The organism is Telluria sp. ZB2R32, assembly GCF_059685715.1.
This window is the reverse complement of record NZ_JCASIG010000006.1, coordinates 230,687-288,357: the sequence shown is the minus strand read 5'-3', so window position 1 is coordinate 288,357 and position 57,671 is coordinate 230,687. Positions and strand designations below refer to the sequence as shown.

Here is a 57,671-nt window from a genome sequence, read left to right as displayed (position 1 = left end):
ACCGGCGACGCCAGTTTCGCCTATGTCGAGTCGAGCGGCACGAGCATGGCGGCGCCGCACGTCAGCGGCGCCGTGGCCGCCTTCCTGTCGATACGCAACGAATTCATCGGCGAGGCTGAAGAGGTCAAGCGCATTTTCACGTCGACCGCGACCGACCTCGGGCGCGATCGATATTTCCAGGGCGCGGGCGTGGTCGACCTGTTGCGCGCCATCCAGTCGGTATAACGCATTCTCATGGGGATCGATCATGAAAGACATTGCTGGCATTCCGTACACAACGGCTGAATTCGACAAGAACGGCAAATGCATCGGCAAGCCCGTGCTGCCCGACGACGCGCGCGAAGTGATGATCGTCTCGCATGGCTGGAACAACGACCGCGGCGAAGCGGAACAATTGTATAAAACCCTGTTCGAGAATATCGGCAAGGTCAATCCCGGGGTCAGGCAGGGCATGGCCATCGTCGGCGTCATCTGGCCGTCGAAGAAATTCGATTTTTCACCCGACGAGGCAGCGGCGGCGGGAACAGGCGCCGTCGGTGCCGCCGCCACCGGTGGCGGGGCGGACGACGGGTACGCGCTGGTCGCGCGTTCGCTGGATGCGTTCGACAAGGCGTTCGAGGACAGCGGCAAGAACGCGGAACTGGCGCAGCTGCGCGCACTCGCGCCCCGGCTCGACAAGCCCGAGGCGCAGACGGCATTCATCGAGACCCTGCGCAAGATGGTGGACGACCCCGATGCCAATGCGGACCTCGACGGTTCCCGTTTCTTCTTCAACCAGAGCGATGCGCGCGCGGTGTTCAAGCTGGCACTGCAGCCTGACAGCGGGGCCGGAGGCGGCAACGGCGGCACGGGCGGGCAGGGTGCGCAAGCGGTCAGCGGTGTCGGACTTGGCAAACTGTTCGGCGGAATCGGCAATGCCGTCAGTTCCTTATTGAACATCACCACTTACTACGAGATGAAAAAGCGGGCCGGGACGGTGGGCAGCACCGGCCTGGCACCCTTGATCGACGAGTTTGGCGCACGCGCGGCGGTCCGCCACGTCCACCTGGTCGGCCACAGCTTCGGTGCGCGCCTGGTGACTGCGGCCGCGATGACGTCGACCACGGACAAGTTGTACAGCCTGTCCTTGCTGCAGGGCGCGTTCTCGCACAACGGTTTCTCGAAGATCGGCTATTTCCGCAACGTGGTCGACAAACAGCGATTGGCGGGACCGATCATCGTCACCCACACCCGCAACGACAGTGCGGTCGGCAAGGCCTATGCGATCGCGTCCCGTATCAGCGGGGACATGGCAGAAGAATTTGGCGGGCCAAACGACAAGTACGGCGGGTTGGGAAGCAACGGCGCCGTCAGGATGGATGCGTCGGAAGTCTCGGCGGCGGTGAGGCAGCTGCTTGCCGTGGGCAAGGAATACAAGCTTGAAAAGCAGCTGATCCACAACCTCGAAAGCTCCGCCTTTATCAGTAACCACGGCGACGTGGCGGGGCCCGAAGTCGCGTGGGCGATCAGCCGGGCCGTGGCCAGCGCCGGATAGCAGCGTCTAGCGCGGGAACTTCTCCGAAGCCACCTCCGCCAGCAAGTCCGACAGCGCCATCGTGTTGACCGGCTTGACCATGTAATCGTCGAAGCCGGCCGCCATCGAAGCGTCGCGGTCCTGCTGGCGCCCGTAGCCGGTCATCGCGACCAGGGTCGCGTTGGTCGCCTGCGGCAGGCGGCGCAGGCGGCGCGCCAGTTCGTTGCCGTCGAAATCGGGCAGGCCGATGTCGAGCAGGCAGACGTCGGGCGCGAAGACGCGCGCCAGGTCGACCGCGTCGGCCGCGCTGTAGGCAATCTCGACCCGGTGCCCGCCGGCGGCCAGGAACAGCTGCAGCGTGTGCGCGGCGTCCAGGTTGTCGTCCACCAGCAGCACCTTGAGCGGCCTGGCCGCCTGCGCCGGATCGATGCTCGGCGCCGCCGGCAGCAGCACTTCCTGGTTGTGGCGCGGCAGGCGCACCGTGAAGATGCTGCCCTGGCCGAGGCCCGCGCTGGCGGCCTGCACGGTGCCGCCATGCAGCTCGACCAGGCTCTTCGCCAGCGCCAGGCCCAGGCCGAGGCCACCCTGGGAGCGGTCCGGGGTGCGCTCGGCCTGGGTGAACAGGTCGAACACGCGCGCGACCAGTTGCGGCTCCATGCCGATGCCGTCGTCGCGCACCGTCAGCACGTAGTGCGGGCCGTCTTCGAGCAGGCCCAGTTCGATGCGGCCGCCCTCGGGGGTGTATTTATTCGCGTTGTTGAGCAGGTTGGCCACCACCTGCACCAGGCGCTTGTGGTCGCCCTTGACCGTGGCCGGGTTCGGCGGCAGGTCGAGCACGACGCTGTGGCGCCGCGCGGTGATCAGCGGCCGGATCTGCTCGGCGGCGTCGTCGATCACGCGGCGCAGGTCGAGCACCTGGGTCGAGATCGACACCAGGCCGCGCGTCACCCGCGAGACGTCGAGCAGGTCGTCCACCAGGCCGGTCATGTGCTCGACCTGGCGCGCGATGATGGCGCAGGTCTGCGTAATTTGTGCATTGTCCGAGTGGAGCAGTTTCAGCAAATGTGCCCCGGTGCTGATCGGCGCCAGCGGGTTGCGCAGTTCGTGCGCCAGCATCGCCAGGAATTCGTCCTTGCGCTGGTCGGCCGCGCGCAGTTCGCGTTCGGCCAGGCCGCGCGCCGCTTCCTTCTTCTGCAGCGTGGCGGCCATTTCGTCGAGCGCTTCGGCCAGCTGGCCGATCTCTTCGCGTTCGTAGGCGATGCCCGAGCGCGCGTCGAGGTCGCCGGCGGCGATGCGGCGCGCCGTGTCCTTCAGCTTGCGCACGCGCTGCACGATCAAGACGTCGCCCGCGAGCCAGGCCGCGAGCAGGGCCAGCATGGTGGTGGCGGCCAGGCCGATCAGCGACATCAGCTGGGCGCGCCGCGCGCCCGCCGTGACCGTCTCGACCGGGATGCCGATCGTCACCGTGTAGTCGGACAGCGCCGGCGCGCCGACGCGGGCAAAGGTGTGCAGGCGTTCGACGTTGTCGTCGTCGCGCAGCACCACGGCGTGGCGGCCGTTGTTTCGTACCGCATCGCCCATGGCCGCGCGCATGGTGCTCGAGACCTTGTGGCCGAACCAGCGCTCGGGATCGGGACGGCGCGAGATGATGGTGCCGTTGGCGTCGGTCGTCACCAGCACCGAGCCGGGCGGCAGGTTGATGTCGGCGACAAAGGTGTCGAGGCCGGCGAGGTCCATCGCCGCGAAGACGACGGCGATCACCTTGCCGCCGCGGTCGATCACGGGATAGGTGAGGTTGATCGTGTGGCGCCGGATCACGCGCCCGAAGACGTAGTCGCCGGCGATGAAGCGGCGTTCGGAGACGGCGCGCTTGAAGTGGCTGCGGTCGCCCAGGTTGACCGGATGGAGCATCGGCACGGCGCTGCAGGTGACCTCGCCGTTCAGCTGGATCAGGCCGAAGTTCACATAGCCTTCGTTGCGGTCGAGGACGTCCGCCAGCAAGGCGTTGCAGCGCGGCGTTTCGCCCAGCAGGTCGGGCACGCTGGCGAGATCCACCAGGATCTGGCGCGCGCGCTCGACCGATTGCGCTTCGTTGGCCGCGGCCAGGTTGGTCAGGCGGCGCAGGTTTTCCTCGGACGCCTCGATCGCCTGCTCGCGCTCGCGCATGCCGCCCAGGATCGTCATCAGCGCCAGCGGCAGGATCGCCAGTGCCACCAGCAGCATCAGGCGGCTGCGCAGGCTGTTCAGCCTGAAGTGCGCCGTGATCGGTTTCATCGATTCGCCGCCTGCCGGTCGCCAAAGGCCACCAGGCGCCGCACGCCTTCCATCAGCGTGGCGCTGTCGTCGCAGATGTAGCCGATGCGGATGAAGCCCGGCACGCCGAGCGCGTCGCCCGGCATGATGGCCACGCCTTCCTCTTCCAGCAGCGCTTCGGCGAAGGCTTCGGTGTCATGGGTCAGGGCGCGCACGTCGCCCCACAGGTAGGGGCCGGAATCCGGACAAGCCATCCCGATCCACGGCACTTCGCGCACGTGGCGCAGCACCGTGTCGCGCCGCGTACGGTAGTCGTCGATCATGTGCTGCTGCGGGCCGGACGCGAAGGCGGCGACGGTGGCCACCTGCGCCAGGTGCGAGGCGGCCGCCGTGATCGGTCCCTGCAGCGTCTGCATCGCTTCGGCGATCTCCGCCGGCGCCAGCGCGAAGCCGAGGCGCCATCCCATCATCGCGTAGCTTTGCGAGGCCGAGAAGATGGTGACGGCACCGAGCGCGCGCCAGTCGCACAGCGTGGCGAAGCTGGTGTGCGCGGGGCCGAAGCTGAGGTGTTCGTAGCTCTCGTCGACGATCACCTGGGCTTCGATCCCATGCATCCAGGCGCACAGGTGGCCGAGTTCTTCCCGCGTGTACACCTTGCCGGTCGGGTTGTGCGGGTTGTTGATGATGACCAGGTCGGCCTGCGGGCAGGTCTCCAGGAAGGCGGGCGTGACGGTGTCGGGCAGGTCGACCAGGATCGGGTTTAAACCCAGCAGCTTGCAGGTGGTGACGTAGGCCGGCCAGTGCGGCTTGAAAATCAGGACCGTGTCGCCCGGATCGAGCATCGTGTACAGCGCTTCGTAGAGCGCCTGCTTGGCGCCGTTGGTGACGATGATCTCGCCCGGTTCGGCGTCGACACCGTTTTCGCGCGCCAGTTTGTTGCACAGGCTGCGGCGTACGTCGAGCGCGCCGGCGACCCCGGTGTAGGGCATGGTGCGCTCGTCCTGGACCGCGCGCGAGACGGCGTCGAGCACCGCGGCCGGCGGGGTGAAGTGCGAGATGGCGATCGAGAAATCGATGATGCCCATGCCCTCGTTGCGGAAGGCTTCGACCCGGCCATGCATGGCGGTCGTGGCAAGGGGACGCGAAGCGGCGCTGCGGCGTGAAATCTTCATCTTATTATTCAGTCTGAGTAAAAAAGTAACACTGTGTCTCCGCTGGGATCCCGCACGCCACAACGTTTCCTGATTGTACTAAAAATTTGCGCAGGGGAGAGCGCGAATGGGTGCAATTCGCATGTTCCGTTTCACGGGGTGCCGGAAGGGCAAGAGGTGGCAAGGCGGGCGCACCGGTATGTGCGAGCGCCGCGGGGCGGGGGATTCTGGTACGGTAGTTATTACTGCAACAATGGAGTGACCATGAACCACCAGATCGTACGCATGCTGCCCAATTTCGAAGCCGCCGACGCGGCGCGCAAGGGCTTACTGGCCGAAGGATTCAACGCCGACGGCATCGACGTCAACGTGACGTCCGACGAAGCCGGCCCCGCCGAGAGCCATTTTTATGTCGGCGATTCCCCTGCAGTCAAAGGCGGGACCGATTACGAGGACGTCTACAAGCCCGCCGACCGCGGCGACCTGTGCGTGGTGACGGTGACGGTCGCGGATGCGGCGCAACTGGAACGCGCCGCGGCCATCCTCGAACATCACGGCGGGATGGATACCGACCCCGCCCATAACGCACGCAACCGCGCGCCTAGCTCCAGCTGAGGTCCGTCTTGCTGAGCGGCAGCTCGCGCACCCGCTTGCCGGTCGCGGCAAAGATGGCATTGCAGACTGCGGGCGCGAGCGGCGGCAGCACCGGTTCGCCCAGGCCCGTGACCGGGTAGTCGGTCTTCAGGAAGTGCATCTCGATCTTCGGCGGCGTTTCCGGCATGCGCAGCAGCTTGTAGTCGTGGAAGTTGCTTTGCACGACGCGACCGCCTTCGATGTTCAGTTCCGGATGCATCAAAGTCGACAGGCCGTCGATCACCGAGCCCTGCACCTGGTTTTCGGCGCCGGACAGGTTGACGATCTGGGCGCCGATGTCGGTCACCACGACCACGCGGTCGACCTTCAGCTCGCCCGACTTCGACACCGTGACCTCGGCCACTTCCGCCACATAGCCGCGGTGGCTGAAGTGGAAGGCCACGCCCGCGCCCTGGCCGCGCGCGAATTTCTTCGTGCCCCAGCCGGACTTCTCCGCCACTTCGCGCAGGACATTGCGCATGCGCGCAACGCTGTAGGGCTGGCCGCGTTCGCCGGTGCCGGCGACGATGTCTTCCTTGCCCAGCAGTTCCATGCGGAACTCGACCGGATCGCGCCCGCCGGCGTGGGCCAGCTCGTCGATGAAGCTGTGGAAGACCCAGGAAAACACGGCGCTGCCGGGCGCGCGCCACGGTCCCATCGGGATCCGGCATTCGAGCGCAGTCTGTTCCAGCAGGCAGTTGGCCAGCCAGCGGCCCGGGAATTCGTCGCCCGAGAGGCTGCCGCCGCTGCCTGGCTGCAGGATGCTTTTACCGTCGCGCTCGACGCGGTTGGCGAAGGTGACGAAATGGTTATGCCAGCCGACCAGCTTGCCGTTGGCGTCGACGCCGCCGCGCAGGTGATGGAAGCCGCCTGGACGGAAATGGTCGTGCTGCAAGTCGTCTTCGCGGGTCCAGGTCAGCTTCACCGGCGCGCCGACCTTTTGCGCAATCGCGGTGGCCTCGACGATGAAGTCGGACGACAGGCGCCGCCCGAAGCCGCCGCCGCTGCGGATGATGTGCAGGACGATCTTTTCCTTGGGGATGTTGAAGGTCGAGGTGACCAGGGCCTGACCGGCGCCCGGGTTCTGGGTCGGCGCCCACAGTTCCAGCGTGCCTTCGTTCGGCTTGAACCAGGCGGTGCAGTTCTGCGGCTCCATGCTGGCGTGCGAGATGAACGGGTAGGTATAGCTCGCTTGCACCGTCTTCGCGGCGCCGGCCAGGGCGGCGCGCACGTCGCCGTCCTGGCGCAATACCGTCGTGCCCGCTTTGCCGGCAGCCGCTTTCGCTTGCGCAGCAAAATCGGCCCAGCTGTGGCCGGCGCCGACGCCTTCGTCCCATTTGACTTCCAGCGCGCGGCGCGCCTTGAACGCGGCCCAGGTCGAGGTGGCGACGATCGCCACGCCCGGACGCAGTCCGTTCAGGTTGGCGGTGCCTTCGACGATAAACGCATCTTTCACGCCCGGCATGGCCTTGATGGCGGCCAGGTTGGCACTGACCGGCTTGCCGCCGAAGACCGGGCATTTCGCATACACCGCGTACAGCACGCCGGGCAACTGGATATCGATGCCGAACAGCGGCTTGCCGCTGACGATGGCGCCGTTGTCGACGCCGCCGATGCGCGTGCCCAGCAGGGTATAGGTGGCCGGGTCTTTCAGCTGGACCTGCGCCGCCTCGGGCAGCGGCAGTTTCATAGCGGCCGGCACCAGCGCACCATAGCCGAGCTTGCGGCCGCTGGGCGCATGCACCACGGCGCCATGGGCGGCGCGGCATTCCGTGACCGGTACGCCCCAGGTCTGGGCCGCTGCCTGTACCAGTATGGTGCGTGCAGTGGCGCCGAGGCGGTGGAAATCGTTGTAATTGGTCGGGGTCGAGGTCGAACCGCCCGCACCCTGGCTGCCGTAGGCCGGGTTCAGGTCGCCCTGGACGATGAGCACGTCCTTCCAATCGATGTCGAGTTCTTCGGCGATCACCATCGGCAGCGAAGTCTTGATGCCCTGGCCGATTTCCGGCTGTTTCGACACCAGCGTGACGATGCCGTCGCGGCTGATGCGGATGAACACACTTGGCGAGAAGGCAGTGTCAGCCGGGGCTGTGGCGCCGGCGTTTTGCGCAACCAGCACGCCGCCCGGACCCATGCCGATCACGAGGGCGCCGGCCGCGCCGGCTTTCAGGAAACCGCGGCGGGCGGAAGAGAGCGGCGCGTTCATGCCTTGCCTTTCGTGGTCGCGGCGATCTCGGCGGCGCGGTGGATGCCGGCGCGGATGCGGGTATAGGTGGCGCAGCGGCACAGGTTGCCGGCCATCGCTTCATCGATCTGGGCGTCGGTCGGCTTCGGATGGGCGTTGAGCAGGGCGCAGGCGCTCATGATCTGGCCCGACTGGCAGTAACCGCACTGCGGCACGTCGAGTTCTTGCCAGGCAAGTTGCAAGGGATGCTGGTGCTGCTTGTGGAGGCCTTCGATGGTGGTGATTTTGGCCTTGCCGATGCTGGACACCGGCAGCAGGCAGGAACGCGTCGGCGCGCCGTCGAGGTGCACCGTGCAGGCGCCGCACTGGCCCGCGCCGCAGCCGTATTTGGCCCCGACCAGCCCGAGCGAATCGCGCAGCGCCCACAGCAGCGGGGTGTCGGCATCGACATCGACCTGCTGCTGCTTGCCGTTGATGTTCAGCGTGTACTTGCTCATCGACTTTTCCTTGCCTGATTTTGAACTTCGGCATCGTAGCAAAAGGTGGGCAGGAAAAGTATGACTGAAGAAAGGTTTATTGTTGGGGAATTGTTGCGAGGGCCGTCGTGATGGTGTTTATTTGATAACGCTAATATAATCGGTGCATTGCAATGACAGACACAGGCACCCATGTCAGCCGAAATGCAGTTCGCAAACAATTATCGTGACCTGAGCAACCAGTCGGGCGTCGATGCCGGCTTCCAGTTCGAGTTTTATTGCCAGCGCTGCAGCGACCGCTGGCGCACGCACTACAAGCCTTACCGTAGCGGCCAGGCTTCCGGCTGGCTGCAAAAGGGCGCGAATATGTTCGGCGGCCTGCTCGGCAATGCCAGCAGCGTGCTGACGGGTATGGCCCAGGCCGGCTGGCACACGGCGCGCGACGAGGCATTCACCGAAGCGGTGGCCGCCGGCAAAGCCCACTTCAACCGCTGCGGCAATTGCCATCATTATGTCTGCGCGCCGTGCTTCGACCGCGCCAACGGCCTGTGCTTCAATTGCGCGCCGAACGTCAAGGTGGCGATCACGCAGGCACGCGCACGCGGCGAGGTGCAGGAAGCATCGGAACGGGCCAATGTGGAAGGGCAGGCGCGCGGCGCCGGCCACAACGTGCGCGCGGAGATGCAACTGGTCTGCCCGCAATGCCGGGCCGAGACGCATGGCGCGAAATTCTGCCCGCAATGCGGCTACCGGATGGCGCAGCAGGCGCAGTGCGGCGGTTGCGCGACGGCGCTGCAGCCGGGGACGAAGTTTTGTACCGAGTGCGGGCAGCGCCAGCCGGGGACGTGACGTTATAGTGGGGCGTGATTGGTGGCGTACCGTAGAGGTTGTGAAAAAATCGTCAGGGCAAGGGATACGGCCGCCCGGCGCGCCGCCGAAGACAGTACGTGGGTACGGCAAGGCGGCGCAACGCCGCCATGGCGATTTTTTCACAACCTCGTAGGGTGGGCACTTCACTTGTGCCCACGCGGTCGAACAGGTGAATAAGCAAACGTTTCCCGAGTTCGCGTACGGTCGACTGCTGTAGCACGGCGTGCGAATCGTGCTGCTTCGGGTCACGTTGCAGTACGCAAAGGCACAACGGCGTGGGCACGAGTGCCCACGCTACGTTACCTCGGCGTTTCGGGGCGTTGAACGCCGTGTCTGCTCGTTAAATCCCTTCTGGATAGGTTTCCGGCGGTTCGCCCGAATGCCAGCCGCTCGTTGCATCGAGCGGCGTCAGCGCTTCGGTGCGGTCGATGTGGATGATGGCGTCGAACTGTTCGGCCATCTGGGCATTGAAGTAATGGCTTTGCCGCTCGGTGCGCGGCAGGTAGAGCACGCCGATGGCGCGCTCGAGGCGGCGTTCGAGCAGGGTGCGGCGTACCGGGCCTTCGTCGCGCAGGTTCAGGTAAAAGCGCGGCAGGCCGACGTGGTGCAGCAATTCCTCGTAGCTGCCGGGCATGCCGGGACGCACGCGCTTGCGCTCGGCCGGACCATCCCATTCCGAGGCCGCCGTCACGTGGCCGTCGTAGGTGGAAAAGCCGATCAGGCAGGTTTGCCCTGGATAGGCCTTGCGCGCCAGCTCGCCCACATTCCATTCGCCGAGACCGCCCATGTAAGTGGCGCGGGCGTCGCCCAGGTGCGAGTTGTGCGCCCAGACGACGATCTTCGCCGGTTCGCCATCGTTCGACAGGTGGCGGGTGAGGGCGTCCAGGGTTTCGGCCATGTGGCTGTCGCGCAGGTTCCAGGACGAAACCCGGCCGCGGAACATGGTGCGGTAGTATTCCTCGGCATTCTTGACCAGGCGCGCATTCTGCTGGGCATAGAAAAAGGCGTCCTCGCTCGAGGCGCCATCGGCCTGCATGTAATCGAAGGCGCGCTGCTGGAGTTCCTGCAACTGGGTCAGCACGCCTTGCTGGCAGGATTCGGAGAGGCCGACGCCGGTGGCGTAGCCATAGTGCTGGCTGTCTTCGTCGTAGTGGTCGAAGCAGGCGTAGCGGCGCCGTGCTTCCTCGGCGCCGACCGGATCGACCGCGTCGAGGTAGTTCAGCACTTCGCGCACCGAAGTGAACAGGCTGTACAGGTCGAGCCCGTAGAAGCCGACCTTGGGACCAGCGCGCAAGCCGGCGTTATGCGTGCGCAGCCAGTCGACGAAGTTGACGACGTCGGTGTTGCGCCACATCCATGCCGGGAAACGCTCGAAGCCGGACAGGGCCGCGTTGGCGTCGGCATCGCCGCCTTCGCCGCGCACGTAGCGGTTGACCCGGTAGGCGTCGGGCCAGTCGGCCTCGACCGCCACCGCGGCGAATCCCTTTTCGCGGATCAGGCGCTGGGTGATGCGCGCCCGTTCCTCGTAGAACTCGTGGGTGCCGTGGGTCGCTTCGCCGAGCAGCACGAAGCGGGCGTCGCCCACGAGGTTCATCAGGGCGTCATAGTCGCCCGGTCCGCCGTCGAGCGGCCGGGCGGCGGCCGCAAGCGCGGCCGCGCTGATGTCGATCGCGGCCGTCATCGCATCAGTGCAGGAAACGGCTGCCCGACTTGTCGCGCCGCGCTGCATCGTGCGGAATCGCGCCGCGCTCGATGTAGTGCTTCATGCGCGCCAGGTCGTCGTCCATCTGTGCTTTCGGATCGGAACCGAACAGCGAGGCGGCGGCATGGCCGAGGGCGCCGGCCGGCGGCGCATAGGACAGGCGCACGGTGACGCGGGTGCCGCCGCGATGGGGTTCGAACTCGACCGAGCCGGAGTTCGGGATCTGCGCGCCCGGCTCGCTGCGCCAGGCCAGGCGCCGGTTCTTGTTCTGCTCGGTAAGCACCGAATCGAACTCGAACTGGGTGCCGGCCGGACCCTGCACGGTCCAGTGCGAGCGGCGGCGGCCGGTGTCGCGCACCTCGACCACATGCGACATGAAGCGCGGGAAGTTTTCGTAGTTGTTCCACATGTCGTAGACCTCGGACGGCGAGGCATCGATGTGGATGGTTTTTTCGAGGTCGATGCGGCGGGCGCGGCCGCGGCCACTGCCGAGCAGGTTCGACAGCGCGGAACCACTGCGGGCGCTGTTGCTGCTGTCGCTGCCGCCGCTGCGCGCGGCCAGTGCAAAGGCGGCCAGGCCGACCGCGGCGCCCAACGGCGAGCGGCGGAACAGCCCGATCAGGCCGAGCAGGCCGCCGCCGACGACGGCGGGGTTGCGCAGCAGGGCCGACAGGTCGCTGCGCTCGTCGAGGTGCAGGGCTTTCAGGCCGCTGTCGGCGGCATCGCTGGCCAGGCGGCCGAGGCGCGAGGCGGCGGCGCCGGCACTCGAGGATGCGGAGTCGAGCAGGCGCGAGGCGCCGTCGACCGTGTCTTCATAGGTGCGGCGAACGGCGCCGTTCGGACGGGCCGCCTCGAAGGCGCGGTTGGCGCTGGCGCCGGCTTCGTCGGCATACTTGCGGGCACGGGTGCCGGCTTCGTCCGCGTATTTGCCGGCGGTGGTGCCGGCGTCGTCGATATACTTGCCGGCCGTGGTCGTCGCCTCGTCGAGGTATTTACTGCCGGTCTTGCCGGCTTCCTCGAGCACTTCGCTGGCAACCTCGCCGGCCTGGCGCGCGGCCATGCCGATGCGCTCGCCAATACCGTGCCAGGCATTGCCGAGCGCACTGCCGGTGCGCGAGCCTGCGTTGCGCAGTGCCGCGGTCGAGGTCGAGCGGCGGGCACTGCCGCGGTCCGGGTCGAGCATGTACATCAGCAGCGCGCCGGCGGCGGCGCCGCCGAGCAGCTTGGCCAGGTCGCTCGCTTCGATGCTGTGGTCGGTGGTGGTGGTGGTGTGTCTCATGTTGCGTCCTCTCTGTCGGGTGATGTAAGGAGCCGGCGGTCCGCTTCGGCCCGCCAGGCCATTGTCAACAATTCCTGTACTTCCTCGTCGCTCGTCTGATCGAACGTTTCGTACCACTGGCTGACCGCCCGGAAAAACGGCGGCGCAGCCAGGCATGCAACTTCGTCGGCCAGCGGCGCCAGGGCCGCCAGCGTGTCGGGCGGCGCCACCGGCGCAGCCACGATCACGCGTCGGGCGTCATGCCCGCGCGCGACCTCGATCGCGGCCTGCATCGTCGAGCCGGTGGCAATGCCATCGTCGACGATGATGACGTCGCGTCCTGCCAGCGCCGGCGGCGGCTGCTCGTGCCGGTAAAGGCGGGTGCGCCGCTCGACTTCGAGCAATTCGCGCGCGACGATCGCGTCGACCTGTTCCTGCGTGACGCCCATCAGCCCCGGTACGCCCGGCTGCAGTACGCGCACGCCGCCGCTGCCGACGGCGCCGATGGCGTATTCGGGCTGGCCGGGCAGGCCCAGCTTGCGCACGAGCAGGATGTCGAGCGCGAGCGCGAGCGTCATTGCCACCGCGAACGCGACCGGCACGCCGCCGCGCGGCAGGGCCAGCACGATCGCGCCGGGCTGGTGCGCGTAGGCGCCAAGCGCTTTTGCAAGCAGCTTGCCGGCCTGCGCGCGGTTCCTGAAACGGCAAAATTCGGCCATCGCGGTCCATCCCGGAGGCAGGCCCGGCTTGCGGCCCGACCTGCCCCCCTTGTCTGGCGCGCCCGTTCGCGCCGCGGCCGTGGCCGCTTACTGGATATCGATCCGCCGCACCGCGCCGCCTTGCCGCTTGGGCAGCATCAGGTGCAGCACACCGTTTTCCAGTCTGGCTTGCGCAGTTGCATCGTCCACCTCGGCAGGCAGGGTGAAGCTGCGCATGAACTTGCGTGCTGAGCGTTCAGAATACACCACGTTTTCGCCGTCGCGCCGCTCGTTTGCCTTGCGGCATTCTCCTTCGATCGTGATGCGCTGGTGGTCGATGGCGACCTTCAGGTCTTCCTTCTCGACGCCCGGCATGTCGGCCTGGATTTCATAGGCCTGTTCGGTTTCGCGCAGGTCGAGCCGCGGAATGCTGGCGCCGTCGTCGAGGCGGCGCCCATTGAGGGCCAGGGGTGCGAAAAAGTCCTCGAACATGGTGTCGACGAGACGGCCGAAGCCCTCTTCGGCCATGCCGGGACGGTAGGTGCCCCTTCTGACGAGATTCATGGTGAGCCTCCTTTCTTCGCGATGAATGCGCGGCATGGCGCCGCACCTGTTTTATAGGGCAGGGCCGGGGCATTTTCAAGGGTCGGGAAGAGGCTGCGCGGGCGCGCGGGAAAAGCGGTTTGCGCGAGGGCAGAAAGGGTGCGACCGGCCGGAACCGTGACGGATTCCGGCGGTCGGAACCTGCTTCAGCCGAGCTGACTGCCGTGCAGGCGCAGGTGTTCCTCGACGAAGGTCGAGATGAAGTAGTAACCGTGGTCGTAACCCGCATGGCGGCGCAGGGTCAGCGGCTGGCCAGCCTCGGCGCAGGCCGCTTCGAAGGCGTCCGGGTTGAGCTGCTCGGCCAGGAATTTGTCGGCCAGGCCCTGGTCGATCAGGATGCCCTGCGGGAAGCGCACCGGACCGGACGCCACCAGTTCGGTGGCGTCGTACGCATTCCAGCTGGCCTTGTCCGCTCCCAGGTAGCCGGAAAAGGCCTTGTCGCCCCAGGGGCAGCGCGTCGGGGCGGCGATCGGCGCAAAGGCCGAGACCGAGCGGAACAGCGTCGGGTTGCGCAGGGCTAGCACCAGCGCGCCGTGCCCGCCCATCGAATGGCCGAAGATACCGCAGCGTTCGGCGTCGAGGCCGAATTCGCGCAGCACCAGTTCGCGCAGTTCGAGGATGTAGCTGTACATGCGGTAATGCCGCGACCACGGCTCCTGCGTCGCGTCGACGTAGAAGCCGGCGCCCACGCCGAAGTCCCAGCTGTCGGTTTCGCCAGGAACGTTGGCGCCGCGCGGGCTGGTGTCGGGCATGACCAGCGCCAGGCCTTCCTCGGCCGCCACGCGCTGGGCGCCGCCCTTGATGGCGAACGTTTCTTCGGTGCAGGTCAGGCCGGCGAGGTAGAGCATGACCGGCAGCCCCTTGGCCTCGAAGCCGGGCGGCAGGTAGATCGAAAAGCGCATCGGCAGGCCGATGGCGCTGGAATCGTGCTGGTAGAAGCGCTGGACGCCACCGAAACAGGCGTGTTCGCTGAGGAGAGTAAGCATGGAGGGCTCCGGGTGGTCAGGGTGGTCGATGCTGCAAGTATGCCAGTTCGACAAGCCGCATGCCGGGCTCGGGTGCATAAATGGGAGGGACGGGCCTGATGGCCCGCCCGGCATGTAGTCACGCCACTGTCATGATCGGCGCGTACGCTGCGGGAGTGCTTGCAGAACGGACTTAGCCGCCGCCGATCCCGCGCATGACGCGTCCGCTGCCGCCGCACTGCGGACAGGATTTGCCGTCGGCCAGCTTGCCGCTGCCGGCGCAGGCTTCGCAAACGTCTTCGCCGGCACCAGGCGTGCCAGGAGATGCTTCGTCGCCGGGGTTCAGGTCGGGTTCGGGAGTCGTGCTCATGGAAGCCTCGCAGGTGGTTGGAGTGCAGGCGATTCTATGCCGTTCGCCGGGAAGGCGGCGCCCGCTTGAGTTGGCGACCGACACCTGATCGATGTACACGTCCGGGCAACAATTTGTTGTTTTCGATAGGAAGTTGACATTGACATCCAACCGGTTTGAGGAATACTTCTCAGGGCAAAAACATCAACCCGACGGAACGAGGTCACGATGGAAAACGTTGAATGCGAGGGGGCGGTGCTGCTACCGGCCATCGAGGCCCGAACCGACGCACGCCGCCGCGTGATCGTCGATGCCGGCATCGCGGTGCAGGGCAGCAGCAACACCATGTCCGCGGTCGAGTACCTGCGTACGCGCGATATTCGTGGGCACGTCATCGAGCGGGTCTTACTTGAACCGCACCGGCGCCGCTCCGGCGCTTGAAGTTTCCAGAGGTCAGCTTTTTTCGATATCAAAGCGTCATTTTTGTTGCGCTCGGCTACTAGCGCTTATACACAAAAATTTCTTTTTTTTTATCTTTTGTGCATCTTGGGTTAGTCATGCACATGATCTCGCAAGTCATTGATTTCTTTTGAATTGACGCTTGCCCGTCGAATGGGCAAGTTATTGAAAGCCGCATCCTGACGGCATTTCAGGCTGTCAAGCCCTGTCTTTTCCACAAAGTTATTCACAGACTTTGTGGATATCCGGAAAAGTTCTTTAGTTACGGCCACTTAGCGCGTGTGGATCGTGTACTACGCGAACTCGACCCAACGCGGGCGCGACCTTTTTACGACAGAGCAGGCGCTAACGGGCGCAAAATGCACTTGCGAAGCCTTACTGGACAAATGTACAGTGGCGGTGTTTTTTCATTGCCATCCACCTTATGTCTGCTGCCAGCCTTGCGCCTCCTGTCGACGATCCCTTCGCCAGCCTGAATCCCGAACAGCGCGCAGCGGTCGAACACGACATCGGCGCGCCTGCCAGCCGGCCGTTGCTGGTGGTGGCCGGCGCCGGTTCCGGCAAGACGAATACGCTGGCGCACCGGGTGGCGCGCCTGATCATGGATGGCGCCGATCCGCAGCGCATCCTGCTGCTGACCTTCTCGCGGCGCGCCGCCAATGAGATGGCCCAGTGCGCCGGCAATGTGCTGCAGCGGATCATGGGCGGACGCACCGACGGCGCCGCCACGCTGCCGTGGGCCGGCACCTTCCACAGCATCGGTGCGCGCCTGCTGCGCGAATTCTCGGGACGCATCGGCCTCGACGAATCGTTCACGATCCACGACCGCGGCGATTCCGAAGACCTGATGGGACTGGTGCGCCACGAGATCGGGCTGACCGGGACTGCCAAGCGCTTCCCGCTGAAAGGCACCTGTCTGTCGATCTATTCGCGCGTCGTCAATTCGCGCGAGCCGCTCGACCTGGTCTTGCAGAGCACCTTTCCCTGGTGCTGCGAGTGGGAAGCCGAGCTGAAACGCCTGTTCGGCGCCTACGTCGACGCCAAGCAGGAGCAGAACGTGCTCGACTACGACGACCTGCTGCTGTTCTGGGCCGAGATGGCGGCCGACCCCGAACTGGGGCCGGAAATCGGCAGCCTGTTCGACCACGTGCTGGTCGACGAATACCAGGATACCAACCGCCTGCAGGCGGCGATCATCACCGGCATGAAGCCGGGCGGAGAAGGGGTGATGGTGGTCGGCGACGATGCCCAGTCGATCTATTCCTTCCGCGGCGCGACGGTGCGCAACATCCTCGATTTTCCGGCGCAGTTCTCGCAGCCGGCGCGGGTCATTACGCTCGACCGCAATTACCGCTCGACCCAGCCGATCCTGGACGCCTCGAACGCCGTGATCGCCGCCGCGCTCGAACGCCACGCCAAGACGCTGTGGACCGACAAGGTCGCCAGCAGCCTGCCGCAACTGGTCCTGATCCCGGACGAGGCCGAGCAGGCGCGCTGGGTCTGCAACCGCATCCTCGAGCAGCGCGAAGCGGGCATCAAGCTCACTACCCAGGCGGTGCTGTTTCGCGCCACCAGCCACAGCGCGGCACTCGAACTCGAACTCATGCGCCGCAATATCCCGTTCGTGAAATTCGGCGGGCTGAAATTCCTGGAAGCCGCGCACATCAAGGACGTGCTGGCAGTGCTGCGCTTTGCCCAGAACCCGAACGGGCGCATGGCCGGGTTCCGGGTACTGCAACTGATTCCGGGGATCGGCCCGGCCACGGCCACGCGCCTGCTCGACGCGGTGGCCACGGCGCCGGAAGCGCTGCACGCGGTTGAAACCTTCACGGCGCCGGCGAAAAGCGCGGGCGACTGGCAGGAATTCGTTACCCTCTACCGCAGGCTGCGCACGCCCGGACTGCGCTGGCCGGCCGACATCGAACTGGTGCGCGACTGGTACCTGCCGCATCTCGAGCGCCTGCACGACGACGCCACCGTGCGCGCCGCCGACATCGCCCAGCTGGCCGCACTGGCGGGCGGCCACGGCACCCGCGAAAGCTTCCTGGCCGAGATCACGCTCGACCCGCCCGAGGCGACGAGCGATCGCGCCGGCCCGCCCTTGCTCGACGAGGATTACCTGATCCTGTCGACGATCCACTCGTCCAAGGGCCAGGAATGGAAGTCGGTGCACGTGCTGAACGTGGTCGACGGCTGCATTCCCTCTGACATGAGCACCGGCAGCGCGGAAGAGATCGAGGAAGAGCGGCGCCTGCTGTACGTGGCGATGACGCGCGCCAGGGAACACTTGCACCTGGTGGTGCCGAACCGCTTCTTCATCAAGCAGCAAGCGCAGATGGGTGATCGCCACGTGTACGCTGCGCGCACCCGCTTCGTCACGCCGGCCATGCTCAAGCATTTCGAGGAATGCGTCTGGATCACGGCCGACACCGCGAAGTCCAAAAAGCCGATGCCGGACAGCGTGCGCATGCTGGTGCGGGACCGCGCGCGCAATGCGTGGAAATGATGAGGTACGGGGCAGGTAATGACGACTTATCCCCCGTTGTAGGAGTTTGTAGGAATCTTCTGATGCTGAGTCCGTTCACCAAACCACATGGCGTGCAAGCCATTGATTTTAAAGGACTCGATTTCTGCCTGTAGATTGGGCATTTTGTTGAAACCCGCATCAATACTGCGCTTGCGGCTTGTCAAGAGGTGCTTTTCCACATAGTTATCCACATTTCTTGTGGATATCGATGTAAACATAATAAAATCAATGGCTTAGTTATCGTTCTTTGCGATTGCTCAAGTCCTCCGCGAGGAAGGCGGCAGAAGTAGAGTGAGCGAAATAGCAACAACCAAATGCTTGGCATTTTGACAGTATCCACCATCGACGCGACTGCAGCATGACAAGCTGGCGTGTCACTTTCCTGCCACCCCGGCGGCCGCCTTCAGGCGGTCGAGTTCGGCCAGGAAGCGCTCGCAGGCCAGCGCCGGCGGCCAGGGTTCCCAGGGCGCGCAGCCGTACATGCCTGCCAGCGGATCGTCCTGCAGCACCGCGGCCTGGATCTTGAGGGTGCGCCGCACTTCCTCGCGCGACCAGCCGGCCACGTGCACCGCTTCGCTGGCGGCGGCCAGGCGGTCGGCGCGCTTGTGGCGTGCATGGTCGGCCGGCGTCCACGAGGGCAGGCCATAGCGCAGGAAGACCGCGTGTTCGAGGCGCTGCGACAGTTCGCGGAAGCCTTCGCCGAGGAAGGGCTTGATGACCGATAGCGCGTCGAAGCCGAGCAAGCCTTCCTCGGCGTCGTGCAGCAGTTCGCGCAACTCGTGCAGTGGCTCGACGCGTCCCTTCATCTCCGCGCGCTGCAGCAGCATCACTGTGATCGAGTGCTGGGCGACCGAGAGCGGCAGCGGCCAGGCCGAATGCCCGCCCCAGCGGTAGGTGCGCGCCAGGCCGAGGGCGAGGTCGGCGTCGTCCCAGTCGAAGGGGGTCGGATTGAGCAAGTCCAGGCGCTTGCCCGAGGGCATGCGCACCCAGGCGCGTTGCTGCGCCATCAGCGGGGATCGATCATCGTGGTCATGGCGCCAATTCTACAGGGGCGGGGCGGACGGCCGCGTCCGGTGAATCTGGCGTGCCCCATGGCATAACGGATTTCGCAGCCCGGCGCCTTGATCCATGCGAACATGCACCATGCGGAGCGGCATACACTGGACCGGTTTGCTTTTTTCCGGAGGAAGCGCCGTGGATGACCTGGTCAAGCGGTTCGAATGCGACGTACTGATCGTCGGCGGCGGCATCAACGGCGCGGCGATCGCGCGCGACGCGGCCGGGCGCGGGTTGCGGGTGGTGCTGTGCGAAAAGGATGACCTGGCCCAGCACACCTCGTCGGCGTCGAGCAAACTGATCCACGGCGGCCTGCGCTACCTCGAGCATTACGAATTCGGCCTGGTACGCAAGGCGCTGATCGAGCGCGAAACGCTGCTGCGCTCGGCGCCGCACATCATGCGTCCGCTACGCTTCGTGATGCCCCATGACAGAGGAACGCGTCCCGCCTGGCTGATCCGCGCCGGCCTGTTCCTGTACGACCGCCTGGCGCGGCGCGAATTCCTGCCGGGTTCGCACGGGCTCGACCTGCGCAGCCACCCGGCCGGTGCGCCGCTGCTGCCGCAATTCACGCAGGGCTTCATGTATTCCGACGGCTGGGTCGACGACGCCCGCCTGGTGGTGCTCAACGCGCTCGACGCCCATGAACACGGCGCCGTGATCCTGACCCACGCCCGTTGCGGCGCGTTGCAGCGCCAGCCGGACGGCTGGAGCACGACACTGGAGGCACAGGGACGCCATGTGCACGTCCAGGCGCGCTGCCTGGTGAATGCCGCCGGCCCCTGGGCGGCGCGTTTCCTGCATGGTGCCACCAACACCCCGGGCGGGCGCGCGCTGCGCCTCATCAAGGGCAGCCATATCGTCGTGCCGCGCCTGTTCGACCATCCGCACGGTTACATCTTCCAGCATCCCGACGGGCGCATCGTGTTCGCGCTGCCTTACGAGGGTGCGTTCACCCTGGTCGGCACCACCGACGTCGATTACCGGGGCGAACTCGACAAGGTGGCGATCAGCGCCGAGGAAACGCTGTACCTGTGCCAGCTGGCCAACCGCTATTTCAGGCGCGCCATCACGCCGGGCGACGTGTTGTGGAGCTATGCCGGCGTGCGTCCGCTGGTGGAAGACGAGGCGGCCAGCGCGGCGGCGGCCACGCGCGATTTCCGGCTTGAGCCAGATGTGGCCGGGGCGCCGCTGCTGTCCGTTTTCGGCGGCAAGATCACCACCAGCCGCAAGCTGGCCGAGCAGGCGGTCGACTGGATCGCGCAGGCCCTTGAACATGCGGCACCCGCTTGGACCGCCGGCGCCTGCCTGCCGGGCGGCGACCTGTACGGCCCGCGCCCGGACAAGCGCGGCGCGCTCGAATTCGACGGCTGGAGCGCGCGCCTGGGCACGCGCTACCCGTGGCTGCCCCCGAGCCTGGTCGCCCGCTACGCGCGCGCCTACGGCACCCGCATCGGCATCCTGCTGGCGCGCAGGAGCAGCCTGGCCGACATGGGCCAGGAAGTGCTGCCGGGGCTGTACGAAGCCGAGATCGACTACCTGATGACCCACGAGTGGGCGCGCGGCAGCGCCGACATCCTGTGGCGCCGCAGCAAGCTCGGCCTGCACGTGGCGCCCGGCAGCGCGGCGCTGCTGGACGACTGGATCGTGGCGCGCCAGGGGGCGCTGGCGCTGTAGTCATCAGTTTGGGGATATGATCCTCGGTGCGGCAACAATAACGACAACCGAAGGAGACCCCATGAAACTGTATATCAGCAGCCACGCGCCCAACCCGCGCCGGGTGAGCATGTTCATCCTCGAAAAGGGCATCGCCGGCATCGAGACCGAGATGATCGACATCCTCGCCGGCGAACAGCGCAGCGAGCGCTTCATCGCGAAAAATCCGCTCGGGCGGGTGCCGGCGCTGGAATTCGACGACGGCCGCGTGCTCAGCGAAACGCGCGCCATCTGCACCTGGCTGGAAGGCCGTTATCCGGAACCGAACCTGATGGGCGTCGACTTCGAGGAGCGCGCCTTTATCGAGATGGCCGACCGCCGCATGGAACTGCACCTGCTGCTGGAAACGGCCAGCAGCGCGCGTCACACGCACCCGGCGCTGGCGCCGCTGGAGACGCCGCAATTCAAGGACTTCGGCGCCGCCCAGGCCGACAAGATGCGCATCACCGCGCGCTGGCTCGACCAGCACCTGGCGCGCCAGCCCTACGTGGCGGGCGAGCGCTTCACCATCGCCGACATCACCGCCTTCTGCGCCCTCGAATTCGGCCGCGGCCTGCTGCGCTTCCGACCGGGCGATGAAGGCATGACGCACCTGCAAGCCTGGCGCGACCGCATCGCCGAGCGGCCGAGCGCGATCGGGTCAAAATAGGAACGTTGCTTGCGGTAGGGTGGTCGGCTCCACCCGCAACGATGAGCATCGGCGGCGTGTGAGCGCCCACGCGGTGATAGTTATCGGCGAGATCATCCGACACGATAGCGGAGCCGATAGCGATCACCGCGTGGACGGCAGAGCCGTCCACCCTACAATGATCGGCGATACCACGGCAAGGCCCCGGGCAGCGCCTGATACGCCCCCGCATGTGCATCTCCCGTCCCCAGTTCGCGGTCGAGCCCCAGCACGCCGAAACGCGCCAGGCTGTCGTGGAACAGGCGCAGCACGCGCTGGCGCAGCAGCGGGCCGAAATCGGCCAGGGCGCGGCGGCAGATGATGGCCTGGAACTCGTTGAACGAGGCGTCCGTCACCAGGTTGTGGCCGGCCCAGGTGATGCGCGCACGCAGGCGCGGCAGCAGAAAGGCGCGGCCGTCGCGCACTTCGAAATGGTCCGCCAGCCGGCCGCCGCCGCCGCTCTGCCTATAACTCTCCTGCAGCGCGGGCAGTGCTGTCGCATCGATCCCGGCTTCGCGAGCATCCAGCAGCAGCTCGTCGTTGCCCATGGTCGCAAATATTTCGGTGCGTGCGAGCAGGCCTTCCTCGTGCAGCAGGATCGCCAGCGTCCAGGCCTCGCCGACGCCGGCGCATTCGGCCAGCCAGACTTTCGGCACGGCCGCCGGCCGCAGCGACTTTCCCAGCACTGCGCGCGCCTCCCGTGCCCAGGCCGGATCGGCGAACAGGCCGCTCGGCGCCCATGCCAGCGCGCGCAGGACGGCGCAGGCGGCGCCGGGCTCGTGCAGCACGCGCTCCTGCAGCGCCGAGACTGTCTTCAGTCCGCGTTCGGCCATCACCGCGAGCAGCTTGCGCCGCACGGTCGCACGCTCGTAGTCGCGGAAATCGTAGCCGTGGCGCTGGCTTAACGCTTCCAGCAACAGCTCGATCTCCAGCTCCTCGACCGCCAACGAGGCCGCGAACGATGCAAAGGCAGTCAATGCAGCCACACACGCATCAGCGACAGCAGTTGCGCCACGTCGACAGGCTTGGTGATGTAGTCGGACGCGCCGGCGGCGATGCACTTGTCGCGGTCGCCCTTCATCGCTTTCGCGGTCAGGGTGATGATCGGCAGCGACTTGAACTTCGGAATCCGGCGGATCGCGCGCATCGTGTCGTAGCCGTCCATCTCCGGCATCATGATGTCCATCAGGACGATCTCGATGGTCGGGTCCTTTTCCAGCACCTCGATGCCGTCGCGGCCATTCTCGGCGAACAGCACCTGCATCTGCTGGCGCTCCAGCAGCGAGGACAGGGCGAAGATGTTGCGCAGGTCGTCGTCGACGATCAACACCTTGCGTCCGGCCAGGCCGCCATCGAGCGCGTGGATCTCTTCCAGCATCTTGCGCTGCAGTTCCGGCAGCGAGGCGTGCGAACGGTGCAGGAACAGCGCCGTCTCGTCGAGCAGGCGCTCGGGCGAACGGGCATCCTTGATGACGATGGTCTTGGCGTATTTCTTGAGCTTGGTGACTTCCTTGCGATTGAGTTCCTGCGCCGTGTAGATCACGATCGGCAGGTCGCGCAGCGCCGGCTTCTTGCCGATCTGGTCGAGCAAATCGAAACCCGAGATGTCCGGCAGCGTCAGGTCGAGCACCATGCAGTCGAAGTGCTGGGCTTCGAGCGCCTCCAGCGCGGCCTGGCCGGTCTCCACGGTCACCATGTTCAGGTCGCTGTCGCCGATCAGGTTCACGATCAGCTCGCGCTGGGCCATGTCGTCTTCCACCACCAGCAGGCTACGCTTGCCGCCGACCAGGAACTTCTGGATGCGCGCGAATTCCTCTTCCAGCAGTTCGCGTTCGACCGGCTTGTTCAGGAAGGAGATCGCACCCTGGCGCAGCGCGCGCTCGCGCTCGCGCAGCGCCGAGACCACGTGCACCGGGATGTGGCGCGTGCTCGGGTCGCGTTTCAGGCGATCGAGCACCGTGAAGCCGTCGATGTCCGGCAGGTCGATGTCGAGCAAAATCGCCGAGGGCAGGTAATCGCGGGCAAGGGACAGGGCCGAGTCGCCGCGGTGGGTGACGATGCCCTTGAAGTTCTTCTCGCGCGCCAGTTCGAGCACGGTCTTGGCGAAGCGGTCATCGTCCTCGACGATCAGCACCGACGGGTCGCCCGGGGCGATCAGGCCGCGGTCGTCCAGCATCGACGCGTATTCGACCAGGTTGCTGTTGGTCGGCGCCTGCACTTCGATGGTGGCCACGGCGCCGCTGTCGCCGGCCCCGGCCCCGGCTGGTATGTAGGTGATCGGCGCGGCCAGCGGCGCCGCGCTCGGCGCCACCAGGCGGGCAGGCTGTGGCTGGCGGCTCGCTTCGTAGTTGATGAAGCCGGCGCGGTTGTACGGCAGGTAGAGCGTGAAGGTGGAGCCGACGTTGACGGTCGACTCCACCCGGATTTCGCCGCCCAGCAGACGCGCCAGTTCGCGCGAAATCGACAGGCCCAGGCCCGTGCCGCCATACTTGCGGGCGGTCGAGCCGTCGGCCTGCTGGAAGGCTTCGAAGATCAGCTGCAGCTTGTCTTGCGGGATGCCGACGCCGCTGTCGCTGACCGAGAACGCGAGCACCGCGTCCGCATGCAGCAGGTGCGGGTGATCGGCCGTCCAGCCGCTGGTCACCAGGCTGATGTTCAGCGCGACCTGGCCGTGGCTCGTAAATTTGAATGCGTTCGACAGCAGGTTCTTCAACACCTGCTGCAGGCGCGTGGTATCCGTCATCACGGCGGTCGGCAGGTTTTCCGCCAGGTCGACCTGGAAACCGAGGTGCTTGGCTTCGGCCATGTGGCGGAAGGTGCGGTCGACGTAGTTGCGCAGGTTGGCGAAGCGGTATTCCGACACGTCCAGGGTGACGGTACCCGACTCGATCTTCGAGAGGTCGAGAATGTCGTTAATCAGGGTCAGCAGGTCGGAACCGGAGCCGTGGATGGTCTTGGCGAATTCGACCTGTTTGCCGGACAAGTTGCCCTCCGGGTTATCGGACAGCTGCTGCGCCAGGATCAGCAGCGAGTTCAATGGCGTACGCAGTTCGTGCGACATATTCGCCAGGAACTCGGACTTGTATTTCGAGGACAGCGCCAGCTGGGTCGCCTTTTCTTCCAGGGCCAGTTTCGCCTGCTCCACCTCGCGGTTCTTGCGTTCCACCTCGATGTTCTGCTCGGACAGCAGGCGCGCCTTTTCGGCCAGCTCCTGGTTGGTCTGCTGCAGTTCCTGCGCCAGCGACTGCGACTGGGTCAGCAGCGACTCGGTACGGCTGTTCGCCTCGATCGTGTTCAAGACGACGCCGATCGACTCCATCAGCTGGTCGAGGAAGGAGAGGTGGGTTTCGGTGAAGCGGTCGAGCGAGGCGATCTCGATGACGGCTTTCACCTGCTGTTCGAACAGGATCGGCAGCACCACGATGTTGTTCGGCGGCGCCGAGCCCAGGCCCGAGGACACCACGATGTAATCGCGCGGCACGTCGGTCAGCCAGATACGGCTCTTCTCCAGCGCGCACTGGCCCACCAGGCCTTCGCCCGGCAGGAAGGAGGTCGGCAGCTTGCGGTTGGAACGGTAGCCGTAGGAGGCGATCATGCGCAGGCGCGCATCGAGCTCCTGCGAGTCCATCATGTAGAACACGCCGTGGTGCGCCGACACCAGCGGCGCCAGCTCGGACAGGATCAGTTTGGTCACCGCACCCAGGTCGCGCTGGCCCTGCAGCAGGCGCGTGAAGCGCGCCAGGTTGGTTTTCAGCCAATCCTGCTGCGCGTTCTTTTGCGTGGTTTCCTTCAGGTTGCGGATCATCTCGTTGATGTTGTCCTTCAGGTAGGACACCTCGCCGCGCGCCTCCACCTGGATCGAACGCGAGAGGTCACCACGGGTCACGGCTGTTGCTACTTCGCCGATGGCGCGCATCTGGTTGGTGAGATTCGCCGCCAGCTGGTTGACGTTTTCCGTCAAGTCTTTCCAGGTACCGGCCACACCGGACACGTTGGCCTGGCCGCCCAGCTTGCCCTCGGTCCCCACCTCGCGCGCCACGCGCGTCACCTCGGAGGCGAACGACGACAACTGGTCGACCATGACGTTGATGGTGTCCTTCAGTTCCAGGATCTCGCCCTTCACGTCGACGGTAATCTTCTTCGACAAGTCACCGCGCGCCACCGCGGTCGTCACCGCCGCGATGTTACGCACCTGGCCGGTCAGGTTCGATGCCATGAAGTTGACGTTGTCGGTCAGGTCCTTCCAGGTACCGCCGACGCCCGGCACGTAAGCCTGGCCGCCGAGCTTGCCTTCGGTACCGACCTCGCGCGCCACGCGGGTCACTTCGGATGCGAACGAGGACAGCTGGTCGACCATGACGTTGATCGTGTTCTTCAGTTCAAGGATCTCGCCCTTGACGTCCACGGTAATTTTCTTCGACAGGTCGCCGTTCGCCACGGCGGTGGTCACGTCCGCGATGTTACGCACCTGGCCGGTCAGGTTACCCGCCATCGAGTTCACGCCGTCGGTCAAGTCTTTCCAGGTACCCGCCACGCCCGGCACGTTGGCCTGGCCGCCCAGGCGCCCCTCGGTACCGACTTCCCGCGCGACGCGGGTGACTTCGGAAGCAAAGGAGTTCAGCTGGTCGACCATGACGTTGATGGTGTTCTTCAGCTCGAGAATCTCGCCCTTCACGTCCACCGTGATCTTCTTCGACAAGTCGCCGTTCGCGACGGCGGTGGTCACGTCGGCGATGTTACGCACCTGGCCCGTGAGGTTACCCGCCATCGAGTTGACCGAGTCGGTCAAGTCCTTCCAGGTGCCGGCCACGCCCTTCACCTGCGCCTGGCCGCCCAGTTTGCCTTCGGTACCGACTTCGCGCGCCACGCGCGTCACTTCGGAGGAGAACGAGGACAACTGGTCGACCATGACGTTGATCGTGTTCTTCAGTTCGAGAATCTCGCCCTTGACGTCCACGGTAATCTTTTTCGACAGGTCGCCGTTCGCCACCGCGGTCGTCACGGTCGCGATGTTACGCACCTGGCCCGTCAGGTTCGAGGCCATGAAGTTGACGTTGTCGGTCAAGTCCTTCCAGGTGCCGCCCACGCCCGGCACGTAAGCCTGGCCGCCCAGTTTGCCTTCGGTGCCGACTTCGCGCGCCACGCGCGTGACTTCCGACGCGAACGAGCGCAGCTGGTCCACCATGACGTTGATGGTGTCCTTCAGCTGCAGGATCTCGCCGCGCACGTCGACCGTGATCTTCTTCGACAAGTCGCCGTTCGCCACGGCGGTGGTCACTTCCGCGATGTTACGCACCTGCGAGGTCAGGTTACCCGCCATCGAGTTGACCGAGTCGGTCAAGTCTTTCCAGGTGCCGGCCACGCCTTTTACTTGTGCCTGGCCGCCGAGCTTGCCTTCGGTGCCGACTTCGCGCGCCACGCGCGTGACTTCCGAGGAGAAGGAGGAGAGCTGTTCCACCATCGTGTTGGCGGTGGTGGCGGCGCGCAGGTACTGGCCCTTCAAGGGGTGGCCGTCCACTTCGAGCGCCATGGTCTGCGACAGGTCGCCTTTCGCCACGGCGCCGATGACGCGCGCCATTTCGGTGGTCGGACGCACCAGGTCGTCGATCAGGGTGTTGACCGAACTGATGATGGTGCTCCAGCCGCCGACCACGCCCGGCACGTCGGCGCGCTGGGTCAGGTGGCCTTCGCGGCCGACCACGCGCGACACTTCGGTCACGGCTTCGACCATCTTCGACTTGGTCTCGATGATGTCGTTCAGGGTGTCGGCGATCTTGCCCGACACGCCAGTCCAGTCGGAAGGCATGCGTACCGAAAAGTCGCCCTTTTTCAGGGCCATCAGCGTCGCCAGCAGGAGTTTGACATCCAGCTGTTCGGCCATGTCGGTCATTGTGTTCATCGACGTGTAATCCTTGTTTTGGAAAGTGATACGGCGTTCTTGTTGTCGCGATGGCCGGGAAGCTGCGCGCAAGCGAAACTAAGGGGAAACTGTTAAAAGGAAATATCCAGAAGTCGAAACAATACGCGTGTGCGAAATCAAGTCAAGCTCTGTAACCAGGATAAATATTGCATTCTGGAATGTTAAATGGCGTGCGCGGGAGGGTAGCGGAAATTTATTTTCCTTGGCGCACGCCAGAATTGTGAGTTTTGGTTGTCATTGCGAAATTACTACAAAAAATAGCTGACTGAAGGGCTAGTACCCTTGCTAGAATTGCTAGTACGCATGGTTATATACTAAATGCAATCCGCATAACAGTTCCATCCGACTTGGCGAGCGAGCGCTATGATTGAAACTGCACGGTTAGTGCAGCTGCTGGAGGCAAAGGACGCCGCGGAATGGCGCCGGGGCCTGTTCGAGCTTGCCGCCTCGTTCGGCTACCAGCAAGCCTTGTTTGGCGTGGTTCATTCACGCCACGCCCAGTTCGAGCATGCTTTCTTGCAGAGTAATTATTCACAGAAGTGGCGCGAACGCTACGATGCCGAACGGCTGGCCTACGTCGACCCCACTGTCGGCCACTGCCTGACCAGCATGTTGCCGTTCATCTGGCAGCCGGAGACTTTTGACACGAAAGAGGAGCGCGCCCTGTACGAAGAGGCCAGCAGCCACGGCATCCGTTCCGGCGTGACGCTGCCGATCCATGGTCCTGGGGGCGAGGTCGGCATGCTCAGCCTGGCCAGCGACGCCGCGCCGGGCAAGGCGTTCGCGCGCGAAGCGGCGCGCAGCCTGGCCGAACTGACACTGATCCGCGACTACGCGTTCGCATCCTCGGTCCAGTTCGCCAACCAGGGCAGCGGCGAAGCGGTGCCGCGCCTGACCCGGCGCGAGCTGGAAGTGCTCAACTGGGTCATGGCGGGCAAATCGTCATGGGAAATCTCGATGATCACCCGCTGTTCGGAAGCGACAGTCAATTTTCACCTGGCCAACGTGCGCCAGAAATTCAATGTCAACACCCGCCAGCAGGCGGTCGTGAAAGCAATCTCGCTGGGCCTGCTCAACCCTGAAGATCGCCATCGTTGAGCTTGCCGTTGACGTAGAGCTTCAACAGGATCGCCACCGGCGCCGGAATGGCCAGCCCGGTTTCGAAGCGGCTGCCGCTCGACTGGGTGACGCCAAAACGGCCCCAGAATTTCTCCTGGCTCTCACGCTTACTGATGCGGAACTGGCGCAGATCGGCATGCGGCGCGCGCATGACCGGCATTTGCATCGGCATGGCATGGGGCGCGCCCTGGCGGGCAAGCATGGATTCGCTGATGAAGTCGTTTGGCATGGCCGATCTCCTTGGTTGTTCGGGGTGAAAAACCTAGTATTCCACCGTGTCACTTGCTAGCCACCTAGCAAACTTGCTAGTACCAAATGTGCCCAAATTGCATGACGCTCCATGCCTGTCGCATAGGTTTTTTCGTCAATTAAAAACAGGGAGAACGACATGGCACTGCAAATTAATATCGCAGCACGGCGCGAATTCCCCTCTCATGACTTGTGGGAGATGCACACGCTTCGCGCAAAAGTGTTCCAGGGCCGGCTCGGCTGGGAAGTGCCGGTGATGTCGGGGATGGAAATCGACGGTTACGATGCGCTCGATCCTCATTACATGATGATGCGCGAGCCGGGCGCTGGGATCTTGCGCGGTTGCTGGCGCCTGCTGCCGACCGAAGGCCCGTACATGTTGAAGGACTCGTTTCCGCAACTGCTGCACGGCCAACCCGCGCCCTGCGACGAACATATCTGGGAGTTGTCGCGTTTTGCCATCGAAACCGGCGGCAGCGACCATTTCGGCTTTTCCGAGATCACGATGGAATCGTTCGCGGCGATCCTGCGCTATGGCCACGAGCGCGCCATCGAACGCTATGTGACGGTCACCACCACCGCAATGGAGCGCCTGCTGCGCCGCGGCGGCATCGTCACCGAGCGCCTCGGGCCGCCGGTGGTGATCGGGGTCGAGACGGCGGTTGCCTTGTATGTGGATATCGAGGCGACGTGCGAGGTATTGTTCAACAAGCGGTTGGCGAGTTGAGGGGACCGTCGACAGATGCGTAATGTAGGGTGGGCTCCCGAGCCCTCGCGTTCGTGCTCCGGTATACCCGAACGTTGATTTTCACCGTAAAGGATGGAAACCTCGATCGGGTATGCATGAGCCGCATCCGCGTGGGCACGAGTGCCCACCCTACGGTGCGCTACCGTCAATGGTCCTTTCGACGTAGCCACTCAGCTCCAGCCGCATCATTTGCTCCATCCGATCCGAACCCGGACGCTGCGGCTCGGGTTCGCCGACGGCGCAAAAGCCGGCGCGCTCGTACAGCCTGCGCGCGGCGTCGTTGCCGCACACGACGCCGAGCTGCATAGTGCGCGCACCGCGGCCGCGCGCCCAGGCCAGCGCCGCGTCGAGCAGGGCGCCGGCCGCACCAAGTCCGCGCGCTTCCGGCGCCACCCACACCTGAAACAGGTTCACGCGCAGTGGGTCGCCCGCATCGACCTTGGCCCAGGCGAGGCCCGCCGCCGTGGCGGCGACGTGCGCCACCAGCGGCAGGTCGCGCCCCGACGTGGCGCCCAGGTTCAGGCGCCAGGCCCAGTCGGCGTCGCTGCGCGTCGCTTCCTCGGCCAGCGTGCTGCCGAAGGCGGCCGGGGCGTCGGCCAGCGCGCGCAGGCGCAAGGCGCGGTAGAGCGGCCACTCGTGCGCCGCCAGCACGCGCACCTGCATAGCGCCTTCCAATCGGCCAGGGGCCGTCATGCCAGCTGCCTGCGCAAGAACGAATAGGTCAGCGCCCACATGCGCGCCTGCTGCGTGTTGTTGGCTGCGCCGGCGTGACCACCCTCGGTGTTTTCCCAGTACAGTACCTCGTGGCCCTGCGCTTCCATCCGCGCCGCCATCTTGCGCGCGTGGCCCGGGTGCACGCGGTCGTCGCGGGTCGAGGTCGTGAACAGCACGGCCGGATAGTGCTTGTCCTTGAACACGTTGTGGTAGGGCGAGTACTTGCCGATGAATTCCCACTGCGCCGGGTCGTCCGGGTCGCCGTATTCTCCCATCCACGAGGCGCCGGCCAGCAGCTTGTGGTAGCGCCGCATGTCCAGGAGCGGCACCTGGCACACCACCGCGTTGAACAGGTCGGGCCGCTGGGTCAGGGCGGCGCCGACCAGCAGGCCGCCATTGCTGCCGCCCATGATGCCGAGGTGGCGCGGGCTGGTGACGTCGCGCCGGATCAGGTCCTTGGCCACGGCCAGGAAATCGTCGAAGGCCTTCTGGCGTCGCTCCTTGAGGGCCGCCTGGTGCCAGCGCGGGCCGAATTCGCCGCCGCCGCGGATGTTCGCCAGCACATACACGCCGCCGCCCTCCAGCCAGCCGGCGCCGATCATGCCGCTGTAGGCGGGCTTCAGCGACACCTCGAAGCCGCCGTAACCATAGAGCAGGGTCGGATTGGCGCCGTCGAACTTCGTATCGCGGCGCATGACGACGAAATACGGTACGAGCGTGCCATCCTTCGACTTCGCCTCGAACTGGGACACGGTGTACGGTTTCGGGTCGAACCAGGCCGGCATGGCCTTCAGGCGCTCGCGCTGGTCGCTACCGATGCTGCCCAGGTACAGCGTGGTCGGGGTCAGGAAATCGGTCACGGTGAGGAAGTAGTCGTCCGAGTCGAGCTCGTCGAGCGCGGACACGCCCAGGGTGCCGATGCCGGGCGTGGCCACCTCGCGTTTGACCCAGGCGCCGTGTTCGCGGCGCAGTTCGACCAGGCGGTTCTTGACCTTGTCGAGTACGGTCAGCAGCAGGGCGGAGCGGGTGGCCGCCACGCCGTCGAGGGAACTGGTGGCGGTCGGCGTGAACAGGGCGTCGAAATCGCGTTCGCCCTGCAGGAAGCGTTCGAAATCGATGGCCAGCAGGCTGCCCTGCGGCCAGGTGCGCGCGCCGACCGTCCAATCCGAGCGCAATTCGACCAGCAACTGATCGCGCACCGCATAGGCATTGGCATCCTCGGGCTTGTCGATCTTGCGCAGCTGGCCGCCTTCGCGCAGGAACAGTTCGCTGCTGTAGAAGCCGATCTGGCGCGTGACGAATTCGCGTTCGTAACCGGGCGTCAAGTCCTTGCGCGCCGACGCCGACAGGTCCTCGACATCCGCTTCGAACACCAGCCGCGCATCCTGCAGGGGCGTGCCGCGCTTCCACTCCTTGACGATGCGCGGATAGCCGGAGGCGGTCATGCTGCCGGGGCCGAAGTCGGTGGCGACGAACAGCGTGTCGTGGTCGATCCAGGCGGCGCTGCTCTTCGCCTCGGGCAGGGCGAAGCCGCCGGCCACGAAAGCGCGCGCTGCGAGGTCGAATTCGCGCACCACGTCGGCGTCGCCGCCGCCGCGCGAGAGCGAAACCAGGCAGCGCGTGCCGTGCGGCTCCAGGTAGCGCACGCCGGCCCAGACCCAGTTCTCGCCTTCGCTGCGCGCCAGCGCATCGAGGTCGATCACGGTGTCCCAGCGCGGCGCATCCTTGCGGTATTCGTCGAGCGTGGTGCGGCGCCAGATGCCGCGCTCGTGCGCCGCGTCGCGCCAGAAGTTGTACAGGTAGGCGCCATGGCGGCCGACATAGGGGATGCGCTCCTTCGCGTCGAGGATGCCCTGCAGGCGCGCGCGCAGCGCATCGTGCGCGGCGCCGCCCAGGGCTTCTTCCGCTACCGCGTTGTGGGCGCGCACCCAGTCCAGCGGCCGCTCGCCGCCGACGTCTTCCAGCCAAGCGTATGGATCACCCGTTGGATCAACCGATGGATCGGGCGCCGCCGCGCCGGGACTACCTTGTGCTGCCGTTTTCTGCATCTGCGATCCTCGCTGCCGGGCGCCCGCTGGCGCCCCGATGGCGTATATTATCAACAATCTTTCCTCACCCAAGGCGCGCAAGCAGCGATGGCCCTCTCGATCACCCGCAGCATAGGCGCGGCCGCCGGCGCGCGCGGCACCACGCGCGTCGTGCTGTGGGGAGCGGGCCTGTGGCTGGCGCTGCTGGTGGGCGCGCTGCTGCACATGGCCGCGTCGCGCGCGGTCGAGGAAGAAGCGCGGCGCCGCTTCGAGAACCGGGCGCGCGCCACCCAGGAACGGCTGGCCGTCACCATCAAGTCGTACATCGACGTCACGCGCGCGCTGGTGGCGCTGTTCGCGGCCGGCGACAGCCCGGTCACGCGGCTGCAGTTCCACCGTTACGTGAAGGCGCTCGACCTGCGCCGCAACTACCCGGCGGTCGATGCCGTGAGCTACACCGAGTTCGTGCGCGATGGCGAACGCGCAGCCTTCGAGGCGCGGGTGCGCCTGGACACCAGCCTCGATCCGAAGGGCTATCCCGGCTTTGCCATCACGCCGCCCGGACGCCGTCCCACGTACACCGTGCTGACCTATATCGAGCCCCCAAACATGATGACCGGGAAGCTCGGTGTCGATATCGCCGCCAACCGGGTGCCGGCCGCCGCCATGGCGCAGGCGCGCGACCGTGGCGGCATCAGCGCCTCCGGCCACCCGGTGCTGGTGCAGGGGCCGACGCCGCACCTTGCCCTCAATATGCGCGCCCCGGTCTACCGCGGCGGCGCGGCGCCGGCCACGGTGGCCGCGCGCCGCGCCGCCTATGTCGGCGGAGTCGGCGTGTCGTTCTCGGTGCCGGCGCTGGTGGGAGGTGCGCTTGGCAGCCATGCCGGCGACCCGATGGCGCTGGCGCTGTTTGCCGCCGGCCCCGTCAAGGCGAACGCGCCTCTGGCGCTGGAAATACATTCGAACGACCGCCTGCTGTACGGCGACGGCGCCGTGCGCACGCGCGTCTTCGACGAGGCTACCGACTTCCGCGCGGTGCTGCCGGTCGACTTCAGCGGCAGCGTGTGGAAAGCCCATTTCAGCGCCCCCAAGAGCGCGATGTACCAGCCCTTCGACAGGCGCCTGCCGCTGGTTGCGCTGGCGGTCGGTTTTGCGGCCACGCTGCTGGTCTACAGCCTGTTCCTGTCGCTGTACTGGTCGCGCCGCGGCGCCATCGAGCAGCGTACCCTGCTCGACACGGTGCTCGACAACCTCGACGCCTTTGTGTACATGAAGGACCGCGACCGCCGCTTCCGCTATGTGAACGCGAAGACGGCGCAGGCGCTGGGGCACCGGGTCGAGCAGATCGTCGGCCGCTTCGACCGCGACGTGATGCCGGCCGATCTGGCCGATGCCGCCTGGGAGCGCGCACGCACGGCCTTCGACGGCACCCGCCACGCCAGCCAGGTCGAGGTCGTGCTGGCCGACGGCGCGCCGCGCCAGCTCTGGGAAGTCAAGGTGCCGCTGCGCGTCGACGGCGCCGTCGCCAGCGTGCTGTGCGTGGCCACCGACGTCACCGAACTGCACCAGCTCAAAGCCGCGGCCGACGCCGCCAACCAGGCGAAAAGCGATTTCCTGTCGAACATGAGCCACGAGATCCGCACGCCGATGAACAGCATCATCGGCATGACCCACCTGGCGCTGAAGGCGGCGCAAGGATCGCCGCACGAACCGAAGCTGCGCGATTACCTGAACAAGATCTACCACTCGGGCCAGCACCTGCTGGGGATCATCAACCACATCCTCGACTTTTCGAAAATCGAAGCCGGGCGTCTCGAGCTGGAACTGCTCGACTTCAGGCTGGAGTCGTTGATGCACAACATCGAGACCCAGCTCGGCGAAGCGGCGCGCGCCAGGCGCCTGCGCCTCGCGTTCGACATCGCACCGGACCTGGCGCGGCCGCTGCGCGGCGACCCGCTGCGCCTGGAACAGGTGCTGCTCAATTTCGTCGGCAACGCCATCAAGTTTTCCGAGCGCGGCAAGGTGGCGGTGCGTGCGCGCACGCTGCATGTATCCGGCGGCGAAACCCTGGTGCGTTTCGACGTCGAAGACCACGGCATCGGCATCGACCCGGACGCGCTGGCGCAGCTGTTTACGCCCTTCCACCAGGCCGATCCTTCGACCACGCGGCGCTATGGCGGCACCGGGCTGGGGCTGGTGATCAGCAAGCAGCTGGCCGAACTGATGGGCGGCGAGGTCGGCGTCGAGAGCGAACCGGGACGCGGCAGCATCTTCTGGTTTACGGCGCGCCTGGGGCAGGGCGGGGCACAGGAAGCGCCGCCGCTGCGGCAGGCGCCGGCGCCTGCCGCAGCGGCGATCGCCCAGCGCCTCGACGGCGCCACCATCCTGCTGGTCGAGGATAACCTCTTCAGCCAGCAGGTCGGGCGCGAACTGCTGGAGAATGCGGGCGCGTCGGTCGTCGTCGCCGGCAACGGCAGCGAGGCGCTCGACGCCTTGCGCGGCGGGCGTTTCGACTGCGTGCTGATGGACGTGCAAATGCCGGTCATGGATGGTTTCGAGGCCACGCGCCGCATCCGCGCCGACCCGCTGCTGCGCGACACGGTGGTGATCGCGATGACGGCCAATGCCGGGGTCGAAGACCAGGCGCGCTGCATGGCGGCCGGCATGAACGAATTCCTGACCAAGCCGGTGGTGCCCGAGCAACTGGCGGCGGCGATCGCGCGGGTCATCGGTCGCGGCGGCGGCGCGGCGCACGATGCGCAGGACGGCGCAAGCGAAGCGCAGCCGGACAGCGGCGCTGCAATCGTGCACGACGCGCCCCTGCTCGACACCGCGGTCCTCGCCGCCACCTTCGGCGACGACCCCGTGAAAATGCGCAAGTTCGCCTTCATGTTCCTCGACAGCGCGCGCGAAGGCCTGGCCGAGATCGACGTCGCCCTGGCATCGGCCAACCTTGCGCGTGCCGCCGCCGTCGCCCACCGCCTGAAATCCTCGGCCCGAGCGGTGGGCGCGCTCGGCTTCGCCGACCTGTGCGCGGAACTCGAGCGCCTGCACAAGGACGGCGCCGAACAAGCCATGCAGGCTCAGGCAAAAGCCCTGGGTCCACGTCTGCACAGCATCTTTGCACGGCTCGAACGGCAGGTCGCAGCGGAACTTGGCGCGCGCGCCACGGACGGGCGCTGAGGCAGCCTGCGCCTCTCCCGCGGCTTTCGTTGCGCCCGCAAAGAGAGTATCCTGTTGCGCCTGAGCTCTCCAATCGACCACCTCCGATGTCCTCCACGATCACCCCCGGCCTCCTGATTTTGCACGGCAACCAGATGGAAATGCTGCGCGAAGCCGTCTTCGACTGGCTGCGCCGGCATCCGCTCGGGGTGCTCGAACAGGAAACGATCCTGGTGCAATCCAACGGCTTTGCCGAATGGCTGAAAATCGCGCTGGCCGAGGAGCTCGGGGTCTGCGCCGCCACGCGCGTGGCGCTGCCGGCGCGCTTCCTGTGGGAAGCCTACCGCGCCATGCTCGGGCGCGAACGGGTGCCGAGCCGCTCGCCGTTCGACCGCGACCCGCTGACCTGGCGCCTGATGCGCCTGTTGCCGACGCTGCTCAAGGAGCCGGTGTTCGCGCCGCTGACGTATTTTCTCGGCGATGGCTGTCCGGAGCGGCGCCTGCAGCTGGCCGAGCGCCTGTCCGACCTGTTCGACCAGTATCAGGTCTACCGCGCCGACTGGCTGACCGATTGGGAGATCGGGCGCGACCAGCTGCGCCGGCCGAACGGCGACCCGCTGCCGCTGGCGCCCGACCAGCTGTGGCAGGCGCGCCTGTGGCGCGCGGTGCACGAAAGCGTGCCGCCGATGCAGCGCGGCAGCGGCCGCGCGGCGATCCACGAAGTGTTCGTCACCAAAATCTTGTCCGGCGATCCGCCCGCCGGGCGCCTGCCGCGGCGCGTGGTGCTGTTCGGGATGTCGGCCCTGCCGTACCAGACCCTGCAGGCGATCGCCGCGCTGTCGCGCCATACCCAGGTGCTGCTGGCGGTGCCGAACCCCTGCCAGTTCTATTGGGGCGACATCATCGAGGGCCGCGAATTGTTGAAGGCCGCGCACAAGCGCCAGCCGGCGCGCGGCGGTGTCGACCTGGCCACGCTGCCGATCGAGGAACTGCACGCGCACAGCCATCCGCTGCTGGCGAGCTGGGGCCGCCAGGGGCGCGACTTCGTGCGCATGCTCGACGAATTCGACAACGAAGAAGGCCGTCCCGAACTTGAAGCCATCACCAAACTGCGGCTCGATTTGTTCTCCGAGGGCGACGGCGACACGCTGCTGCAGCAGGTGCAGGCCGCCGTGCGCGACATGCGCCCACTCGACGAACACCCGCACGCACCGCCCGCGCCCGATGATCGCTCGATCGAATTCCACGTCACCCACAGCACCCAGCGCGAGGTCGAGGCCCTGCACGACCAGCTGCTGTCGTGGTTCGAGCAAGATCCGAGCCTGCGTCCGCGCGACATCGTCGTCATGGTGCCGGACATCGACACCTTCTCGCCCGCGATCCACGCCGTGTTCGACCAGCACAAGCGCAGCGACCCGCGCCACATCCCGTTCGAGATCGGCGACACGCGCGACCGCAGCGTCAACCCGCTGCTGGTGGCGCTCGAATGGCTGCTGCGGCTGCCGCAGCAGCGTTGCCGCCAGAGCGAAATCCGCGACCTGCTCGACGTGCCGGCGGTGGCCGCGCGCTTCGGCGTGCACGAGGACGACCTGCACACGCTGGGCGCCTGGATCGATGGCGCCGGCGTGCGCTGGGGCCTGGACAAGGAACACCGCGCCGGCCTCGGCCTGGGCGCGGCCGGCGAGCAGAATGCCTGGATCTTCGGCGTACGGCGCATGCTGCTCGGCTACGCCAGCGGCGCCGGCGCGCGCTTCGGCGACATCGAGCCGTACGGGGAAGTCGGCGGGTTGGACGCCGCGCTGGCCGGCTCGCTGGCCCAGTTCGTCGAAGCCCTGCTCGAGTGGCGCGCCCGCCTGGCGCAACTGCGCACGCCGGCCGAATGGGTGGTGCAGGCACGCGCACTGCTGCTGTGCTTCTTCGACGGGCGCGAGGAGGGCGACCGCCTGACGCTGGCCCAGCTGGGCGAAGCGCTCAATTGCTGGCTCGAGATGACCGACTCGGGCGGCTTCGACGAACCGGTGCCGCTCGCGGTGCTGCGCGAAGCCTGGCTCGGCCAGATCGACCAGCCGACCCTGAACCATCAATTCGTCTCGGGCGGCGTCACCTTCTGCACCCTGATGCCGATGCGCGCGGTGCCGTTTCGCGCCGTCTGCCTGCTTGGCATGAACGATGGCGACTTCCCGCGCCGCACGCCGCAGAACGATTTCGACCTGCTGGCAATGCCCGGCATGAGCCGCCCCGGCGACCGCTCGCGCCGCGACGACGACCGCTACCTGATGCTCGAAGCGCTGCTGGCCGCGCGCGACAAGCTGTACGTCAGCTGGGTCGGGCGCAACGTGCGCGACAACAGCGAGCAGCCGGCCTCGGTGCTGGTGGCGCAGCTGCGCGACTACCTGCACGCCGGCTGGGACATCGACCTGGCCACGCTCACGACCGAACACGCGCTGCAGCCGTTCAGCCGCCGCTATTTCGAAGAAGGCGGTCTGCTGACCTATGCGCGCGAATGGCGCACGGCCCACGGCCAGGACGGCGCCGAAGCCGCGGATGGTGCCGACACGCTGCCGCGCTACGAACTCGAACCCGACTTTCGCCTGAAGCTGTCCGAACTGGCCAGTTTCGTGCGCCAGCCGGCGCGCTACTTCTTCCGCCGCCGCCTGGCCGTGGTGTTCAACGCCGCCGAGGTCATCGGCGAGGACGAGGAACCGTTTTCGCTCGATGCGCTGGAGCGCTACTTCCTGGAAGACAGCCTGCTCGACGACCTGGGCCAGGCCGAGGAATTGAATGAAGTGCGCCAGCGGTTGGAAGCGCGCGCCGAGCGGCTGGCGCGCGAAGGCGCGCTTCCGATTGGCCTGGTCGGGCGCCAGTGGCAGCAGCAGCTGGTCGATGGCCTGGTGCCGGTGCGCAGCAGCTGGCTGGCCCTGGGCGCGCGCTTCCCCGAAGCCGCGCCCAAGCTGGCGATCAGCCTGACCTTTGACGGCCTGGTGCTGGAAGACTGGATCGATCGCCTGCGCAGCGACGGCACGCAAACGGCCTGGCTGATGCAGACCTCGTCCAAGGTGCTCGACAAGAAGGGCGCGCCGCGCGGCGACAAGCTGATTGTGCCGTGGCTGCGCCAGCTGGCCGCGAGCGCCGCCGGGGCCAGCTTCACCGGCTACCTGGTGGCGCGCGACGCGCTGGTGACGATGGCGCCGATCGAACGCGAAGAGGCCCTGGCCGTGCTGGGCAATATCGTCTGGCTGTGGCAGCGCAATCTCGACGCGCCCTTGCCGGTCGCCTGCAAGACCGCGCTGGCGGAGTTGGCGAAGGGCGATGCCCGCGCCACCTACGACGGTAAGCATGACAGCAAGGGCGAGGTGGAGGGCGAGCCTTGCCTGGCGCGCCTGTGGCCGGACTTTTCGCAGCTGGTCGGCGCCGGCGGCTGGCCCGACCTGGCGCAGGATTTGTATGGCAGCCTGGTCGACTGGATGACGGGGCAGATCAAGGTCGAGCAGCATGCTGAAGCAGTGTCGGGAGAAGCACAATGAGCCGCCTGCTCGACGCCCTGACCTTCCCCCTGCACGGCTCGCGCCTGATCGAGGCCAGCGCCGGCACCGGCAAGACCTGGACCATCGCCGCCCTTTACCTGCGCCTGGTGCTCGGCCATGGCGGCGCCGACGCCTTCGCCCGGCCGCTGCTGCCGGCGCAGATCCTGGTGATGACCTTCACCCGCGCCGCCACGCGCGAATTGTCCAACCGGGTGCGCGAGCGCCTGGTCGGCGCCGCCGCCTATTTCCGTGGCGAGGCGAAAGAGTCCGATCCCTACCTGGAAACCCTGGCCGCCGGCTATGCGACAGACAGCGAACGCCAGGTCGCCGCCCACCGCCTGGTGCTGGCCGCCGAGACGATGGACGAAGCGGCCATCTTCACGATCGACGCCTGGTGCCAGCGCATGCTGCGCGAGCACGCCTTCGATTCGGGCAGCCTGTTCGACGAGGAACTCGTCAGCGACGAGCGCGCCCTGTTCGAGGACGCGGCCCACGACTACTGGCGCCAGCACGTCTACCCGATGGACAGCGATTGCCTCACCGCGCTGCTGGCCTGCTGGCGCGATGTCGGCGCCATGAAGGCGGACGTGCGCGACCTCGTCGGGCGCACCGCCACGCTCGGCATGCCGGACCCGGAACCGCTGGCCAGCCTGGTCGAACGGGTGCAGCGCAGCCTGGCGCTGGAACTCGCGCGCGTGAAGTCGGGTTGGGCCGGCCGCATCGACGAGATGGAGCGCTGGATCGCCGCGCAGCGCGACATCAATCCGAAAGCCTTCAACGGCACCAAGCTGCGCCAGGACTGGACCACCAACTGGTTCGCCGCGCTGCGCACCTGGGCCGGCGACGCCACCCTGGTCGCGCCGGCGCTGACCGACGCGGCCTGGAGCCGCCTGACCCCGCACGGGATCGAGGGCGCCTTCGGCAAAGGGTTCCAGGCGGTCGTGCCGGAATGTTTCAGCTATACGGAGAGCCTGCGCGAAGCGCTGGCGGCGATCGAACCGCTGCGCCACGCGCTGCTGCGCCACGCCGCCGGCCACATCGCACGGCGGATGACAGAGCTTAAAACGCGCAACCGCCAGTTCGGCTTCGCCGACATGCTGGTGCGCCTGAAAGAGGCGCTCGAGGGCGCCAATGGCGAGGCGCTGCGCCAGCGCATCGTGACCCAGTTCCCGGTCGCGCTGATCGACGAATTCCAGGATACCTCGCCCGACCAGTATCGCATCTTCGACCTGCTGTACCGGGTCGAGGCCAACGATCCGGAGCAGGGCCTGCTACTGATCGGCGACCCCAAGCAGTCGATTTACGGTTTCCGCGGCGCCGACATCCACAGCTACCTGGCCGCGCGCAGCGCCACCGAAGGACGCCACTACCAGCTCGGCACCAACTACCGCTCCACCGCAGCGCTGGTGGAGGCGGTGAACCAGCTGTTCCGCTATGCCGAGGGCCATGGCGAGCATCCGGGCCACGCCGCCGGCGCCTTTCGCTTTCGCCGCGGCCCGGTCAATCCGCTGCCGTTCGAGGCGGTGCGCGCCGCCGGCCGCGGGGCGCACCTGGTCGGCGTCGAGGGACCCTACCAGGCGCTGGCGCTGTGCACCACCGCCCAGGAAGACATGAAGGCCGACGAGTACCGCGCCTTCTTCGCCGGCCACTGCGCCGAGCACATCGTCAGCCTGCTCAACGATCCGCAAGTCGGTTTCGCCGAACCCGATCCGGAGGCGCTGGGCGGGCGCTTCGTGCGCCTGCAGCCGGCCGACGTCGCCGTGCTGGTGCGCGACCGCAAGGAGGCGGCAGCCGTGCGCCAGGCGCTGGCGCGGCGCAAGGTCGCCAGCGTCTACCTGTCCGACAAGGATTCCGTCGTCGAAAGCGAAGAGGCGGCGGACGTGCTGCGCTGGCTGTATGCGGTCGCCAGTCCGCTCGACGGCACCCTGGCGCGCGCCGCGCTGGCCACGCGCACGGCCGGCCTGCCGCTCGCCGACCTGGCCAGGCTCTCGGGCGACGAAACGGTGTGGGAAGAGCGGGTCGAGCAATTGAAAGCCCTGCATGCAACCTGGCAGCGCCAGGGCGTGCTGGCCATGCTGCGGCGCTTCATCCACGAACTCGGCCTGCCGGCGCGCCTGTTGCGCGAGGCGGGCGGCGAGCGGCGGCTGACGAACCTGCTGCACCTGGCCGAACTACTGCAGGAAGCGAGCACCCAGCTCGACGGCGAGCAGGCGCTGATCCGCTGGTTCGCCGAACAGATCGAAGGCCAGGGCGAGGGCGGCGACGAACGTGTGCTGCGCCTGGAAAGCGACGCCAAGCTGGTCAAGGTAATCACGGTGCACAAGTCGAAGGGACTGGAGTACCCGCTGGTCTACCTGCCGTTCGCCGCCAGCGTGCGCAAGACCGACCGCCGCCGGCGCAGCTTCTTCGAGTACATGGGCGAGGATGGCGGCCGGCGCATCGACCTGGCGCTGACCGAAGAAGCGATGGAAGCGGTCGACCGCGCACGCCTGGAAGAGGATTTGCGCCTGCTGTACGTGGCGCTCACCCGCGCGCGTTACTTCCTGTGGCTGGGCGTGGCGGCCGTGTCCAGCCGCAAGAAGGACGAAAACAGCCTGCACGAGTCGGCCCTCGGCTACCTGATGAGCGGCGGCGTGCCGCTGCCCACCAGCATGGTGGAAGAACACCTGGGGCGCCTGCGCGGCGATTGCGCCGGCATCCACCTGTACACGCTGGACCCGCTGGACGGCTGCACAATGCTCGACCGCGTCGAAGACCGGCCGGCGCTGGTGGAAGCCGCGCCCTTCGAAGCCGACTTCGAACGCAACTGGGCGGTCGGTTCCTTCACCTCGATCACGCGCCACACGACCGCGCCACCGATGCGCGCGGCCGAAGAAACGCTGCTCGAAGACGAGGAACCGGCGCCGGCCCTGCGCACCGAAGACGCTCCCTGGCATCGTTTTCCGCGCGGCTCGGTGCCGGGCAACTTCCTGCACGAGCAGCTCGAATGGATCGGACAGGAAGGCTTCGACGCCATCGACGATCCGCACTTCGATGCGCGCCTGGCGCAGCGCATCGAACGCGCGGGCTGGGGCCACCGGCTCGAGGATGCCACCGCCTGGCTGCGCACGGTGGTCGCCACGCGGCTGCCGCCGATCGGCGCCAGCCTCGCCGAGATCACGGAGACGCTGCCCGAGATGGAGTTCTGGTTCCCGAGCGAGGGCCTGGACCTGGCCGCACTGGACCGCCTGTGCCGCCGGCGCCTGCTGGGCAAGACCGTGCGGCCACTGCTGCCCGAACGCGAATTGCACGGCATGCTCAAGGGCTTTGCCGACCTGGTGTTCGAACACGACGGCAAATACTGGGTGCTCGACTACAAGTCGAACGCGCTCGGCCCGAACGACGCCGCCTACACGAAGCGCGCGATGGAAGAGGGGATGGCCGGGCACCGCTACGACATCCAGGGTGCGATCTACATGCTGGCCCTGCACCGGCTCCTGCGCAGCCGCCTGGGCCAGGATTACGACCCGGCGCAGCAGCTGGGCGGCGCCGTGTTCCTGTTCCTGCGCGGGATCGCCAACACCACGACGCACGGCTGCTGCCTGCTCGAACCGGACGTCGAACTGCTCGACGGCCTCGACCGACTGCTGGGAGGCTGACGCATGAAGCATGACGCACACACTGGCGTCGCCTTGTGGGACGAAGCGGCGCGCCTGACGGAGGCCGGCGAACTGCGGCGCCTCTCGAGCGCCTTTGCCCGTTTCGTCGATTCGCTCGGACCGGTGGCGCCGCCGGTGCTGCTGGCGGCGCTGGTGCTGTCCGAACTCGAGGGCCGCGGCCACAGCTGCCTGCAGGTGGCCGACCTGGCGCATGATCCGGCCGGCATGCTCGGCTGGACCAAGGAAGCATGGCAGGCGCTGGCCGGCACGGTGGCGCCGCTACCGAAGAACGCCAAAGCCTGGGCCGCCCAGCTGGCCGCCTGCGAGCAGGTCTGGCAAGTGGGCGAATTCGATTTCGGCGCGCCCCTGGTGTTCGACGGCGAGCGCCTGTATTTGCGCCGCTACTGGCGCGACGAGACGCTGGTGGCAAACAGCATCCGTGCACGCGCCGCCGCCACGCGTCCGGTCGAAGCAGACCATGTAGTGGGCCAGATACGCACCTGGCTCGACCTGCTGTTCGCGTCGCAGCGCGCGGCGGCCAAGCCGGACTGGCAAAAGCTGGCCTGCGCGGTGGCCATGCGCGGCTCGGTCGCGATCATCACCGGCGGTCCCGGCACCGGCAAGACTTACACGGTGGCGCGCCTGCTGGCGCTGCTGTTCGCGGTCGCGCCGGACGCGGCCCAGCAGCGCATCGCCCTGGCCGCGCCGACCGGCAAGGCCGCCGCGCGCCTGAAGCAGTCGATCGACAAGGCGCTGACCGACCTGGCCGAACGCGTCGGCGAAGCGTTGCCGCTACGCGAACTCACCAGCCGCATGGGTGCTGCCCGGACTTTGCACAGCCTGCTGGGCGCGCGCCCCGACACCCGTTCATTCGCCCACCACGCCGGCAATCCGCTCGACGTCGACGTGCTGATCGTCGACGAAGCCTCGATGGTGCACCTGGAGATGATGGCTTGCCTGCTGGACGCGCTGCCCGCGGGCGCCACCCTGATCCTGCTGGGCGACAAGGATCAACTGGCGTCGGTCGAAGCCGGCGCGGTGCTGGGCGACCTCTGCCACGACGCCCAGGCCGGCGGCTACAGCCGCGCAACCGCCGACTACGTCTTCGACGCCAGCGGCGAGGAACTGCCGCCCGAATTCCTGGGCACGGCCGGGCCGCTGGCCCAGCAGACCGTGATGCTGCGCCACAGCCGCCGTTTCGGCGGCCCGATCGGGCAACTGGCGCTGGCCGTCAATGCCGGCGACGCGCCGGCTGCGGAAGCCGTACTGCGTGGAGAAGGCGAGGGCGCGCTAAGCTGGATCGAAGGCGCGCACCAGCACCAGGTCGTGAGCCTGGCGCTGGCGGGCTACCAGCCCTACCTGGAATTGCTGCGCGCCGGCCCGGATTCAGATCACGAAGACTGGGTACGCGCGGTGCTGCAGCGCTTCGAAGCCTTCCGCATCCTGTGCGCGGTGCGCGAAGGGGAGTGGGGCGTGTCCGGCCTGAACACGGCGATCGAGGCGAGCCTGCAGACCGCCGGCCTGCTGCGCCGCGCCGGCGAATGGTATGCCGGGCGCCCGGTGATGGTGACCCGCAACGACTACGGCACCCGCGTCTTCAACGGCGACATCGGCCTGACCCTGGCCGACCCGGCGCGCCCCGGTTCGCTGCGCGTCTACTTCCTCGAAGGCGACGAGGTGCGCAGCGTGCTGGCGACGCGTCTGCGCAGCGTCGAGACGGCGTTTGCGATGACGGTGCACAAGTCGCAGGGCTCCGAGTTCAGCCACACGGTGCTGGTGCTGCCAGAAGACCGCCACGGCATCCTGACGCGCGAGCTGGTCTACACCGGCATCACCCGCGCCAGCGCGCAATTCACGCTGGTGACGCCGCATGGGTCGGTGCTGGCCGAGGCGGTGGCGAGAAGGACGCACCGGGCGAGTGGCTTGCGCAATCTGATCGAGCGCTGAAGCAGAATGCATGGGCGGCGCGCGCCGCGGTCCACCGCATTCGATCTCGCCTGTGGCGGTGAGGTAACGTAGGGTGGACTCCTGAGTCCATGCGGTGCGGCGTAGGCATAGTCGAAACGCTACGGCGGAAGCTGCAGGCTGCTCAAACGTAACGCGTGGACTCGGGAGTCCACCCTACAACAGCGATACGCTGCAGCGGGTCTCAGCCCGCCAATCCCTTGCGCACGAGCTCGTCGACCAGCGCGTTCATGTCGACCCCACGCTCCTTGGCCAGCGCCTGCAGTTGCGCCACCAGGTCGCCATTCAGTTTGACCGCAAATGGCACCAGTCCCAGCGCGCGGTCGCGTTCGCGCTGTTCGCGCTTGTCCACCGGCGTGGTAGCCGGAGCGCCGAAGCTGGCGTTGCGCGCGCCCATCTGGTTCATGATTTTCTTGGCGTCGCTCTTGGCAAGGTCGGTTTTTTTCATTGGAAGCTCTCGTGATGGTCGAGCCGCATTCTACCTGTAATGCACAACCGGCAGCGCGGCCCGGCGATAACGGCCATAAGCAAATCGCATAAGCCAGATATCGAACACACTTATAGTGGTAATGCGAAACCGAAATTGGATTTATATCTTCGCGGGCACTACACTGACTCCATCGTATAAATACCAGCAAAAACAGGAGCCATCATGGATGCCATTTTGAATTCGCTTCACCGCTTCGACACCCCGATCACCTCCGCACGCGTGAAGAGCTTCCTGCGCCGCGCTTTCGAGCTGGCAGGCGCACCGTACGCGGACGGTCACTCAGCGCCGCTGTAATCGACGCTAAGGGAGCACGCATTAAAAAACCGCCAGCAGGCGGTTTTTTTTCGTCGCTACGGACCCGCAGGCCCGCAAGTTCAAACGATCAATTGCGGCGCTTGCGCACCACCACGACCTTCTTCTTGGTCGCCACCACCTTGGCCTTGCTGCGCACGCCGGCTTTCACCTTGACGACACGGCCGCTGGCTGCCTTGATGCGTGGGCCGCCGCTGCTGGCGCTGATGCGCGGTGCGCGGCTGCCCGCCTTCATGACTTTCGAGGAGCGCGCGACCTTGGCGATGCGCGCGACCGGCGCTTCTTCGCCGGCGATGTAGCGGCGCACGTTGAGGGCGTCGAGGATGCGTGCCGACGAGGCGCCGGCGTTGAGCAGCACCATGGTCGCGTTCTTGCCGCCGGCCTTGATGCTCATGATCAGGCAGCGGCCCGCTTCTTGAATGTAGCCGGTTTTCGACAGGCCGATGTCCCAGCCCTTGGCGCCGACCAGGCGATTGGTGTTGTGGAACTCGACTTCGCGGCTGTTGATACTCACCAGGTTCTTGGCATCGGTGGTGCGGTCGGTGATTTCCTTGTAATGGGAAGCAGCCTGCGCCATCTTGACCAGGTCGGCCGCGGTCGAGCGGTTGTTCGGCGACAGGCCGGTCGGCTCTTCGATCGCGGTATTGGTCATGCCGAGGGTGGCGATCTTGCGGCGCACGGCCGCCTTGAATGCCGGCAAGCCGCCCGGGTAGGTACGGCCCAGCGCGGCGGCGGCGCGGTTATCCGAGGACATCAGCGCCAGTTGCAGCACGTCGCCGCGCGGGATACTGGCGCCGACCGGCACGCGCGAGGTGCTGTGTTTCAGGGTGTCGACGTCGCTGCGGTCGATCTCGATCAGCTCGTTCATGTCCTGCTTGGCGTCAAGGATGACCATCGCGGTCATCAGCTTGGTCAGCGAAGCGATCGGCACGACCGCACCGGCGTTCTTTTCCAGCAATACCTTGCCGGTGTCGTCTTCGACCACCAGCACCGATTGCGATCCGAACGGCACCGCGAATGCGGCAGCAGACGAGATCGACAACAGGGCGGCGGCGAGCAGTTTTTTGATCATGGGTGTCGGGATAGGTGTCGGGTTAAAGGCCAGCGCAGGAGGGGCGCGGCGTTATCTTGCTATAGGGCACATCAGAAGAGTGGACGATAGCATTGACATTTCCTTGTGTCTATGGCGCACGGACGAAAACCGACCTCAACTGTGATTTTTCGTGACAAAAAAGGCCCTGCGGTGTCGCAGAGCCTTTCTAGACAAGCAATTGCGTCGTTTATTTGCGAAATTACGCGAAGTTCACGTGCTCGCTCCGACGCTTACTTCGACTGGTAGATCTTGTCGAATTCGCCGCCATCGTCGAAGTGGACTTTCTGGGCATTGCGCCAGCCGCCGAACAACTCGTCGACCGAGAACAGGCTGATCGGCTTGTAGTTGCCTGCAAACTTTTTCATCACTGCTTCGTTACGCACGCGCATGAAGTGCTTGGCACCGATTTCCTGGCCGGCCGGCGAGTACAGGAAGTTCAGGTAAGCCGTTGCCTGCTTGCGCACGCCGCGGCGGTCGACCACCTTGTCGACCACGGCCACCGGCGACTCGGCCAGGATCGATACGCTCGGGTAGACCACCTCGAAATTGTCGCCGAACTCGGTGCGCACCATGCTCACTTCGTTCTCGAAGGTCACCAGGGCGTCGCCGATCTGGCGCTGGGTGAAGGTGGTGGTCGCGGCGCGTCCGCCCGCGTCCAGGATCGGCACGTTCTTGAAGATGCGACCGACCAGCGCGCGCGCCTGCGCTTCGGTGCCGCCCTTTTGCTTCAGTACCGAGCCCCAGGCCGCCAGGTAGGTATAGCGGCCGTTGCCGGCGGTCTTCGGATTCGGGATGATGACTTGCACGCCCGGCTTGGCCAGGTCTTCCCAATTCTTGATGCCCTTCGGATTGCCCTTGCGAACCAGGAACACCATGGTCGAGTAGTAGGGTGCCGCATTGTTCGGGAACTTTTTAGCCCAGTCCTTGGCCACCAGTCCACGGTCGGACAGCATGTCGATATCGTTGGCCTGGTTCATGGTCACGACCGATGCTTCCAGGCCATCGGCCACGGCGCGCGCCTGCTTGCTCGAGCCGCCGTGCGATTGCTTGATCGTCACGGTTTCGCCGGTGCTCTGTTTCCAGCTTGCGATAAAGGCCGGGTTGACGTCCTTGTACAGTTCGCGCGCGACGTCGTAGGAGACGTTGAGCAGCTCGGGCGTGGCGGCGCTGGCCGACAGGGGCAGGGCGGCGCCCATGGCGAGCGCGAGGATCAATCGGCGCAGCGGTGCGAATGGGGTGCTTGGCATATTTTTCTCGCTTTTTAAATACAATGGGAACAGCGTTCATGTTCCATTTATTCACGGGAAAACGAAAGAATACTTTTGTCATATGCTTAGAAGATATTTGAACGCGCCGGTCTTCCACCGCGGCTTGCCTTGCCGTCGCGCAAGGTTGGCGCCGCCTCCGGCAAGCTCTGCGGCTTTCGGTGTATAGTCCGAAGATTCGCCGGCCATGCCAAAAGCATGAGGCCGGGCAAGAGCAACAGTCATTACGAATTACTGGGTCAGACGTTCATGGGTATCGACATTCGCAAAGCAGTACCGGCCGACGCCATTTCCGCTTGCCACTTGCTGCGCCGCTCGATCGAGGAGGTCTGCGCGCCCGACCACCGTGGGCGACCCGGAGTGCTCGATAGCTGGCTCTCCAACAAGACACCGGAAACCGTCGCCGCCTGGTTCGCATCGCCGGCGAATTACGCCATCGTCGCCGAGCGCGACGGGCAATTGCTGGGCCTGGCCCTGTTGACGCCCGCGGGCAAGATGGCCCTGTGTTACGTCGAGCCGGGCGCCTTGCGCAGCGGTATCGGGCGCGCCATGGTGGCCGCCGTCGAGGAGCAGGCGCGCGCCTGGAATATCCGCAAGCTGCACCTGCACAGCCCCGAAAGCTGCACCAGCTTCTACGAGCGCCAGGGTTATGTGAATGCCGGCCTCGAAAAATCTTGCTACGGGCTCGACTGCAGCCTGATGTGGAAGCAGCTCGATGCTACTGTGCAAGATGCGGAAGCGCGCAGCAAGCGTTTCTGCAAATGCAGCGATTAGATATAAAAAAAGCCGTAAAAAAGCAACAAGACACGTCTTTTGTGCGGGATCTCCTTAGGCTATAGTACCGGCTTCGCAAAGATGAGTACTTTATGGCTTCCCGCAGAGATTTTCTTCATCATGGCATGCGCCTGTCCGCCCTCGGCGCACTGGCGCCGACACTCATTCTCCCCGCCGGCGTGGCACAAGCCGCGCCGCAAGCTGCACCGGCCGACCTGACCCCGCCGCCCGACCTGTTCGATGCCCAGTTGCTCGACCTCGATTTCTGGGTCAAGCCGCGCACGCTGTCGGTGACGCGTCCGCAAAGCGGCGAGCGCGCCACGATCCTGTACTGGAAGGACGGCGAGATGATCGACTCGGCCTACGAACAGCTGTGCCACCTGCTGCGCGACGTCAACGGCCGCGCCACCGCGCCGATCGACCCCAAGCTGCTCGAAATGCTGTGGGGCACGCAAGCCTTCATCGCCCGCTACGGCATGACCCAGCCGCTCGAGATTTTGTCCGGCTACCGCACCCCGGCCTCGAACGCACGCCTGCAGGAGCAGGGCATCCCGGCCGCACGCAAGTCGCTGCATATGTCGGGCAAGGCGGCCGACATCCGCATTTCCAGCCTCAACGAAGAAGTGCTCGGCGGCCTGATCCGCAGCTTCCGCCAGGGCGGCGTCGGTTATTACTACCGGTCAGGTCCGAAAGGCGGCTGGATTCACGCCGATACCGGGCTGAACCGCACCTGGAAAGGCTGAGCGCGGCGCGCCTGGCAAGGTTGACAGGCTTGCGAGCGACATCATTGCGTGAGTTTTTGCTATCTTGAGAACTGCGGCGGCGATGTTCCTGTTCCCGTCCGCGCTTGCATTCTTGAGGAGGATTGTATGGCAACGATGAACGCACCCACGATGGACCGCCGCACCGGTCCCGAGCGCCGTACCAACGTGCGCGAAGGCCGCTCGGCGATGTCGGCACTCGACTACCTGGCGATGGCCTTGCTGATCATCGGCGGTCTGAACTGGGCCCTGGTCGGCCTGTTCGAGGTCGACATGGTCGCGACCATCTTCGGTCCCGGCAGCCCGGCGACGCGCCTGATCTACGTGCTGGTCGGCCTGGCCGCGCTGTATTCGATCTATACGACGGCAAAGATGGCGGGAGCGAAACGCCATCACTAAGAACGGCACTGAGGAAAGCGTCCACAAACCCGTGCGTATCGGCCTGATCTCCGACACGCACGGATTGCTGCGTCCGGAAGCGCTGGACTTCCTCGCCGGCTGCGACCATATCGTCCACGGCGGCGACATCGGCAACGCCGACATCCTGACGCGCCTGGCAGACATCGCGCCCTTGACCGTCGTGCGCGGCAACAACGACCGCGACGCCTGGACGCGCGCGATTCCCGTCACGGCCACGCTCGATGTAGGGAAGGTCGCGCTGTATGCGATCCACGACCTGAAGGAACTCGACATCGACCCGGCCGCGGCCGGCGTGCGCATCGTGGTGTCGGGGCACTCGCACCGGCCATCCAGTGTCGAACGGGGAGGTGTCCTCTACATCAACCCGGGCAGCGCCGGGCGCCGCCGTTTCAGCCTGCCGATCAGCGCGGCGGAACTGATCGTCGAGGGCGAGCGCGTCCGTCCGCGCATCGTGACGCTGGTCGATGGCTGACGCGCATCCCGAAATGCCGTAGGATGTCTCTCTTTGCCGTTGAATTGTTCGCCCTGATGACCGCACCCCTCGACACACCGCCTCGCTTCCGTCCCCGGCCCTGGATCCACCTCGAAACGCCGCAGGACGTCGAACTCTGGATCGCGGAGCACGACCAGGCCATGCAGGACCTGATCAAGCCGCAGGAGACCGGCTACGGCATCTGCTTCACGCTGGCCGAAGGCGGCAACATCTACATGCAGACGCACGAAGATGCGATCGTGCTCGACGTCGACGACGATGCCGCCTGGATCGCGCCCCTGATCGTGGCCGCCACCGGCGCCGAGATCCCGCGCGGCTCCTACTGGCTGCTGCCGGCCGACCGGCTGATCCAGCTCGTCATCGGTTTGTCCAGCCTGGTCGCCAGCACGACCCTGGTGGTAGGCCACCGGTTCGGGTCGCGCGGACGTGCACGGATCGGCTGACACGTGCTCCATAACGCTAAGGCCGCTCAGTGCAGCCGACGCGAACCGTCTCCCAGCGCTAAGCTTGCCGCAGTGCGTGAGTCGCATTAATCGTAGGGCGGACTCTTGAGTCCACGCGGTACCACGTCTATATATCGAAATGCGACGCGTAGCCTCGGAGCACATACGCGCAGAGATGTCCCACATGCTGGGGAGTGCAACGGCACGACCGCGTGGACTCAAGAGTCCACCCTACGTATGTGGTCGCCAGCACGACCCTGGTGGTCGGCCACCGCTTCGGTCGCGCGGACGCGCAAGAATCGACTGACCTGCTCGGCCAACCGGCTTAGAAGTGGTGCAGCACACCCATCGAGAACGTGCGCGTCTCGATGCCGGTCTGCGGCGCCGTCGAGCCGGCCTGGAAGGGCAGCGCCACGCTGTTGAGGATGATGGTCGAGGCGCCGAAGTTGCGCACCGAGCCGGCGCGCGCATACAGGGCGCTGCGGCGCGACAGGTTGTAGTCGGCGCCCAGCATCAGGCCCAGGGCCGACGATTCCACGGCGCGTCCGGCGGCATTGCGGGCGCCGTCGGTGTCGCGGTGCACGAGCGAGGCCAGCCACGACACGTTGCCCTGATTGAAGATAGCACCCAGCGTCTTGATTTCCGCTTCGCCGCCCTGCGCCAGTTGCGGCGTGGTGCGAGCGTACGAGGCCGACAGCACCAGCTTGCCGGTGTCGTAGATGGCGCCGAAGGCCGGGATGTCGGTGCGCACCGATTGCGCCGGTGCGCCGGCGCTGACAACGACCGGGCTGCTCCAGGTCTGGGTCAGGCTCGCCGCCAGGAACAGAGTGCCGTTGGTGAAGGACACCACGCCGCCGCGCGTGCCGGCTTTCGGCTCGCTGGTGCCGTACGGGTTGGTGGCATAGATCGCCTGCGCGCCGAAGCCCATCACGCGCGGGGTGGCATAGGTGAGCGATTTCGGTACGCGCACGGGAATGGTGCCGGTGCCCGGTCCGAGGTCGGTGTTCGCGCCGACGCCGCGCGGACCCTGCATGGCGCCGCCGCCGACCCAGGTGTAGACCGAGTTGGTCGGCACCAGCATGAACGGGTCGACGAACAGCGGCAGCATGGCGTTGATCTGGTTACCGAAGCGCAGCGTGCCGTAGGTGCTGGACTTCAAGCCGACCCAGGATTCGCGGTTGAACAGGGCGCTGGCCTGCTGGGCGCCGGTGTCGGCGTTGATGCCCGCTTCCAGCTTGGCTTCGGCCTTCAGGCCGCCGCCCAGGTCTTCGGACGCATAGAACCCCAGCTTCGAGGTAGACGCGCCGCCGCTTTGCTGCTGCCAGCGCCCGCGCCCCTTGTCGGTATGCGTGTACATCGCGCCCAGGTCGACCGTACCGTAGATGCGCACGGCATCGCCGCCGCCGCTGTACTCGGGCAGCTGGGACAGGCGCGACATCAGGAAGGACTGCGAGGAGGACTGCGTCTGGGCAGCGGCGGGGAAGGCGGTGGCGAACAGGGTGCAGAGCAGAGTGCAGCTTAAGACGGGGCGGAGCAGGCTGGTGCGTGACATTCGGTGATTTCAGTAAAATTTCGGTGCGGAATTATTGCACACGGCAAATCTTGACTGGAATGGCTGAGGTCACTTTTACCTTGGTATTGGTTGCCTCAAAACAACAATGGCTGAGTCGAGCGGCTAGGCGATATTTTTCGAATGGCGAGCGACGTCTACCGCGTGGGCTCGAGAGCCCAGCCTACGAACAGCCACATTCGTATCCATGCGCATCCGGTTGCAAAAAAACGGGCGCCACCGGCGCCCGTTTGAAGCATTACATGTTCGGATAATTCGGCCCGCCGCCGCCTTCCGGCGTCACCCACACGATGTTCTGGGTCGGGTCCTTGATGTCGCAGGTCTTGCAGTGCACGCAGTTCTGCGCATTGATCTGCAGGCGGTCCTGGCCGGCATCCGTCTTCACGTACTCGTACACGCCCGCCGGGCAGTAGCGCTGCTCGGGGCCGGCATATTTCGCCAGGTTGACGTCGACCGGGATGCTGGCGTTCTTCAGCGTCAGGTGCACCGGCTGGTCTTCGGCGTGATTCGTGTTCGAAATGAACACCGAGGACAAACGATCGAAGGTCAGCTTGCCGTCCGGTTTCGGATACACGATCGGCTTGAACTCGGACGCGGGACGCAGCATCTCGTGGTCGGCGTGCTTGTGGCGCAGGGTCCACGGCGCCTTGCCCTTGAAGATCATCTGGTCGATGCCGGTCATGACGGTGCCCGTGTACAGGCCGCGGCTCATCCATGGCTTGAAGTTGCGCGCCCTGTGCAGTTCTTCGTACAGCCAGGATTTTTCGAATGCGAGCGGGTAGGCGGTCAGTTCGTCGTGCTGGCGCTCGGCGCCGAGCGCATCGAAGGCCGCTTCCGCGGCCAGCATGCCGGTCTTGATGGCGCCGTGGCTGCCCTTGATGCGGCTGGTGTTGAGGAAGCCGGCGTCGCAGCCGATCAGGGCGCCGCCCGGGAACACGGTCTTCGGCAGGGATTGCAGGCCGCCCGCGGTGATGGCGCGTGCACCGTACGAGATGCGCTTGCCGCCTTCGAAGAACTTGCGGATTTCCGGATGCGTTTTATAGCGCTGGAATTCCTCGTAGGGCGACAGGTACGGGTTCTGGTAGGCCAGGCCGACCACGAAGCCGACCGCGACCTGGTTGTTCTCCAGGTGGTACATGAAGGAGCCGCCATAGGTGTCGCTGTCGAGCGGCCAGCCGGCGGTGTGGATCACCAGGCCCGGCTTGTGCAGGGCCGGGTCGATTTCCCACAATTCCTTGATGCCGATGCCGTAGGTTTGCGGGTCCTTGCCGCGATTGAGGTCGTACTTGGCCATCAGCTGCTTGCCGAGGTGGCCGCGCGACCCTTCGGCGAAGAAGGTGTATTTCGCGTGCAGTTCCATGCCGAGCTGGAAGGCGTCGGTCGGATTGCCTTCGCGGTCGACGCCCATGTTGCCGGTGGCGACACCCTTGACCGAACCATCCTCGTTGTAGAGGATTTCGGCGGCCGGAAAGCCCGGGAACACTTCCACGCCCAGCGCTTCGGCCTGCTGGCCGAGCCAGCGCGTCACGTTGGCCAGCGAGATGATGTAGTTGCCGTGGTTGGTCAGCATCTTCGGGACCATGAACGAGGGCGTCGCGCGCGCTTTCGTCTCGGTCAGGAACAGGACGCGGTCCTCGGTCACTTCGGTGTTCAGCGGCGCGCCCAGCTCTTTCCAGTTGGGGAACAGTTCGTTCAGGGCGATCGGGTCCATGACCGCGCCGGAGAGGATGTGGGCGCCGACTTCGCCGCCTTTTTCCAGCACGCAGACCGAGACTTCGCGGCCTTTTTCGCTCGCCAGCTGCTTCAGGCGGATCGCTGCCGACAGGCCCGCCGGGCCGCCGCCGACGACGACGACGTCGTACTCCATCGCCTCGCGCGGTCCGTATTGTTCGAGAAGGTTGGTTGTCTCAGTCATGGTCTTGGTATGGTTAAAAAAATTTAAGCACGAGTGTGCGGGTTTTTGCGCCCGAATGCAATGTCGCCCGCCATTCTAGGCGTGTTTTTGGCGCGCTTTTGGCGTATTTCGGTGATTATCAGGTGAAGCGATCTAATCTCTGCAATCTGTGACATCATTATGCCTTCGACATCATCCGTGCCGGTGCACGACAGGACAGGAGCCAACGTGGGCATCGAAGTGAATTTTGAAGGCAAGATTGCGATGGTCACGGGCGCCTCCAGCGGCCTCGGTGCGCGCTTTGCGAAAGCCCTGGCCGGCGCCGGCGCCCAGGTGGTGCTGGCCTCGCGCCGCACCGAACGCCTGAAGGAACTGCGCGCCGAAATCGAGGCCGACGGCGGCGCCGCCCACGTCGTCAACCTCGACGTGACCGACATGGCCAGCATCAAGTCGGCCATCGCCCATGCCGAAACCGAGGCCGGCCCGATCGACATCCTGATCAACAACTCGGGCGTGCAAAGCACCCAGCGCCTGCTCGACGTGACCGAGGACGATTACCAGTACATCATGGACACCAACCTGCGCGGCGCCTTTTTTGTCGCCCAGCAGACGGCCAAGCGCATGATCCAGCGCGCCAAGGGCGACCCGCGCAAGCAGCACCGCATCGTCAACATCGCCTCGGTGGCCGGCCTGCGCGTGCTGCCGCAGATCGGCGTCTATTGCATGAGCAAGGCGGCTGTGGTGCAGATGACGAAGGCGATGGCGGTCGAATGGGGCAAGTTCGGCATCAACGTGAATGCCATCTGCCCCGGCTACATCGCCACCGAGATGAACGAGGATTATTTCGATACCGAGCAGGGTAAAAAACTGATCGAACTCTTGCCGCGCAAGCGCCCGGGCAAGCCGGAAGACCTGGACGGCCTGCTGCTTTTATTGGCCGCCGAGGAAGCGCATTTCATCAACGGCGCGATCATCACGGCGGACGACGGCATGACGGCCCAGTGAGGGACGTCGTAAAATAGTGAAAGTGGCGCCGGCAGCGGCGCCATTTTTTTATCCGTTTTCAAAGAGTCGAGAATGAGCAACAAGAAACTGGTACACACGATGCGCATGCCGGTGCGCTGGGGCGACATGGACGCGATGGGCCACGTCAACAACACCGTCTATTTCCGCTACATCGAAACGGCGCGCATCGCCTGGCTGGAACAGGTCGGCGCCTTGCCCGACCCGACCGGCACCGGGCCGGTATTGATCAATGCCGGCTGTTCCTTCCTGAAGCAGCTGAAGTATCCGGCCGAGATCGAAGTCACCTCGTATGTCGGGCCGCCGGGACGCTCGAGTTTCGAGATGTCGCACGAGATCCACCTGGTCGGGGAAGACGGCACAGCGGGCGCCCTGCATGCCGAGGGCGCGGCAAAAATCGTCTGGGTCGACTTCACGGCCGAGAAATCGGTGCCGGTGCCGGAGGCGATCCGCGCCTTGCTACCGCAGGGGTAAATGCGCTGCTGACCATGTAGTCAGCAATCGTGCGCGTTGTTATTGTGACATTGGCGATAATAAAGTGTTACCGCGACCAGACGCAGTCTGGCGGGTATTTATGAACCACATTTTTATCGGAGAACCCATGTCCCGCCCTGTATCGACCGCCATTCGTCCGTCCGTCACCGCCCTGAAATGCGCCATCCTGCTGGGGGCCGCTGCCGCCGGCCTGGCCCAGGCGCAGCAGTCGTCCGCACTTGACCGCATGAGCGTATCGGTCGGCGCCTTCCGCGCCGAGCCGAAGATCCACGTCGGCGGCGACACCCGCTACGGCCGCGTCGATACGCCCGACGAGAAGATCAGCGACACCACCCTGCCGCGCGTAAAAGCCGACTTCCTCATCGGCGACAACCACGGCATCGCCTTCGACTACTTCCGCTTCGACGAAGACTACGCCGGCGCCGCCAGTGGCGCGACCGTGTACGAAGGGCGTCCGGTCAGCGGCAACATCAGCGGCGACGCCAACCTGCGCATCGAGATGGCGCGCCTGTCGTACAAATACTGGATGACCCACGACAAGCACGCGTTCGGCGTCGGCCTCGGCGCCGCCTACCTGCGCGCCAAGATCTCGGGTTCGGTCTCGGCCAACGTCAGCACCGCGGCGCCGGTCGTGAACTATTCCTGGAGCGGTTCGGATTCGGCCAGCGAAAGCGTCTGGGCGCCGACCATCGACGCCGCCTGGCGCTACAGCCTGAACGACAAGGTGCGCCTGGTCGCCGAAGCGAGCGGCATCAAGCGCAACGGCGGCACCGTCGAAGGCCATGTCTACAACGCCTCGGCCGGTGTCGAATGGGCAGCGACGCCAAACGTCGCGGTGGTGCTCGACTACGGCATCCAGAAGATCGACCTGCACCGCAACGGCGACAGCAACGCCGATCTCGACCTGAAGCTGACCGGCCCGTCGGCGTTCGTCAAAGTCCGCTTCTAAGTCATCTTTAGACGCGCATCCGAAAACGCCAGCCGCAAAAACGGCTGGCGTTTTTCATGGCGCTGTCACCGTTCGCTGTGGATGAGGATTGAACTGCTGAGCCGTTTCGCGGTCGAAACCGTATCGCCATCAATATGGATCTGCCATGAAATCGCCACGGTTCAAGAAATGGTTCGCGTCGTTACCGGCATTGAACCAGCCTCAGCGATTACAGGTGCTCGACGCCCTGCGCCCGGCGGCCGGGTTGCATCAGCTGCTCGCATTGATCGAACAATTGCGCGGCCCTGGACGCCGCTGCCCGCATTGCCAATGCGCAGGCTGGCACCGCCATGGCCACGCGAACGGCCTGCAGCGTTATCGCTGCCGCGGGTGCCGGCGCACCTTCAACGACCTCACCGGCACGCCGCTGGCCCGGCTGCGCCTGCGCGCCAAATGGCTCGATTACCTCGATGCGCTGCGCGCGTCGCGCCCGGTGCGCGCAGCGGCAGAGCAAGTGAAGGTGCACCGGAATACCGCATTCAGATGGCGCCACCGGTTTCTCGACCGGGTCAAGGACGACCGGCCGGTGTGCCTGAACGGCATCGTCGAGGCCGACGAAATGTTTCTACGCGAGTCGCAGAAGGGATCGCGCAAGCTCGACCGGGCGCCGCGCAAGCGTGGCGGCGCGGCGGCACGGCGCGGCATCTCGCGCGAACTCGACTGCATCCTGGTGGCGCGCGACCGCAGCGGCCAGACCATCGACGTCGTGACCGGGCGCGGCGCCCTGAGCAAGGCGCAACTCGAGCGCCACTTGCTGCCCTGCCTCGACCGGCAGGTGCTGCTGGTCACCGACGCGCATGCGGCCTATCGCGCGTTCGCGCGTGCGCACGGGATTGCGCACCAGGCCGTCAACCTGCGCGCCGGCGAACGCCTCCGCCGCGAGGCCGCGGGCGCCATCCATGTGCAGAACGTGAATGCCTGGCACCGCCGCTTTCGCGAATGGCTGACGCGGTTTCATGGGGTTGCATCGCGTTATTTGCCGAATTACCTGGGCTGGCGCCGGGCGTTGGATGGCGGAAAGATCACTTCCGCCGATCAATTGCTGCGCCTGGCGATCAGACCCATCAACATCAAACGGTGACAGCGCCTTTTTCATTGTCCGTCGGCCGGATAGCGCAGCCCGATCTGGCGCCGGATCTCGTCGAGCAGCGCCATCTGCGCCAGCGTTTCCTCGTGCCGCATCAGGGGATGCTCGATCCACCCCGCGCGCAGGCAATCGCCCGCCGCGATCGCCTCGTGCGTGTAGCCGTTGCCGAGCCAGGGCGTCGCGATCGTGCGCGGCGCCTGGCCCTCCACCTCGACCGTGATGCGCTCGGCCAGGTGGAACATGCGTTCCATGCGGATGCTGCCGGCCGTGCCCGAGACGATCAGTTCGCAGCTCGAGCGCGCGCGCAGCGAACAGCTGCACACCGACAGCGTGCCGCCCGCATGCACCATCGTGAAGCCGGTGGTGGCATCGACCCCGGTCTCGCTCATGACGGCTTGCGCGCGCACGCTGTCGGC

At 66.0% G+C, this 57,671-nt stretch carries 47 protein-coding genes (2 of these 47 running past the window's edge); 24 read left to right on the top strand and 23 right to left on the bottom strand.

From position 1 onward, the window contains the following. Positions 1 to 225, top strand: partial view of a S8 family peptidase gene (locus AC56LG_RS18870; RefSeq protein WP_497167599.1) — the 3' end only. Its footprint begins 1,740 nt before the window's first position; 225 of the gene's 1,965 nt are visible here — the last part of the coding sequence; its start codon lies beyond the left edge, outside the window; the stop codon is at positions 223 to 225. 22 nt (positions 226 to 247) lie between these two features. Then, positions 248 to 1,534, top strand: a complete 1,287-nt coding sequence (locus tag AC56LG_RS18865; RefSeq protein ID WP_497167598.1) for a hypothetical protein — start codon at positions 248 to 250, stop codon at positions 1,532 to 1,534. A 6-nt stretch (positions 1,535 to 1,540) separates the two neighbouring features. Here AC56LG_RS18865 and AC56LG_RS18860 read toward each other — a convergent pair whose 3' ends face one another. Then, the gene (locus AC56LG_RS18860; protein WP_497167597.1) at positions 1,541 to 3,787 is read right to left on the bottom strand and encodes a hybrid sensor histidine kinase/response regulator; all 2,247 of its coding nucleotides are present in this window, start codon (positions 3,785 to 3,787) and stop codon (positions 1,541 to 1,543) included. Further along, complete coding sequence (locus AC56LG_RS18855; RefSeq protein ID WP_497167596.1) at positions 3,784 to 4,938, bottom strand: pyridoxal phosphate-dependent aminotransferase; 1,155 nt, start codon at positions 4,936 to 4,938, stop codon at positions 3,784 to 3,786. Before AC56LG_RS18855 ends, AC56LG_RS18860 begins: the two co-directional genes overlap by 4 nt. A 243-nt stretch (positions 4,939 to 5,181) precedes the next feature. Between AC56LG_RS18855 and AC56LG_RS18850 the strand changes: the two genes are divergently transcribed. Next, positions 5,182 to 5,532: a hypothetical protein gene (locus AC56LG_RS18850; protein ID WP_497167595.1), complete on the top strand. Its 351-nt coding sequence runs from the start codon at positions 5,182 to 5,184 to the stop codon at positions 5,530 to 5,532. Here AC56LG_RS18850 and AC56LG_RS18845 read toward each other — a convergent pair. Together AC56LG_RS18845 and AC56LG_RS18840 are read right to left on the bottom strand one after the other, a co-directional pair. Further along, on the bottom strand, positions 5,519 to 7,756 hold the full coding sequence (locus AC56LG_RS18845) for a xanthine dehydrogenase family protein molybdopterin-binding subunit (protein ID WP_497167594.1): 2,238 nt from the start codon (positions 7,754 to 7,756) through the stop codon (positions 5,519 to 5,521). The genes AC56LG_RS18850 and AC56LG_RS18845 overlap by 14 nt on opposite strands. Continuing rightward, a complete protein-coding gene (locus tag AC56LG_RS18840; RefSeq protein ID WP_497167593.1) occupies positions 7,753 to 8,274 on the bottom strand; it encodes a (2Fe-2S)-binding protein in 522 nt (173 codons plus the stop codon). Before AC56LG_RS18840 ends, AC56LG_RS18845 begins: the two co-directional genes overlap by 4 nt. 129 nt (positions 8,275 to 8,403) lie before the next feature. Between AC56LG_RS18840 and AC56LG_RS18835 the strand changes: the two genes are divergently transcribed. Then, a complete protein-coding gene (locus AC56LG_RS18835) occupies positions 8,404 to 9,060 on the top strand; it encodes a zinc ribbon domain-containing protein (protein ID WP_497167592.1) in 657 nt (218 codons plus the stop codon). A 361-nt stretch (positions 9,061 to 9,421) separates the two neighbouring features. On the opposite strand, the gene AC56LG_RS18830 is transcribed toward AC56LG_RS18835, so the two are convergent. The 6 genes from AC56LG_RS18830 to AC56LG_RS18805 form a co-directional block, all read right to left on the bottom strand. Beyond that, positions 9,422 to 10,762 (bottom strand): erythromycin esterase family protein, encoded by a 1,341-nt coding sequence (locus tag AC56LG_RS18830; protein ID WP_497167591.1) that lies wholly within the window; start codon positions 10,760 to 10,762, stop codon positions 9,422 to 9,424. A 4-nt stretch (positions 10,763 to 10,766) separates the two neighbouring features. Further along, positions 10,767 to 12,062, bottom strand: a complete 1,296-nt coding sequence (locus AC56LG_RS18825) for an SRPBCC family protein (RefSeq protein ID WP_497167590.1) — start codon at positions 12,060 to 12,062, stop codon at positions 10,767 to 10,769. Beyond that, positions 12,059 to 12,760: a phosphoribosyltransferase gene (locus AC56LG_RS18820; protein WP_497167589.1), complete on the bottom strand. Its 702-nt coding sequence runs from the start codon at positions 12,758 to 12,760 to the stop codon at positions 12,059 to 12,061. Before AC56LG_RS18820 ends, AC56LG_RS18825 begins: the two co-directional genes overlap by 4 nt. An 87-nt stretch (positions 12,761 to 12,847) precedes the next feature. Then, on the bottom strand, positions 12,848 to 13,303 hold the full coding sequence (locus tag AC56LG_RS18815) for an Hsp20/alpha crystallin family protein (protein ID WP_497167588.1): 456 nt from the start codon (positions 13,301 to 13,303) through the stop codon (positions 12,848 to 12,850). Positions 13,304 to 13,488: 185 nt separating this feature from the next. Then, entirely contained in the window at positions 13,489 to 14,328 is an 840-nt protein-coding gene (gene fghA / locus AC56LG_RS18810) for an S-formylglutathione hydrolase (protein ID WP_497167587.1), read from the bottom strand. A gap of 172 nt (positions 14,329 to 14,500) precedes the next feature. After that, on the bottom strand, positions 14,501 to 14,677 hold the full coding sequence (locus tag AC56LG_RS18805) for a hypothetical protein (protein ID WP_497167586.1): 177 nt from the start codon (positions 14,675 to 14,677) through the stop codon (positions 14,501 to 14,503). 207 nt (positions 14,678 to 14,884) lie between these two features. On the opposite strand from AC56LG_RS18805, the gene AC56LG_RS18800 reads away from it, so the two are divergent. Then, entirely contained in the window at positions 14,885 to 15,097 is a 213-nt protein-coding gene (locus AC56LG_RS18800) for a hypothetical protein (protein WP_497167585.1), read from the top strand. 442 nt (positions 15,098 to 15,539) lie between these two features. Further along, positions 15,540 to 17,621 (top strand): ATP-dependent helicase, encoded by a 2,082-nt coding sequence (locus tag AC56LG_RS18795; protein ID WP_497167584.1) that lies wholly within the window; start codon positions 15,540 to 15,542, stop codon positions 17,619 to 17,621. Positions 17,622 to 17,647: 26 nt separating this feature from the next. Here the strand turns inward: AC56LG_RS18795 and AC56LG_RS18790 are convergent, their stop codons facing one another. Continuing rightward, entirely contained in the window at positions 17,648 to 17,821 is a 174-nt protein-coding gene (locus AC56LG_RS18790) for a hypothetical protein (protein ID WP_497167583.1), read from the bottom strand. 195 nt (positions 17,822 to 18,016) lie between these two features. Next, positions 18,017 to 18,649 carry a phosphohydrolase gene (locus tag AC56LG_RS18785; protein ID WP_497167582.1) on the bottom strand — a complete coding sequence of 211 codons (633 nt, stop codon included), beginning with the start codon at positions 18,647 to 18,649 and terminating at the stop codon, positions 18,017 to 18,019. Positions 18,650 to 18,845: 196 nt separating this feature from the next. Between AC56LG_RS18785 and glpD the strand changes: the two genes are divergently transcribed. Together glpD and AC56LG_RS18775 are read left to right on the top strand one after the other, a co-directional pair. Further along, a complete protein-coding gene (glpD, locus tag AC56LG_RS18780; protein ID WP_497167713.1) occupies positions 18,846 to 20,375 on the top strand; it encodes a glycerol-3-phosphate dehydrogenase in 1,530 nt (509 codons plus the stop codon). A 61-nt stretch (positions 20,376 to 20,436) separates the two neighbouring features. Next, a complete protein-coding gene (locus AC56LG_RS18775) occupies positions 20,437 to 21,063 on the top strand; it encodes a glutathione S-transferase family protein (protein WP_497167581.1) in 627 nt (208 codons plus the stop codon). 152 nt (positions 21,064 to 21,215) lie between these two features. On the opposite strand, the gene AC56LG_RS18770 is transcribed toward AC56LG_RS18775, so the two are convergent. Next, a complete protein-coding gene (locus AC56LG_RS18770) occupies positions 21,216 to 22,067 on the bottom strand; it encodes a CheR family methyltransferase (RefSeq protein ID WP_497167580.1) in 852 nt (283 codons plus the stop codon). Then, entirely contained in the window at positions 22,055 to 26,980 is a 4,926-nt protein-coding gene (locus AC56LG_RS18765; RefSeq protein ID WP_497167579.1) for a response regulator, read from the bottom strand. The genes AC56LG_RS18770 and AC56LG_RS18765 overlap by 13 nt, the downstream gene beginning before the upstream one ends. 384 nt (positions 26,981 to 27,364) lie before the next feature. Here AC56LG_RS18765 and AC56LG_RS18760 point away from each other — a divergent pair, with 384 nt between their 5' ends. After that, positions 27,365 to 28,099 (top strand): helix-turn-helix transcriptional regulator, encoded by a 735-nt coding sequence (locus AC56LG_RS18760; protein ID WP_497167578.1) that lies wholly within the window; start codon positions 27,365 to 27,367, stop codon positions 28,097 to 28,099. Here AC56LG_RS18760 and AC56LG_RS18755 read toward each other — a convergent pair. Then, on the bottom strand, positions 28,074 to 28,292 hold the full coding sequence (locus AC56LG_RS18755) for a helix-turn-helix domain-containing protein (RefSeq protein ID WP_497167712.1): 219 nt from the start codon (positions 28,290 to 28,292) through the stop codon (positions 28,074 to 28,076). The genes AC56LG_RS18760 and AC56LG_RS18755 overlap by 26 nt on opposite strands. A gap of 216 nt (positions 28,293 to 28,508) precedes the next feature. Here AC56LG_RS18755 and AC56LG_RS18750 point away from each other — a divergent pair, with 216 nt between their 5' ends. Beyond that, complete coding sequence (locus AC56LG_RS18750) at positions 28,509 to 29,096, top strand: acyl-homoserine-lactone synthase (protein ID WP_497167577.1); 588 nt, start codon at positions 28,509 to 28,511, stop codon at positions 29,094 to 29,096. A gap of 150 nt (positions 29,097 to 29,246) precedes the next feature. Here AC56LG_RS18750 and AC56LG_RS18745 read toward each other — a convergent pair whose 3' ends face one another. Both AC56LG_RS18745 and AC56LG_RS18740 read right to left on the bottom strand, forming a co-directional pair. Further along, positions 29,247 to 29,810 (bottom strand): GNAT family N-acetyltransferase, encoded by a 564-nt coding sequence (locus AC56LG_RS18745; protein WP_497167576.1) that lies wholly within the window; start codon positions 29,808 to 29,810, stop codon positions 29,247 to 29,249. Then, positions 29,807 to 31,879, bottom strand: coding sequence for a prolyl oligopeptidase family serine peptidase (locus AC56LG_RS18740; RefSeq protein ID WP_497167575.1), 2,073 nt, complete (start codon positions 31,877 to 31,879; stop codon positions 29,807 to 29,809). Before AC56LG_RS18740 ends, AC56LG_RS18745 begins: the two co-directional genes overlap by 4 nt. Positions 31,880 to 31,966: 87 nt before the next feature. Between AC56LG_RS18740 and AC56LG_RS18735 the strand changes: the two genes are divergently transcribed. From AC56LG_RS18735 to recD, 4 genes are all read left to right on the top strand, one after another. After that, on the top strand, positions 31,967 to 35,041 hold the full coding sequence (locus AC56LG_RS18735; RefSeq protein WP_497167574.1) for a CHASE domain-containing protein: 3,075 nt from the start codon (positions 31,967 to 31,969) through the stop codon (positions 35,039 to 35,041). Between the two features lie 86 nt (positions 35,042 to 35,127). Continuing rightward, on the top strand, positions 35,128 to 38,544 hold the full coding sequence (gene recC, locus AC56LG_RS18730; protein ID WP_497167573.1) for an exodeoxyribonuclease V subunit gamma: 3,417 nt from the start codon (positions 35,128 to 35,130) through the stop codon (positions 38,542 to 38,544). After that, complete coding sequence (recB, locus tag AC56LG_RS18725; protein ID WP_497167572.1) at positions 38,541 to 42,182, top strand: exodeoxyribonuclease V subunit beta; 3,642 nt, start codon at positions 38,541 to 38,543, stop codon at positions 42,180 to 42,182. The genes recC and recB overlap by 4 nt, the downstream gene beginning before the upstream one ends. A gap of 3 nt (positions 42,183 to 42,185) precedes the next feature. Continuing rightward, on the top strand, positions 42,186 to 44,129 hold the full coding sequence (gene recD / locus AC56LG_RS18720; RefSeq protein WP_497167571.1) for an exodeoxyribonuclease V subunit alpha: 1,944 nt from the start codon (positions 42,186 to 42,188) through the stop codon (positions 44,127 to 44,129). Positions 44,130 to 44,331: 202 nt separating this feature from the next. Here the strand turns inward: recD and AC56LG_RS18715 are convergent, their stop codons facing one another. Continuing rightward, on the bottom strand, positions 44,332 to 44,595 hold the full coding sequence (locus AC56LG_RS18715; protein WP_497167570.1) for a hypothetical protein: 264 nt from the start codon (positions 44,593 to 44,595) through the stop codon (positions 44,332 to 44,334). A 204-nt stretch (positions 44,596 to 44,799) separates the two neighbouring features. Between AC56LG_RS18715 and AC56LG_RS18710 the strand changes: the two genes are divergently transcribed. Further along, positions 44,800 to 44,931: a hypothetical protein gene (locus AC56LG_RS18710; RefSeq protein ID WP_497167569.1), complete on the top strand. Its 132-nt coding sequence runs from the start codon at positions 44,800 to 44,802 to the stop codon at positions 44,929 to 44,931. Between the two features lie 88 nt (positions 44,932 to 45,019). On the opposite strand, the gene AC56LG_RS18705 is transcribed toward AC56LG_RS18710, so the two are convergent. After that, the gene (locus tag AC56LG_RS18705) at positions 45,020 to 46,021 is read right to left on the bottom strand and encodes a serine hydrolase (RefSeq protein WP_497167568.1); all 1,002 of its coding nucleotides are present in this window, start codon (positions 46,019 to 46,021) and stop codon (positions 45,020 to 45,022) included. 251 nt (positions 46,022 to 46,272) lie between these two features. After that, entirely contained in the window at positions 46,273 to 47,289 is a 1,017-nt protein-coding gene (locus tag AC56LG_RS18700; RefSeq protein WP_497167567.1) for a sulfate ABC transporter substrate-binding protein, read from the bottom strand. 267 nt (positions 47,290 to 47,556) lie between these two features. Between AC56LG_RS18700 and AC56LG_RS18695 the strand changes: the two genes are divergently transcribed. The 5 genes from AC56LG_RS18695 (at position 47,557) to AC56LG_RS18675 (ending at position 50,198) form a co-directional block, all read left to right on the top strand. Then, positions 47,557 to 48,081 (top strand): GNAT family N-acetyltransferase, encoded by a 525-nt coding sequence (locus AC56LG_RS18695; protein WP_497167566.1) that lies wholly within the window; start codon positions 47,557 to 47,559, stop codon positions 48,079 to 48,081. A 92-nt stretch (positions 48,082 to 48,173) separates the two neighbouring features. Then, on the top strand, positions 48,174 to 48,824 hold the full coding sequence (locus tag AC56LG_RS18690; RefSeq protein WP_497167565.1) for a YcbK family protein: 651 nt from the start codon (positions 48,174 to 48,176) through the stop codon (positions 48,822 to 48,824). 126 nt (positions 48,825 to 48,950) lie between these two features. Continuing rightward, entirely contained in the window at positions 48,951 to 49,241 is a 291-nt protein-coding gene (locus AC56LG_RS18685; protein ID WP_497167564.1) for a DUF378 domain-containing protein, read from the top strand. 31 nt (positions 49,242 to 49,272) lie between these two features. After that, positions 49,273 to 49,734, top strand: coding sequence for a metallophosphoesterase family protein (locus tag AC56LG_RS18680; protein WP_497167563.1), 462 nt, complete (start codon positions 49,273 to 49,275; stop codon positions 49,732 to 49,734). A gap of 56 nt (positions 49,735 to 49,790) precedes the next feature. Beyond that, on the top strand, positions 49,791 to 50,198 hold the full coding sequence (locus AC56LG_RS18675; RefSeq protein ID WP_497167562.1) for a hypothetical protein: 408 nt from the start codon (positions 49,791 to 49,793) through the stop codon (positions 50,196 to 50,198). 325 nt (positions 50,199 to 50,523) lie between these two features. Here the strand turns inward: AC56LG_RS18675 and AC56LG_RS18670 are convergent, their stop codons facing one another. Both AC56LG_RS18670 and AC56LG_RS18665 read right to left on the bottom strand, forming a co-directional pair. Then, positions 50,524 to 51,750 carry a porin gene (locus AC56LG_RS18670; RefSeq protein ID WP_497167561.1) on the bottom strand — a complete coding sequence of 409 codons (1,227 nt, stop codon included), beginning with the start codon at positions 51,748 to 51,750 and terminating at the stop codon, positions 50,524 to 50,526. A gap of 256 nt (positions 51,751 to 52,006) precedes the next feature. Beyond that, positions 52,007 to 53,683 carry an electron transfer flavoprotein-ubiquinone oxidoreductase gene (locus tag AC56LG_RS18665; protein WP_497167560.1) on the bottom strand — a complete coding sequence of 559 codons (1,677 nt, stop codon included), beginning with the start codon at positions 53,681 to 53,683 and terminating at the stop codon, positions 52,007 to 52,009. 207 nt (positions 53,684 to 53,890) lie between these two features. Between AC56LG_RS18665 and AC56LG_RS18660 the strand changes: the two genes are divergently transcribed. From AC56LG_RS18660 to AC56LG_RS18645, 4 genes are all read left to right on the top strand, one after another. Then, on the top strand, positions 53,891 to 54,667 hold the full coding sequence (locus AC56LG_RS18660) for an SDR family oxidoreductase (protein ID WP_497167559.1): 777 nt from the start codon (positions 53,891 to 53,893) through the stop codon (positions 54,665 to 54,667). Between the two features lie 72 nt (positions 54,668 to 54,739). Beyond that, positions 54,740 to 55,159: an acyl-CoA thioesterase gene (locus AC56LG_RS18655; protein WP_497167558.1), complete on the top strand. Its 420-nt coding sequence runs from the start codon at positions 54,740 to 54,742 to the stop codon at positions 55,157 to 55,159. A gap of 127 nt (positions 55,160 to 55,286) precedes the next feature. Next, on the top strand, positions 55,287 to 56,129 hold the full coding sequence (locus tag AC56LG_RS18650; protein ID WP_497167557.1) for a hypothetical protein: 843 nt from the start codon (positions 55,287 to 55,289) through the stop codon (positions 56,127 to 56,129). A 145-nt stretch (positions 56,130 to 56,274) separates the two neighbouring features. Further along, complete coding sequence (locus tag AC56LG_RS18645) at positions 56,275 to 57,249, top strand: IS1595 family transposase (protein ID WP_497167556.1); 975 nt, start codon at positions 56,275 to 56,277, stop codon at positions 57,247 to 57,249. 11 nt (positions 57,250 to 57,260) lie between these two features. Here AC56LG_RS18645 and AC56LG_RS18640 read toward each other — a convergent pair whose 3' ends face one another. Beyond that, on the bottom strand, positions 57,261 to 57,671 hold the 3' portion of the coding sequence (locus AC56LG_RS18640) for a Gfo/Idh/MocA family protein (protein ID WP_497167555.1). Its footprint extends 579 nt past the window's final position; the window shows 411 of its 990 coding nt (coding positions 580-990); its start codon lies beyond the right edge, outside the window; its stop codon occupies positions 57,261 to 57,263.

Excerpts from the sequence above, each read along its gene's own strand:
- AC56LG_RS18865 (WP_497167598.1), top strand. The coding sequence starts at position 248 with ATGAAAGACATTGCTGGCATTCCGTACACAACGGCTGAATTCGACAAG.
- AC56LG_RS18860 (WP_497167597.1), bottom strand. The coding sequence starts at position 3,787 with ATGAAACCGATCACGGCGCACTTCAGGCTGAACAGCCTGCGCAGCCGC.
- AC56LG_RS18855 (WP_497167596.1), bottom strand. The coding sequence starts at position 4,938 with ATGAAGATTTCACGCCGCAGCGCCGCTTCGCGTCCCCTTGCCACGACC.
- AC56LG_RS18850 (WP_497167595.1), top strand. The coding sequence starts at position 5,182 with ATGAACCACCAGATCGTACGCATGCTGCCCAATTTCGAAGCCGCCGAC.
- AC56LG_RS18845 (WP_497167594.1), bottom strand. The coding sequence starts at position 7,756 with ATGAACGCGCCGCTCTCTTCCGCCCGCCGCGGTTTCCTGAAAGCCGGC.
- AC56LG_RS18835 (WP_497167592.1), top strand. The coding sequence starts at position 8,404 with ATGTCAGCCGAAATGCAGTTCGCAAACAATTATCGTGACCTGAGCAAC.
- AC56LG_RS18830 (WP_497167591.1), bottom strand. The coding sequence starts at position 10,762 with ATGACGGCCGCGATCGACATCAGCGCGGCCGCGCTTGCGGCCGCCGCC.
- AC56LG_RS18825 (WP_497167590.1), bottom strand. The coding sequence starts at position 12,062 with ATGAGACACACCACCACCACCACCGACCACAGCATCGAAGCGAGCGAC.
- AC56LG_RS18820 (WP_497167589.1), bottom strand. The coding sequence starts at position 12,760 with ATGGCCGAATTTTGCCGTTTCAGGAACCGCGCGCAGGCCGGCAAGCTG.
- AC56LG_RS18815 (WP_497167588.1), bottom strand. The coding sequence starts at position 13,303 with ATGAATCTCGTCAGAAGGGGCACCTACCGTCCCGGCATGGCCGAAGAG.
- fghA (WP_497167587.1), bottom strand. The coding sequence starts at position 14,328 with ATGCTTACTCTCCTCAGCGAACACGCCTGTTTCGGTGGCGTCCAGCGC.
- AC56LG_RS18805 (WP_497167586.1), bottom strand. The coding sequence starts at position 14,677 with ATGAGCACGACTCCCGAACCCGACCTGAACCCCGGCGACGAAGCATCT.
- AC56LG_RS18800 (WP_497167585.1), top strand. The coding sequence starts at position 14,885 with ATGGAAAACGTTGAATGCGAGGGGGCGGTGCTGCTACCGGCCATCGAG.
- AC56LG_RS18795 (WP_497167584.1), top strand. The coding sequence starts at position 15,540 with ATGTCTGCTGCCAGCCTTGCGCCTCCTGTCGACGATCCCTTCGCCAGC.
- AC56LG_RS18785 (WP_497167582.1), bottom strand. The coding sequence starts at position 18,649 with ATGGCGCAGCAACGCGCCTGGGTGCGCATGCCCTCGGGCAAGCGCCTG.
- AC56LG_RS18775 (WP_497167581.1), top strand. The coding sequence starts at position 20,437 with ATGAAACTGTATATCAGCAGCCACGCGCCCAACCCGCGCCGGGTGAGC.
- AC56LG_RS18765 (WP_497167579.1), bottom strand. The coding sequence starts at position 26,980 with ATGAACACAATGACCGACATGGCCGAACAGCTGGATGTCAAACTCCTG.
- AC56LG_RS18760 (WP_497167578.1), top strand. The coding sequence starts at position 27,365 with ATGATTGAAACTGCACGGTTAGTGCAGCTGCTGGAGGCAAAGGACGCC.
- AC56LG_RS18755 (WP_497167712.1), bottom strand. The coding sequence starts at position 28,292 with ATGCCGATGCAAATGCCGGTCATGCGCGCGCCGCATGCCGATCTGCGC.
- AC56LG_RS18750 (WP_497167577.1), top strand. The coding sequence starts at position 28,509 with ATGGCACTGCAAATTAATATCGCAGCACGGCGCGAATTCCCCTCTCAT.
- AC56LG_RS18745 (WP_497167576.1), bottom strand. The coding sequence starts at position 29,810 with ATGACGGCCCCTGGCCGATTGGAAGGCGCTATGCAGGTGCGCGTGCTG.
- AC56LG_RS18740 (WP_497167575.1), bottom strand. The coding sequence starts at position 31,879 with ATGCAGAAAACGGCAGCACAAGGTAGTCCCGGCGCGGCGGCGCCCGAT.
- AC56LG_RS18735 (WP_497167574.1), top strand. The coding sequence starts at position 31,967 with ATGGCCCTCTCGATCACCCGCAGCATAGGCGCGGCCGCCGGCGCGCGC.
- recC (WP_497167573.1), top strand. The coding sequence starts at position 35,128 with ATGTCCTCCACGATCACCCCCGGCCTCCTGATTTTGCACGGCAACCAG.
- recB (WP_497167572.1), top strand. The coding sequence starts at position 38,541 with ATGAGCCGCCTGCTCGACGCCCTGACCTTCCCCCTGCACGGCTCGCGC.
- recD (WP_497167571.1), top strand. The coding sequence starts at position 42,186 with ATGAAGCATGACGCACACACTGGCGTCGCCTTGTGGGACGAAGCGGCG.
- AC56LG_RS18715 (WP_497167570.1), bottom strand. The coding sequence starts at position 44,595 with ATGAAAAAAACCGACCTTGCCAAGAGCGACGCCAAGAAAATCATGAAC.
- AC56LG_RS18710 (WP_497167569.1), top strand. The coding sequence starts at position 44,800 with ATGGATGCCATTTTGAATTCGCTTCACCGCTTCGACACCCCGATCACC.
- AC56LG_RS18705 (WP_497167568.1), bottom strand. The coding sequence starts at position 46,021 with ATGATCAAAAAACTGCTCGCCGCCGCCCTGTTGTCGATCTCGTCTGCT.
- AC56LG_RS18700 (WP_497167567.1), bottom strand. The coding sequence starts at position 47,289 with ATGCCAAGCACCCCATTCGCACCGCTGCGCCGATTGATCCTCGCGCTC.
- AC56LG_RS18695 (WP_497167566.1), top strand. The coding sequence starts at position 47,557 with ATGGGTATCGACATTCGCAAAGCAGTACCGGCCGACGCCATTTCCGCT.
- AC56LG_RS18690 (WP_497167565.1), top strand. The coding sequence starts at position 48,174 with ATGGCTTCCCGCAGAGATTTTCTTCATCATGGCATGCGCCTGTCCGCC.
- AC56LG_RS18685 (WP_497167564.1), top strand. The coding sequence starts at position 48,951 with ATGGCAACGATGAACGCACCCACGATGGACCGCCGCACCGGTCCCGAG.
- AC56LG_RS18675 (WP_497167562.1), top strand. The coding sequence starts at position 49,791 with ATGACCGCACCCCTCGACACACCGCCTCGCTTCCGTCCCCGGCCCTGG.
- AC56LG_RS18670 (WP_497167561.1), bottom strand. The coding sequence starts at position 51,750 with ATGTCACGCACCAGCCTGCTCCGCCCCGTCTTAAGCTGCACTCTGCTC.
- AC56LG_RS18665 (WP_497167560.1), bottom strand. The coding sequence starts at position 53,683 with ATGACTGAGACAACCAACCTTCTCGAACAATACGGACCGCGCGAGGCG.
- AC56LG_RS18655 (WP_497167558.1), top strand. The coding sequence starts at position 54,740 with ATGAGCAACAAGAAACTGGTACACACGATGCGCATGCCGGTGCGCTGG.
- AC56LG_RS18650 (WP_497167557.1), top strand. The coding sequence starts at position 55,287 with ATGTCCCGCCCTGTATCGACCGCCATTCGTCCGTCCGTCACCGCCCTG.
- AC56LG_RS18645 (WP_497167556.1), top strand. The coding sequence starts at position 56,275 with ATGAAATCGCCACGGTTCAAGAAATGGTTCGCGTCGTTACCGGCATTG.